At 63.4% G+C, this 57,671-nt stretch carries 49 protein-coding genes and 1 tRNA gene (2 of these 50 cut by a window edge); 38 read left to right on the forward strand and 12 right to left on the reverse strand.

Translation table 11 applies throughout. The features are described 5' to 3' along the window. Window positions 1-234, forward strand: partial view of an IS30 family transposase gene (locus QX094_RS22560; RefSeq protein ID WP_315715219.1) — the final stretch only. It extends 1,143 nt beyond the left edge of the window; only the last 234 of its 1,377 coding nucleotides appear in the window; its start codon lies beyond the left edge, outside the window; it ends in the stop codon at window positions 232-234. 464 nt (window positions 235-698) lie between these two features. Here the strand turns inward: QX094_RS22560 and QX094_RS22565 are convergent, their stop codons facing one another. Next, complete coding sequence (locus QX094_RS22565; RefSeq protein WP_316185996.1) at window positions 699-2,477, reverse strand: acyl-CoA dehydrogenase; 1,779 nt, start codon at window positions 2,475-2,477, stop codon at window positions 699-701. Window positions 2,478-2,766: 289 nt separating this feature from the next. On the opposite strand from QX094_RS22565, the gene QX094_RS22570 reads away from it, so the two are divergent. The 3 genes from QX094_RS22570 (at window position 2,767) to QX094_RS22580 (ending at window position 4,248) form a co-directional block, all read left to right on the forward strand. Then, window positions 2,767-2,841, forward strand: a tRNA-Gln gene (locus QX094_RS22570). A gap of 462 nt (window positions 2,842-3,303) precedes the next feature. Beyond that, window positions 3,304-3,624 carry a hypothetical protein gene (locus tag QX094_RS22575; protein WP_316185997.1) on the forward strand — a complete coding sequence of 107 codons (321 nt, stop codon included), beginning with the start codon at window positions 3,304-3,306 and terminating at the stop codon, window positions 3,622-3,624. A gap of 156 nt (window positions 3,625-3,780) precedes the next feature. Then, window positions 3,781-4,248 (forward strand): GNAT family N-acetyltransferase, encoded by a 468-nt coding sequence (locus QX094_RS22580; RefSeq protein WP_316185998.1) that lies wholly within the window; start codon window positions 3,781-3,783, stop codon window positions 4,246-4,248. A gap of 129 nt (window positions 4,249-4,377) precedes the next feature. On the opposite strand, the gene QX094_RS22585 is transcribed toward QX094_RS22580, so the two are convergent. From QX094_RS22585 to QX094_RS22600, 4 genes are read right to left on the reverse strand one after another with little or no spacing between them, the layout of a single operon-like run. Continuing rightward, window positions 4,378-5,565 (reverse strand): amidohydrolase, encoded by a 1,188-nt coding sequence (locus QX094_RS22585; RefSeq protein WP_316185999.1) that lies wholly within the window; start codon window positions 5,563-5,565, stop codon window positions 4,378-4,380. 46 nt (window positions 5,566-5,611) lie between these two features. After that, window positions 5,612-7,063: an amidase gene (locus QX094_RS22590; RefSeq protein ID WP_316186000.1), complete on the reverse strand. Its 1,452-nt coding sequence runs from the start codon at window positions 7,061-7,063 to the stop codon at window positions 5,612-5,614. Further along, window positions 7,060-7,968: a DMT family transporter gene (locus QX094_RS22595; protein WP_315752041.1), complete on the reverse strand. Its 909-nt coding sequence runs from the start codon at window positions 7,966-7,968 to the stop codon at window positions 7,060-7,062. The genes QX094_RS22590 and QX094_RS22595 overlap by 4 nt, the downstream gene beginning before the upstream one ends. Further along, entirely contained in the window at window positions 7,965-8,774 is an 810-nt protein-coding gene (locus tag QX094_RS22600) for a hypothetical protein (RefSeq protein ID WP_316164269.1), read from the reverse strand. The genes QX094_RS22595 and QX094_RS22600 overlap by 4 nt, the downstream gene beginning before the upstream one ends. 517 nt (window positions 8,775-9,291) lie before the next feature. Between QX094_RS22600 and hemA the strand changes: the two genes are divergently transcribed. From hemA to QX094_RS22625, 5 genes are read left to right on the forward strand one after another with little or no spacing between them, the layout of a single operon-like run. Then, window positions 9,292-10,659: a 5-aminolevulinate synthase gene (gene hemA / locus QX094_RS22605; RefSeq protein WP_316186028.1), complete on the forward strand. Its 1,368-nt coding sequence runs from the start codon at window positions 9,292-9,294 to the stop codon at window positions 10,657-10,659. After that, on the forward strand, window positions 10,656-12,194 hold the full coding sequence (locus QX094_RS22610) for a B12-binding domain-containing radical SAM protein (protein WP_315828101.1): 1,539 nt from the start codon (window positions 10,656-10,658) through the stop codon (window positions 12,192-12,194). The genes hemA and QX094_RS22610 overlap by 4 nt, the downstream gene beginning before the upstream one ends. Then, window positions 12,191-13,696 carry a hypothetical protein gene (locus tag QX094_RS22615; protein ID WP_316188134.1) on the forward strand — a complete coding sequence of 502 codons (1,506 nt, stop codon included), beginning with the start codon at window positions 12,191-12,193 and terminating at the stop codon, window positions 13,694-13,696. The genes QX094_RS22610 and QX094_RS22615 overlap by 4 nt, the downstream gene beginning before the upstream one ends. Further along, entirely contained in the window at window positions 13,696-16,104 is a 2,409-nt protein-coding gene (locus tag QX094_RS22620; protein WP_316174729.1) for a penicillin acylase family protein, read from the forward strand. Before QX094_RS22615 ends, QX094_RS22620 begins: the two co-directional genes overlap by 1 nt. An 18-nt stretch (window positions 16,105-16,122) precedes the next feature. Then, the gene (locus QX094_RS22625) at window positions 16,123-17,082 is read left to right on the forward strand and encodes a DMT family transporter (protein ID WP_316174727.1); all 960 of its coding nucleotides are present in this window, start codon (window positions 16,123-16,125) and stop codon (window positions 17,080-17,082) included. A 546-nt stretch (window positions 17,083-17,628) separates the two neighbouring features. Here the strand turns inward: QX094_RS22625 and QX094_RS22630 are convergent. Both QX094_RS22630 and QX094_RS22635 read right to left on the reverse strand, forming a co-directional pair. After that, complete coding sequence (locus QX094_RS22630; protein ID WP_316186003.1) at window positions 17,629-18,402, reverse strand: acyl-homoserine-lactone synthase; 774 nt, start codon at window positions 18,400-18,402, stop codon at window positions 17,629-17,631. A gap of 75 nt (window positions 18,403-18,477) precedes the next feature. After that, window positions 18,478-19,212 (reverse strand): LuxR family transcriptional regulator, encoded by a 735-nt coding sequence (locus QX094_RS22635; protein ID WP_315715569.1) that lies wholly within the window; start codon window positions 19,210-19,212, stop codon window positions 18,478-18,480. Window positions 19,213-20,400: 1,188 nt separating this feature from the next. On the opposite strand from QX094_RS22635, the gene QX094_RS22640 reads away from it, so the two are divergent. Continuing rightward, the gene (locus QX094_RS22640) at window positions 20,401-21,384 is read left to right on the forward strand and encodes a transporter (protein ID WP_316188135.1); all 984 of its coding nucleotides are present in this window, start codon (window positions 20,401-20,403) and stop codon (window positions 21,382-21,384) included. Window positions 21,385-21,473: 89 nt separating this feature from the next. Here QX094_RS22640 and QX094_RS22645 read toward each other — a convergent pair whose 3' ends face one another. Beyond that, window positions 21,474-22,382 carry a LysR family transcriptional regulator gene (locus QX094_RS22645; RefSeq protein ID WP_315715571.1) on the reverse strand — a complete coding sequence of 303 codons (909 nt, stop codon included), beginning with the start codon at window positions 22,380-22,382 and terminating at the stop codon, window positions 21,474-21,476. A gap of 145 nt (window positions 22,383-22,527) precedes the next feature. Between QX094_RS22645 and QX094_RS22650 the strand changes: the two genes are divergently transcribed. The 9 genes from QX094_RS22650 to QX094_RS34610 all read left to right on the forward strand — a co-directional run bounded on the left by QX094_RS22650 (window position 22,528) and on the right by QX094_RS34610 (window position 30,367). Beyond that, a complete protein-coding gene (locus QX094_RS22650) occupies window positions 22,528-23,685 on the forward strand; it encodes an alpha/beta hydrolase family protein (protein ID WP_316186004.1) in 1,158 nt (385 codons plus the stop codon). A gap of 23 nt (window positions 23,686-23,708) precedes the next feature. Continuing rightward, on the forward strand, window positions 23,709-24,662 hold the full coding sequence (locus QX094_RS22655; RefSeq protein ID WP_316186005.1) for a VOC family protein: 954 nt from the start codon (window positions 23,709-23,711) through the stop codon (window positions 24,660-24,662). Then, window positions 24,646-25,005 (forward strand): Rieske (2Fe-2S) protein, encoded by a 360-nt coding sequence (locus QX094_RS22660; RefSeq protein WP_315715574.1) that lies wholly within the window; start codon window positions 24,646-24,648, stop codon window positions 25,003-25,005. Before QX094_RS22655 ends, QX094_RS22660 begins: the two co-directional genes overlap by 17 nt. A gap of 37 nt (window positions 25,006-25,042) precedes the next feature. Further along, window positions 25,043-26,173, forward strand: a complete 1,131-nt coding sequence (locus QX094_RS22665; protein ID WP_315715575.1) for an FAD-dependent oxidoreductase — start codon at window positions 25,043-25,045, stop codon at window positions 26,171-26,173. 49 nt (window positions 26,174-26,222) lie between these two features. After that, window positions 26,223-27,380, forward strand: a complete 1,158-nt coding sequence (locus QX094_RS22670) for an MFS transporter (RefSeq protein ID WP_315715801.1) — start codon at window positions 26,223-26,225, stop codon at window positions 27,378-27,380. A gap of 16 nt (window positions 27,381-27,396) precedes the next feature. Further along, window positions 27,397-27,972: a cupin domain-containing protein gene (locus QX094_RS22675; RefSeq protein ID WP_315715576.1), complete on the forward strand. Its 576-nt coding sequence runs from the start codon at window positions 27,397-27,399 to the stop codon at window positions 27,970-27,972. Continuing rightward, on the forward strand, window positions 27,972-28,973 hold the full coding sequence (locus tag QX094_RS22680) for a fumarylacetoacetate hydrolase family protein (RefSeq protein WP_316188136.1): 1,002 nt from the start codon (window positions 27,972-27,974) through the stop codon (window positions 28,971-28,973). The genes QX094_RS22675 and QX094_RS22680 overlap by 1 nt, the downstream gene beginning before the upstream one ends. Before the next feature lie 3 nt (window positions 28,974-28,976). Further along, a complete protein-coding gene (locus QX094_RS22685) occupies window positions 28,977-29,900 on the forward strand; it encodes an NAD-dependent epimerase/dehydratase family protein (RefSeq protein WP_316186007.1) in 924 nt (307 codons plus the stop codon). A gap of 176 nt (window positions 29,901-30,076) precedes the next feature. Next, complete coding sequence (locus tag QX094_RS34610; protein WP_409998656.1) at window positions 30,077-30,367, forward strand: hypothetical protein; 291 nt, start codon at window positions 30,077-30,079, stop codon at window positions 30,365-30,367. Window positions 30,368-30,407: 40 nt separating this feature from the next. Here QX094_RS34610 and QX094_RS22695 read toward each other — a convergent pair whose 3' ends face one another. From QX094_RS22695 to QX094_RS22705, 3 genes are all read right to left on the reverse strand, one after another. Next, window positions 30,408-30,971, reverse strand: coding sequence for a DUF4399 domain-containing protein (locus QX094_RS22695; protein WP_315715802.1), 564 nt, complete (start codon window positions 30,969-30,971; stop codon window positions 30,408-30,410). A gap of 382 nt (window positions 30,972-31,353) precedes the next feature. Next, window positions 31,354-32,868: a formylglycine-generating enzyme family protein gene (locus QX094_RS22700; protein ID WP_316170676.1), complete on the reverse strand. Its 1,515-nt coding sequence runs from the start codon at window positions 32,866-32,868 to the stop codon at window positions 31,354-31,356. Window positions 32,869-32,905: 37 nt separating this feature from the next. Then, complete coding sequence (locus QX094_RS22705) at window positions 32,906-37,942, reverse strand: helicase (protein WP_316186008.1); 5,037 nt, start codon at window positions 37,940-37,942, stop codon at window positions 32,906-32,908. A gap of 917 nt (window positions 37,943-38,859) precedes the next feature. Here QX094_RS22705 and QX094_RS22710 point away from each other — a divergent pair. From QX094_RS22710 to QX094_RS22770, 13 genes are all read left to right on the forward strand, one after another. Beyond that, entirely contained in the window at window positions 38,860-40,698 is a 1,839-nt protein-coding gene (locus QX094_RS22710) for a porin (protein ID WP_316186009.1), read from the forward strand. Between the two features lie 138 nt (window positions 40,699-40,836). Then, the gene (gene gspD / locus QX094_RS22715; RefSeq protein ID WP_316186010.1) at window positions 40,837-43,194 is read left to right on the forward strand and encodes a type II secretion system secretin GspD; all 2,358 of its coding nucleotides are present in this window, start codon (window positions 40,837-40,839) and stop codon (window positions 43,192-43,194) included. Further along, window positions 43,191-43,718 carry a tetratricopeptide repeat protein gene (locus QX094_RS22720; protein ID WP_316186011.1) on the forward strand — a complete coding sequence of 176 codons (528 nt, stop codon included), beginning with the start codon at window positions 43,191-43,193 and terminating at the stop codon, window positions 43,716-43,718. Before gspD ends, QX094_RS22720 begins: the two co-directional genes overlap by 4 nt. A gap of 113 nt (window positions 43,719-43,831) precedes the next feature. Next, window positions 43,832-45,508 carry a GspE/PulE family protein gene (locus tag QX094_RS22725; RefSeq protein WP_316186012.1) on the forward strand — a complete coding sequence of 559 codons (1,677 nt, stop codon included), beginning with the start codon at window positions 43,832-43,834 and terminating at the stop codon, window positions 45,506-45,508. 4 nt (window positions 45,509-45,512) lie between these two features. Beyond that, the gene (locus QX094_RS22730) at window positions 45,513-46,727 is read left to right on the forward strand and encodes a type II secretion system F family protein (protein ID WP_316186013.1); all 1,215 of its coding nucleotides are present in this window, start codon (window positions 45,513-45,515) and stop codon (window positions 46,725-46,727) included. Window positions 46,728-46,745: 18 nt separating this feature from the next. Continuing rightward, a complete protein-coding gene (gene gspG / locus QX094_RS22735) occupies window positions 46,746-47,225 on the forward strand; it encodes a type II secretion system major pseudopilin GspG (RefSeq protein ID WP_316186014.1) in 480 nt (159 codons plus the stop codon). Between the two features lie 2 nt (window positions 47,226-47,227). After that, entirely contained in the window at window positions 47,228-47,701 is a 474-nt protein-coding gene (locus QX094_RS22740) for a prepilin-type N-terminal cleavage/methylation domain-containing protein (RefSeq protein WP_316186015.1), read from the forward strand. Then, window positions 47,670-48,083, forward strand: coding sequence for a type II secretion system protein (locus QX094_RS22745; RefSeq protein WP_316186016.1), 414 nt, complete (start codon window positions 47,670-47,672; stop codon window positions 48,081-48,083). Before QX094_RS22740 ends, QX094_RS22745 begins: the two co-directional genes overlap by 32 nt. Continuing rightward, window positions 48,083-48,784 (forward strand): prepilin-type N-terminal cleavage/methylation domain-containing protein, encoded by a 702-nt coding sequence (locus QX094_RS22750; RefSeq protein ID WP_316186017.1) that lies wholly within the window; start codon window positions 48,083-48,085, stop codon window positions 48,782-48,784. Before QX094_RS22745 ends, QX094_RS22750 begins: the two co-directional genes overlap by 1 nt. Beyond that, complete coding sequence (locus tag QX094_RS22755; protein ID WP_316186018.1) at window positions 48,781-49,728, forward strand: type II secretion system protein GspK; 948 nt, start codon at window positions 48,781-48,783, stop codon at window positions 49,726-49,728. Before QX094_RS22750 ends, QX094_RS22755 begins: the two co-directional genes overlap by 4 nt. Next, window positions 49,725-50,828: a PilN domain-containing protein gene (locus tag QX094_RS22760; RefSeq protein WP_316186019.1), complete on the forward strand. Its 1,104-nt coding sequence runs from the start codon at window positions 49,725-49,727 to the stop codon at window positions 50,826-50,828. Before QX094_RS22755 ends, QX094_RS22760 begins: the two co-directional genes overlap by 4 nt. Next, window positions 50,825-51,382 carry a type II secretion system protein GspM gene (gene gspM / locus QX094_RS22765; RefSeq protein ID WP_315715591.1) on the forward strand — a complete coding sequence of 186 codons (558 nt, stop codon included), beginning with the start codon at window positions 50,825-50,827 and terminating at the stop codon, window positions 51,380-51,382. The genes QX094_RS22760 and gspM overlap by 4 nt, the downstream gene beginning before the upstream one ends. Before the next feature lie 47 nt (window positions 51,383-51,429). Next, window positions 51,430-52,065, forward strand: coding sequence for a hypothetical protein (locus tag QX094_RS22770; protein ID WP_315715592.1), 636 nt, complete (start codon window positions 51,430-51,432; stop codon window positions 52,063-52,065). A gap of 86 nt (window positions 52,066-52,151) precedes the next feature. Here QX094_RS22770 and QX094_RS22775 read toward each other — a convergent pair whose 3' ends face one another. Continuing rightward, window positions 52,152-52,454: a hypothetical protein gene (locus QX094_RS22775; RefSeq protein WP_315715593.1), complete on the reverse strand. Its 303-nt coding sequence runs from the start codon at window positions 52,452-52,454 to the stop codon at window positions 52,152-52,154. 574 nt (window positions 52,455-53,028) lie between these two features. On the opposite strand from QX094_RS22775, the gene QX094_RS22780 reads away from it, so the two are divergent. The 6 genes from QX094_RS22780 to QX094_RS22805 all read left to right on the forward strand — a co-directional run. Further along, complete coding sequence (locus QX094_RS22780; protein ID WP_315715804.1) at window positions 53,029-55,023, forward strand: multicopper oxidase domain-containing protein; 1,995 nt, start codon at window positions 53,029-53,031, stop codon at window positions 55,021-55,023. A 628-nt stretch (window positions 55,024-55,651) separates the two neighbouring features. Next, window positions 55,652-56,110 carry an FMN-binding protein gene (locus tag QX094_RS22785; protein WP_315752014.1) on the forward strand — a complete coding sequence of 153 codons (459 nt, stop codon included), beginning with the start codon at window positions 55,652-55,654 and terminating at the stop codon, window positions 56,108-56,110. After that, window positions 56,091-56,981, forward strand: coding sequence for an FAD:protein FMN transferase (locus tag QX094_RS22790; protein ID WP_316186020.1), 891 nt, complete (start codon window positions 56,091-56,093; stop codon window positions 56,979-56,981). The genes QX094_RS22785 and QX094_RS22790 overlap by 20 nt, the downstream gene beginning before the upstream one ends. Continuing rightward, window positions 56,971-57,501 (forward strand): hypothetical protein, encoded by a 531-nt coding sequence (locus tag QX094_RS22795; protein WP_315828123.1) that lies wholly within the window; start codon window positions 56,971-56,973, stop codon window positions 57,499-57,501. The genes QX094_RS22790 and QX094_RS22795 overlap by 11 nt, the downstream gene beginning before the upstream one ends. Further along, window positions 57,498-57,629: a hypothetical protein gene (locus QX094_RS22800; RefSeq protein ID WP_316174718.1), complete on the forward strand. Its 132-nt coding sequence runs from the start codon at window positions 57,498-57,500 to the stop codon at window positions 57,627-57,629. The genes QX094_RS22795 and QX094_RS22800 overlap by 4 nt, the downstream gene beginning before the upstream one ends. After that, a protein-coding gene (locus tag QX094_RS22805; protein WP_316174716.1) for a helix-turn-helix transcriptional regulator crosses the window boundary here: on the forward strand, window positions 57,629-57,671 show its 5' end (the start). 176 nt of this gene lie beyond the right edge of the window; 43 of the gene's 219 nt are visible here — the first part of the coding sequence; its start codon is at window positions 57,629-57,631; its stop codon lies beyond the right edge, outside the window. The genes QX094_RS22800 and QX094_RS22805 overlap by 1 nt, the downstream gene beginning before the upstream one ends.

Raw genomic sequence — 57,671 nt, forward strand, 5'->3', positions numbered from 1 at the left:
TGCGATCCAAGAAGCCCCTGGCAACGTGGCACGAACGAGAACACGAATGGCCTGCTGCGGCAGTACTTCCCGAAAGGTACCGATCTGAGCGTCTACGATGCTGACGAGATCGCCGCCGTGGCCGCAGCGCTCAATTCCCGACCGAGAAAGACGCTAGGATGGAAAACTCCAGCAGAAGCGCTTGACGAGCTGCTGTCACGAATGAAAACACTTGGTGTTGCGACCACCGCTTGAGCCCGCCGGGTCTGTCCGGCTGTACCTGTGGTGACTGCCGCCTGCTTTTTTTCTGCAGGCGGGCCACGGGCCTCAGCCGAGGTCCGGCCTTCCTCGCGCCCTCCACTCGGTGAGGGCGGGAATTTAGCTCATAGCTCGGGCGCGGAGCGCGTCGCGAGAGCGCGGATGCTCATCTCATCGCGACAGGCTGTTCGGATAGATGTTTGAGATGTGGATCAATGAAGCGGCGAACTCGGGACACCCTCCCCTGGAGGGGGAGGGTCGATCGCGCGCGCAGCGCGGGATCGGGGTGGGGTGATCTCTCCGCTGGCACAAGCATCCGCGGAGAGATCACTCCACCCCGCCTCACGCGTCGCTGCGCGCCCCGCGAGGCGACCCTCCCCCTTCAGGGGAGGGTGGAAGCCCGGCAGCAAGCTTTGATGCGGGAGGCTGAACTCGCTGGTCTGGGTCGCGACGCTCGCCGCTCACGCCACCAGCACGGCCTCGGCGCCGAGCACCGCATCGGCGCCGTCGGTGACGGTCTTTTCCAGGGACGGCGCCTGCACGGCAAAGGTCTCGGCGAAGAAGCGGGCGAGGGCGACGTGACGGGCGCCGATGGTCTCGCTCTCGCTGCGCGCGGCCAGCGCCTCGTTGGCCAGCATGCAGCCGCCGAGCGCCGAGCCGAACAGGCGCAGATAGGGCGTGGCGCCGGCGAGGGCGTCGTTCGGGGCTGTCGCCAGCTTCTCCAACAGCCAGCGGCTGGAGCGGTCGAGCGCGCCGAGCGCGTCGCGCAGCTTGGCGCCTGTCGTGCCGAACGCCGGATCGTTGGAGGCCTCGACGCGGCGGACGATGTCGGTGAGCTCGTCGAGCAGCTTGAACACCGAGGCGCCGCCGTTCGCACCCAGTTTGCGGGTGACGAGGTCGATCGCCTGGATACCGTTGGTGCCCTCGTAGATCGCGGTGATGCGCGCGTCGCGATAGTGCTGCGCAGCGCCGGTCTCCTCGATGAAGCCCATGCCGCCATGGATCTGCACGCCGAGATAGGCGACCTCGTTGCCGATGTCGGTGGAGAACGCCTTGGCGATCGGCGTCAGCAGCGCGCCGCGCGCGGCCGCCTCGGCGCGCACGGCGGGATCCTTGGCGCGCACGGCGACGTCGAGCGCCACGGCGGTCGCGTAGCAGATCGAGCGCGACGCGGCGGTCAGGACGCGCATCTGCATCAGCATGCGCTTGACGTCGGGATGGGCGATGATCGCGTCCGAGCCGGTGCCTTTGCTGCCGACGGCGCGGCCTTGGCGGCGGTCCTGCGCGTAGGCGAGCGCCTGCTGATAGGCGCGATCGGCGACGCCGACGCCTTCGAGGCCGACTCCGAGCCGCGCCTGGTTCATCATCGTGAACATGCAGCGCATGCCGGCGTTTTCTTCGCCGATGAGATAGCCGATGGCGCCGCCATTGTCGCCCATCGTCATGGTGCAGGTCGGCGAGGCGTGCATGCCGAGCTTGTGCTCGACGCCGGTGGCGTAGATGTCGTTGCGGGCGCCGAGCGAGCCGTCGGCATCGACGAGGAATTTCGGGATCAGGAACAGCGAGATGCCCTTGGTGCCGGCCGGCGCGTCCGGCAGCCGCGCGAGCACGAAATGCACGATGTTGTCGGTCATGTCGTGGTCGCCATAGGTGATGAAGATCTTGGCTCCGGTGATGCGGTAGCTGCCGTCCGCGGCCCGCTCGGCGCGGGTACGCAAGGCGCCGACGTCGGAGCCGGCCTGCGGCTCGGTCAGTTGCATCGTGCCGGTCCATTCGCCGGAGATCAGCTTGTCGAGATAGATGTCCTTCAGCTCCTTGCTGCCATGGGCATCGAGCGCCTCGATGGCCGACAAGGTCAGCAGCGGGCACAGGCCGAAGGCGACGTTGGCCGCGCTCCAGATCTCGGTGCAGGCGGCGTTGATGGCGAGCGGCAGGCCCTGGCCGCCATGCGCCTCGGGGCCGGACACCGCGTTCCAGCCGGCCTCGGTCCAGCGCTTGTAGGCATCCGGCCAGCCCGGCGCGGTGGTGACCTTCTTGTCGGCGAGCTTGACGCCGTTCCTGTCGCCGATCTGGTTGAGCGGGGCGAGCACGTCGGTGGCGAACTTGCCGGCTTCCTCGAGCACGGCGGCGGTGATGTCGGGGTCGAAATCGCCGTAATGGCCGGCCTCGACCGCCGCCTTCAGCCCGGCGCCATGGTTGAGGGCGAGCAGCATGTCGTTGAGCGGGGCGCGATAGGTCATGGCGTGTCCTCGGGGGTCGAAATTGGCCGGTTTGGCCGCCGTCATCCCATGAAACCGGCCGGGTCTCAACTTTTTCGCAAGCCGTTGCGGCGGGCGGCCGCGGCGGACCCGGCGGGACAGGGTAAAGGCTTGTTCAGATTGACGAATCGGCGAGCGCGGCGGATCACCCGGAGCCCGCGCAAATTTCCTGCGGCGCAGCGGTTGAAATGGGCCGGCGCGCTCTGTAGACCACGGGCGCCGATCCGGAATCGCATGGCGCCCGCGCGCCATGCCGATCCGCCGGGCGTGATGGGGCGTAGCCAAGCGGTAAGGCAGCGGATTTTGATTCCGCCATTCGGAGGTTCGATCCCTCCCGCCCCAGCCAGATTTCCGGAGCCCAGTCGGGATCTTATATTTTTACGATTTTGTTGTTCTGAACCTCGCCAGGCGCCGCATTCCGAAACTCTGTTTGCGTTGTGTTCGCCAAAACGTGCGCTCGTCGTTTGCGTGCTGCCGCAAGGATGCGCGGAGCCGTGCGCTTGGCGTAGCCGGCGTTACTCCGGGCCAAGGATTCGGGATATCCCTGGCGAATTCGGCCGGGTACAGTCGACGAACCACGCGCCATGCCTTGCGGCACAGGCCAACGAATTTCTCGCCGCGCCGAAAGAGTGTGCTCTCGCCCGCGTCATCCTGATGAACATTTCGTAGAGCTTATCAGCGGCACGCGGGGTGATACTCTTGATCGGCAAGCACCCGATGCGCTCGCCTCCTTTGTTGCGCACGTCGCAGATGGCTTGCATGCTGTGCTCGTAGCCGGGTCGCGAGCGCTTCGAGACCTTTTCAAGACATGCCTTTGTCTGCCTATATTCGCGGAAAAGCCAATCAACCGAGCCGACGCGCGCTACAGAAGCCTTTGGATTGGGGATGCCCTTTCGATTTTGGCATCGGCATCACTCCACGTCTCGTCGTTGTCAGAATCACTGTCATCCGAAGGCAGCCGATCATTGGCACAATCAAGCTCTCCGATGTTCCATGCTCCTCGGCGAGCGCCAATGAGTGCGGGCTTCGGCATACTTCCTGCCTGCACGATCTGATCGAAGACGTTGAGGGGAGCGCAGATGAAAGCGGCTATGGCCTCACGGGTGATGAGCCGGGGCTTGAGCGATGACGAGAGAGTCGTCTGCCTTGGCTTGGCGAGATCTTGGTAACAGATCCTAGATTCTTCGTGCCCGTTCTATCTTTTTCGGCGTAGTTCGCTATCCTTGTTACGACATGAAAGATATCATCGTCATACATCGATGTGCGTGCAATGGAGTTGCTGGAGATGAACAAGCAGGGTGGAGGCGTCGAGATCGCGAAGGGAAATCCCTTTCACGCAGATGTCGTCCGTATGCTCAGAGACGCAGACGAATATTATGCGTCGCTTTACCCGCAAGAAAGCAACCACTTGATCGATGTGAATGAGTTGGCGAAGGACGATACTCTTTTCTTCGTCGCTCAGATCAACGACAGGGTGATTGGCTGCACGGCCCTCGTCTTGTCACCTGACTATGGTGAGTTGAAACGCATGTATGTAGATCCTGCCTATAGGGGGCTGGGGGTCGCGCAAGATCTGCTGGATACGATCGTGCAGGCCTCGCGAGGGGCAGGGCTATCTTGTATTCGTTTGGAAACCGGATATTTGCAGCATTCCGCGATAGCATTGTATCGAAAGAACGGCTTCTTCGAAATTCCGCCGTTTGGCGGTTACGGCATTGACCCGCTGAGCATATTCATGCAGCGCGACCTCTAGCAAACTGCTGAATGTCCCACAGGCATCTGCCTGCACTTTGGTGCCGATGTTGGACTCTGTCGTTGTCTTGGTCGTTGCGCGGTATTCGCTCTTCTGCGCAGCGGCCGCAGGCGGCCTATTTGAGGAGCATCAAGTGGACGCCAGTTCCCTAAGGGCTATGCGCTTCAACAGCAGCGCGGCACGCTCGATATTGCGATCGTCGAAATCATATGAGGGGCTGTGCAGGCTGGCAGCACCGTCCGCCCCCTGACCAATCAAGCAATATGCTCCCGGGACCTTTTGTAGAAAGAAGGAAAAGTCCTCTCCGGCCATGCTCGGACGAACGTTGCTCAGGATGTCGTCTTGATCAAGCAAGCTGTCTGCAACGCTGGTCACGAGAGCAGCGCGGTCCGCATGATTGATCGTGGCTGGATAGAGCTTCTTGTAGGTCACCAATCCCGTCAAATCATGGGCATCGCAGACGTGGTCCACGATATCTCGGATCTTCTTCTCAATAGTCGATTGAACGTCCGTACAATATGTACGAACCGTGCCGACACAGTCGACCCGATCGGGAATCATGCTGCCCTTGAGAGGGCTTCCGCCGTGAATGCCTCCGATAGATATGACGGCAGCCTCCGCGGGATCCACATAGCGCGATACGACGTTTTGCAGCATCGAAATGATGTTTGCGGTGGCAACGATCGGATCCCTCGTCTGGTGGGGAATTCCGCCATGGCCACCCGCTCCAAGGACGGAGATTTCGATTCGGTCCGCCGCGGCCATCACCGCCCCGCTATTGATGGCGATCTTTCCGATTGGAAGCCATGGCGCATTATGAATTGCATAGATCGAGCTGAGCGGGAATCTCTCAAGCAATCCATCTTCGATCATCGCTTTTGCACCCGCTCCCCCCTCCTCAGCGGGCTGGAAGATGCAACATACGGTTCCGGAAAACTCACGGTTCGCTGAAAGCTCTCGTGCGGTGGCGAGCAGAATGGCCATGTGGCCGTCGTGACCACACGCATGCATGCAGCCGCTGTTCTGCGACTGCCAAGCAAGACCCGTCTGCTCCGTCAATTCCAGGCCGTCCAGCTCTGCCCTCAACCCCACATGCTTTCTGGGGCCAGTCCCTTTAATGCCGCGAATGATGCCGACCACGCCGGTTCCGCCGATCCCGGTCTGTATCTCGTCGGCACCGAGCGCTTGCAGACACTCCACAACCATCGCCGACGTCTTGAGCTCCTTGTACCCTAACTCCGGAATCGAATGCAGCGCCCTGCGGATGCGTATCGCTTGATCGAGAGTGCCTGGCTGCAGTGCGTCACGCAATGACATATCATCTCCTTCGTCTCGAAGCGGGCGTCCTCGTCGCTGCGACCCGCTACGCCAGCTTCTGGATGTTCTCGGACAAGGCCATTGCCTCCGACCTTCCACGAACAGGAGCGAGTTGGTGAAACGACAGCATGTCCTCCAGGGCGGCCGCACAGGAAATGACGTCGTGGTCGCCATTTGTCGGCCCGATCACCTGCAGTCCTACTGGAAGACCCGACCGCGTCACACCGCAAGGCAGCGACAACGCAGGAAGACCGGCCACGGCCGCAACGTAGGTCAACGCTGTCCAGTCGAAATAGCCATCGAATACATGGCCTGCACATTCAACTACGGTCGGCTGATCGATCGGATGAGCCGGCACGATTGTCGACGGACATATCAAGAGATCATATGTTTCGAAGAAATCAGCCACATGCTGCACGATGCGAACCCGCGCCTGTTCGGCTTCAAGCATCTGGTCGATCGTCAGCTTCAGCCCCTCGGTCACGTTCTCCCTGATATCGGTTGATCTCACCAGCGTACCCTGCTTCCTCAGGACGCTACCAAGGCCGCACGCCAATACGTAAGCACGCATCACTCGAAAACATCGCTGGACACCATCTAGATTCGGAGACGCCTGATCCACGATGACGCCATTGGCCTGAAGTCGCGCCGCGGCATTTTGCACGATGCAAGCGACTTCGGGGTCCACAGGGCCGATGTTCAGATCAGCAGAGAAGGCGACTCGCTTCGGCAACTTCTGGACTTCAGCCGCGCTGGCAAACGACCGCAATGGACGTGGTTTGGAAAGCAGATCCCTGTGGGTCTCGCCCGACATGGCGTCAAGGAACATTGCAAGATCGACGACGTTTCGCGCCATGGGGCCTTGGACGGCTAGCGTCTGATCAACGGATGCGCGGTTAGCCATCGCGACCCGCCCCGGCGACGGCCTCATCCCAACAACGCCACAAAAGCTCGCGGGAATGCGCAAGGATCCCCCCATGTCAGAGCCATGAGCAAGCCACGTCATATTCAACGCCAGAGCAGCAGCCGAACCGGACGATGATCCCCCCGGCGAATATTTGACGTTCCACGGGTTCAAACACGGGTCAAAGACCGGATTCAGAGAATTGAATCCAACGCCGAGTTCAGGGACGTTGGACTTTCCAAATACAAGTCCCCCTTCGTCTTCGATGTGCTGGACGACCGCATCAGTGAAGGCTGGAACATGATCGCTATATATGAGAGATCCGGCCGTCGATCGAACCCCGGACACTTTCTGAAGGTCCTTGATGACCAGCGGCAGGCCAGACAGTTGGCCGCGCTCGTCGCGAGGCTTCTGCATCAATTTTGATGCACGATCATGCGCCCTATCGAAGCAGAGCGTCGGCAGGGCGTTGACGGTCGAGTTGACCTCGCCGACGCGCTGTTCCACGGCATCAAGGCAATCATGCGGAGTCACGTCACCGCGTCTAAGCAGGGACACGATCTCAACAGCCGAATAGTCGAGCAAGGCGTTCATCGCTGGTGTGCCCCTTCGAAGATGAGTAAAGCGGTGCCCGCCACTGCCGTGATTGCGCCCAGGAGCGAACTTGCATTCGGTCTCTCACCCCGCGTAAGCCAGAGCAGAAGCAGGAGCACCAGCGGCGTCGAGGACGCGTATGTCATCGATATTGCGATTTTTCCGCTCGTGATCGCCAGCATAAGAAGCGTCAGGCCGCCGCACATTCCAACGAGCGCACTCACAACGATCTTGGCGTAAACGGTAGCTGAGCTGGCGTCTGTCCTGATGTCGTCGCTGCGGGTCCGGCCCATGATGACAAACAATAGGGACGCTGCGCAGAACCGTATTGTCGTCGCCATGATGGGCGACGTTCCCGCCGTTACGACGGGAGTCGAGATCAGCGTGCCGATCGCCTGGCATCCGGCTGCAAGAACCGCCAATGCGACGCCCGTGTTCTGACGTTCGGCGTTGAGATGTCCATTCAGGGGAGCGCCGGCGCCTCCTCTGAAGGCAATGACAATCAACGCCCCAGTCAGTACAAGAAGAATACCAACTCCCGCCTCTATCGTGGTCCTCTTGTGATAGATGGCAGCCTCCAGCACGGCGCCGATAACGACGTTGGACGAGAATATGATGCTGGTCTTCTTCGGCCCGATTTTGCTGATGGCGGCAATGAGAGACAGGTCGCCGACCACAATTCCAATGAGGCTCGATGCCGCGAGCGTCAGCGCGTCCGCGACACTCACGCGAAGCGGAACATCGGCGATGAACAGCACCGGTAGCATGAAAAAAGACGCGAAGATCATTCGCGTCTTCGTGAACTCGAAAACACCTGTGGTGCGACTGACGTCAGCGGCAATGAGGCTACTGATCGCCAGGCACGCAGCGGTTCCAAGCCCGGCAACTTCGACGCCGACCGTCATTCGACGTTAGCCGTCTCGACTGTTGCGTCATCAGACCTGGTATCGTCTGGATAGATGTCTTCCATCGAGTTGTGCGTTATGGAATCCGACACCATGTCTTCCGGCGACGCAAACGTCAGGACCACAACGGTTCTCTTGGTAGATCCCGTCAGGGGCGCCACACGATGCAGTGTCGTATTCGCCTTCATAAAATAGCAATGTCCGCTGTTGACGTAGAGAGACCGAACGACGTTGTCTTGCAGGACCCGCCGGAGGTATGGCTCAGTCGAGCCTTTCTGCCATTCGACGTTCGAGAGGTACTCGACGCGTCCCCCGAGGAGCGGATCTGGAGCCTCAATTACAAAAATGAGGGCATAGGCATAATCGTCCCAATGCCATCCATGGGTGTCGCCAGGCTCGCACTGGCTGTTGATGATATACTCCTCGGGTCGGTAAGGAACCCGTTCAATGTTCTCACCGGCGAGCTTCCGGAGGAAGGAGAGAACCGCGTCGCTATTGAAGATGGCCGGAATAATCCCGTCATGTTGACAAATAGCGTCACGCCCGACGCTGCTGTAGGCTCTTGGTGTGTTGCCGCTTTCCTTGATGGTCAGCTTTCGCCGCTTCGACTCCCGGTCGAGCAGGATATTGGCTTCGCTGGTGAGCGCTTCGACCATATCCTTCGGAAGAAGCTGATCGATGACAGCGACGTGATTGCTCCTGAACGTTTGTGACAGCTGATCGATGGCGGCTTGCGACAGGCCGCCAATGTGACTGGCTAGGCGCAGCTCGGTGTCTGTGGGCGTGCAGTTTGCTGACAGATTCATTGCAACCTCAATTTCGCTGCTGAAAGAGCCAGGGCGGATCCCCCCGCCCGAGGACGTGCGGCTATGCATCGCGCGCGTCGCGACTGCCTCCGTCGTTCTGTACGGTGCCTGTGGGCCATGGAAGTATCGATACCGTATTTTTCGGATATGGCCGCCCGCGGTGGTCGTCGGTAGCTATGGACGACAGGGCATTGGGCTCGCTCTGCTTCGCGTTGAAGGCGACAAATCACAAAGGATGGCGTCGGTGAGCGAGAGCCAAGCAGGATGCGGCGCGATATTGCGAATGTTCGACGCGGCTCCTTGGCGTTCAGTATCGTGTCACAAAGTTAAGGAGTGCGTCTCCGACGGACATCCTCCCTACGTCACGCCGCCTGTTCGGCGTTCATCGCCGGTGCCGTTCGCCGCGGCGCTGCTTGCCTGCTAATCACCGTGTCATCCACCGCCGCTCGGAGCTCTCTCTCAAGCCACCTCGACTTCACCGACGATGTGTTCGCTCAATAGAGTGGAATCAGCGATGATGAATTATGAAGGCATATTTGTCCGGGCGATCGACGCTCTTCGTGAGGAAAGGCGATATCGGACATTTGCCACTCTGGTGCGCAATCCCGAGACTGCGCCGACTGCGCTCTGGCGACCGCCGGGCGAGACACGAGCACCACAGCCGGTCACCGTCTGGTGCTCCAATGACTATCTCTGCATGGGCCTGCATCCGGATGTGATCGAAGCGTCCACGGAAGCGTCCCGGAGCTTTGGCACGGGCGCGGGAGGAACAAGGAACATCTCCGGCACGCACCAAAAAATCGTAGAGTTGGAGCAGGAGCTGGCCAGTCTGCATGGAAAGGAGGCGGCGCTCGTCTTTACGTCAGGCTGGGTTTCGAACTTCGCAGCAATCTCTACCATCGGGACCCTGTTGCCGGACTGCGTGATATTTTCAGACGCGGACAACCATAACTCGATCATTGAGGGTATCAGCCGCTCGAGATGCGAGAAGAAGATCTGGCGTCATAACGATGTGAGGCATCTTGAGCAGCTGCTTGCCGCGGAGCCCCGCAATCGCGCAAAGCTCATCGTATTTGAAAGTCTCTATTCGATGAGCGGCAGTATTGCGCCCATCGGCGGGATCGCTGCTCTCGCTGAACGCTACGGTGCCATGACCTACATCGACGAAGTTCATGCGGTGGGGCTGTATGGACCTCAAGGTGGGGGCATTTGCGATCGAGACGGCCTCGCAGATCGGATCGACGTCATTCAAGGTACGCTCGCCAAAGGGTTCGGATCGCTTGGCGGCTATGTCGCCGCAAATGCATCGATCGTCGATTCAATCCGAAGCTATGCGCCGTCGTTCATCTTCACGTCGACGATGCCGCCAAACGTCGCCGCGAGCGCAACGGCGGCGGTACGTCATCTGCGCCGGTCCAAGGCCGAACGCGACCAACAGCAGGCGGTGACGCGCAGGGTCCGGCGCGCGCTCCAGGCCGCGCGCCTGCCGGTCATGGCCAATGAATCGCATATCATCCCGGTCGTGGTGGGCGACGCGCAGAAATGTACCGCCGCAAGCCAGATGCTGATGGAACGACACGGGATATATGTTCAGCCCATAAATTATCCCACTGTGAGCAAAGGCACGGAGCGGCTTCGTCTGACTCCGACACCGGCCCATCGAGACGTGCACATCGATCTGTTGGTCGCTGCTCTCTCTGACGTCTGGGCGTCTCTCGAGCTTCCGTACGATGAACGGGCCGCGCGATCTCCGATCGTTGGCATGACGGACGACGCGGTCAATCCGAAAGACATGACGAATCAGCGGTCGTTTCGGCGGAGTAAAGGCGAACGCACCGCGCGTCGTGACGATGCGGCATCAGGCATGGCGAGGGCGGATACATGACGCATTCCAAGTACAAGATCCTGTTCGTAACGCAGCACTATCATCCAATTCATCTGGCAGACGACCGGATCTATATTGTCGAACCCATCCAGTACGAAGTGCTGGCGTCCATGCTGGACAAGGATGAGGTGGACATTTCTCTGCTGGATCAGCGCCTTGATCGCCGCCCGTTGGCCCTGCTCGAGACGATAAGGCGCCTGCGTCCAAACTTCGTCGGATTCACGTCTTGGACGATGCATGTCGACCTCGTGCGGATGCAGGCGGCGCTGGTCAAGCAGATCGACCCGTCGATCATCGTTGCGGTAGGGGGGCATCATGCTAGCCTAAGTCCGTCCGACTTTGCGGACCCCAACATTGACTACGTCATGATGGGAGAGGCTTATCTCTCTTTCCGGGATCTGATCCTGCGCTGCCGGGAAAGCGAGCGTAACGTAGCTGATCTGGCAGGCGTTGCCTGGCAGGACAACGGCAAATTCTTCTCGAACGGCAAGGCGGTCGTTCCGAAGTCCTTCGATCTCGACAGCCTCCCCCTTCCGGACCGAAGCATCCTCGGCAAGTATAAGGGCAGATACTATCACCTCTGGTGGAAGCCGGTTGCTGCCCTGAGGACGTCCATGGGATGTCCCGCAAGATGCTCGTTCTGCAATTTGTGGCGGCCGAACCTCGGAAAGTATCTAACGTGGAGCCCGGAATACATCGTCGAGTATCTCAAGACGATCGAGGAGCCGTATGTCATATTTACAGACGACCACTTCTTCGGGGACGGGCGCCGGGCGCACGCCATTGGTGAAGCGATCCTTCGGGCGGGCATCAAGAAGGAGTACTTGTTCTACAGTCGGGCGGACGCGATTGTCAGAGACCCGAGCCTGGTCGCGCTGTGGTCGCGGGTTGGGCTCAAGCGCCTTCGGATGGGTCTGGAGAGCTATTCCGATTCCGAGCTCGGTGCCATGGAAAAGGGCAGCTCCGTGGCGCACAACGACAGGGCCATCGAGATTCTCAAGAAGAATGATGTCTTGATCGAAGGCCTGTTCATCGTCGGTGTCGACTACAAAAGAGAACAGTTCGAAAACTTGACGAGCTACATCCGCAGCCGAAAAGTCGATATCCCGAACATCACTGTCGCGACGCCGATGCCGGGGACGACAGACTACGCCAAGAACGAAGACGCGCTCATTTACAAGAATCCGACGTACTACGATTTTCAGCACGCCGTGCTCCCCACAAGGCTCGATATCAAGGAGTTCTGCCATCTCTATGGGAAGATGCTGCTCAAGGTCCAGAGACCGCCACTCGAGCAGATCCGGCGCATAGGTCTGTTCAAATTCATTTGTAACGTTCCGTCATTCTGGATCTACTTTCTTCGCGTCTACACGTCTTACAAGCACTACGGCTACGTAGAGCGAAGCGGGGGCGAGCTTCCAACACTTCCATGGGTTGATATGCGGCGCGGAAGCTGCGGCGGTGACGCGGTAGCGGACAAGAAATATGGCTCCGTCGACATCGACAAGGTGTTTCCGACAGGGGTTCCGTCATGACGGACGAGGCCGACGTCACGAATGATATCAAGCTCCGCTTCGGACGCCCCGACGATTTTGCCGCGCTTAGGTCTCTGCGGGACAAGGTGTTCTGCGATGAGCTTGGGATTCAGGAGCGATCCTATCACGACGTCATTTTCGATTGGTATTCGAAGAATGTCGTTTTGCTTGCGGGCAACCGTTTGATAGGTGCTGTTCGTCTTGCCTACATCCGAGATTGGCAGGAGTACTATGTCAGCTACCTATGCCTCGCGGCGCAATACCGCCGGAAAGCGCATCTGCGGCTGTTGTTCGGAGCCATTATTCTGCTCATGAAGCGAAATGGGATCAGGTCAATCAGGGCGGATTCGTCCGACGCAAATCTGATGATGTATCAGGCGATGGGGTGCGTTCCCATCGGAGGAAAGTTCAAGAAGCCAGGATTTGTCTGCGACTGGACACCGATGCGCTACGACATTGGTGTCAATGCAGCGGCGGAGGAGAGTCTTTCAGAACGCGCGGCGGCTCATTTTGAACCGTGGACCGAGAGCGATCTGACATGGGTGTTCGACACCGTGTTTCATCGGTGTGACACCGCGTCGGCATTCGGGGCGACTTTCGAGACCCTTCTCGAAAAGGATCTGATCCCTGGGCATCTGCCGTATCTGGCTCGTCCCGACCGGGTGATCGACCTGCCGCACGATGAGGCGTTTACGCGTCATCTGAGGACAGTCGAGGTGCGGTCAGATGACGATGAATTCTTTTCGGCAACTTCAACAGCATCTCCCACTCGCCCTGCCTGCCCGGATCGCACGACCATCACCGCGGGCAGTCGGTTCGCGCATCTGAATGCTCGGTTTTCGTCCAAGACCCTGGTGGCGGTCCTTGTCGACTCGGAGGCGTTGGTCTTCGCGCGACTATACGCTGTCCTGACCTGCAAGCGTCTGGTCGAGTTGAACGATTGGGGGGAACTGCCCTCTCTCTGCCCACCGTCCGTATCGAGCGTGACGGCCATTATCGGACCGGCTGATCGGGCACTGTCGAAGGCGGTTTTATCGGCAGCGCAACGCCGATGCGCTATCGGGCTCCTGACCGCCGCGGACCTGCCGGCTCTCTCGTCCACGTTGCTCGGCTCGTATCTGAACTTCATTGGACCAACACAAGTGGCGATCGCGGTCCATCCGGTGGGTCTTGTGTCGTACGAGGCGCCGACAGGCGCGTGCGGTCGTGGGCTCGGCCCAGGTTTGTGGAGCCTCGCCGGTGGACCAGAAATGACCGTCGTCGCGATTGGCCCGTATCATTTGCTCATCGTGCCCGCCAGGATATGCCGAGCTGCCGTAGCGGCCATTTCAGAATTTCTCAAGGTTGGCTATGCGATCGGACAATCAGTCCGATTGGTCCGCGAGGAGTGCCTGGGCGATGAGCCGATCCTGCTGATGGGAGATCCGAGCCTTCGCCTCGATATCGCCCCGTCAGAGAAGAACGCGGAGGCGACGCGGCGCTTGGCGGCCGTCTCGGACTGATGTTCGTGCTGAACAACTCATTTTCGATGCCTGCTTTCACGGCCGCGGTGGTGACAGGGACGCTATGCGTTGTTGGGCCGTGTTTTCTTTTCGGGCTGGCGCTGGTTGCGACGATCTTCGTGCGCGCGATGCCAAGGCGATCGGGTGAACGCAGGCTTGCCGGGTTGAAGAACGAGGTCAGGATCTATCACGACAAGCATGGCGTTCCCCATATCTTCTCGGAGAATTTTCAGGATGCCGCGCGGTGCCTGGGTTACCTGCACGCAAGCGAGCGCCTGTTTCAGATGGAAATTCACCGACGTGCTGGACAGGGGCGACTTTCCGAAATCTTCGGGGCGGAGTTCGTCGACACAGACAAAATCATTCGTGTTCTAGGTCTCTACCAACTGGCCAAGACCAGCTTTGCCGCGCTTGCGCCGGAAACTCAATCCACGCTTTCGGCCTATGCGGACGGCGTCAATGCATTCTTGTCGACCCACCGAAGCAAACTGCCGTTTGAGATGGTCTGGTTGAGAATCCGGCCGGAGCCATGGTCTCCCATTGATTCAGTCGTGTGGGGCAAGCTCATGGCTTGGCAAATGAGCCGGAACTATCTCGCCGAGCTGAATCGAGCCGAGTTGACCAGCAGAATCGGAACGGTCGATGCCGGCCCGTTTTATCCGGATCCCATGCGGGGCAAGACCGGACCATTGGTATCGGGTGGGTCTGGTGGCTCGCGCGGACAATCCGACTTTTCAGACAAGATGGGAGCGTTGCTCGGATTGGCCAATGGCGCTTCAAATGCTTGGGTCGTCGCCGGCGAGCGAACCACCAGCGGCCACCCGCTCCTCGCGAACGATCCGCATCTTGACGTGTCGTCGCCAGTGCTCTGGTTTTTATGCCGGATCGTCACCCCCGAAGGATGGGTGAAGGGAGCCGGAGTACCAGGCGTACCGATGATCCTGCTTGGACAGAACGAGAGCTTCGCCTGGGGAACCACGGCGGCGATGTCCGACGTTCAGGATCTGTTCGTGGAAACTCTGGATCCGGCGGATCCGACCAAATATCTTGCGCAGGCTGGCTCTCACGCATTTGACAGGCATGAAGAGACGATCCGAGTCCGAGGTCGGCCCGACGTCAAATTCACCATCCGCAAGTCGCGGCATGGCCCGGTGCTATCCGATGCTGTCCCGCGTCTTGCCGCGCTGGCGGGCAGCGATGGCGTCATCGCGCTATCCTTCAGCGGGCTCGGAGATTGTGACCGCACTGCCGAGGGGTTTCTGAAGCTCAATCGGGCGCGGAATTGGGAGGAGTTCAAGGATAGTCTGCGGCTGTACGAAACGCCTGCGCAGAACATGTTCTACGCCGACGTCGCCGGCAATATCGGAGTCATGAGTCTCGGGCGGGTCCCAGTGCGCAAGTCGGAATATGGCCTGCATCCCGCGGCGGGATCAACGGGTGATGCAGACTGGTCAGGCTACGTTCCGTTCGAGCAGATGCCGCACTCGTTCAATCCGGCCTGTGGCTATATCCATAATGCGAATGGTCGACCGGCCTGGTGTGGGCACGATGTCTTTATGGGATGCGATTGGGAAGAGCCGTATCGGACACAAAGAGTCCAGCAGTTTTTCGACAACATCAGATTGCACTCGCTGGAAACATCTGCCGAAATGCAGGCCGACATTCTATCTCTCGCCGCTCAGGATCTTCTGCCGATTTTGCTTCGAGCAACCCCGTCCAGTCCACTGGGACGGCAAGCCCTCGCGCTGCTCTCGAAGTGGGACGGCACGATGCACAAGGACTGGGCAGAACCGCTCATTTTCAACGGGTGGATGCAGGCGCTCCGACGAATGCTGATCGATGACAAGGCGAAGGTGAAGCTTGAGTATGTCGGGCCATGTGCGGCTTCGCTCCTCAGGAAGCTTATCCTGGAGCATCCCAAATGGTGCGCTTCGGGCGAAGAGACGGATCTGGAATGTCGTGCATGTCTGACGCGGGCTCTCGAAGAAGCTATGGCGATGCTCTCGAGGCGCCGCGGGTCTGACCTGACGAAATGGCGGTGGGGTGACGAGCACATCTCGACGCTTTCGCACGTCTTCTACTCGCGGATACCGATCTTCAGGTCATTGAGCGAGCTTGGCGTCGGAAGTGGTGGGGACCTGTATACGCTCAACAGCGGAGGTGCTCTGCAGCCGCACCATGATCGCCCGTTCGAGCGGAAACACGTTCCGACATTTAGAGCCCTATATGATCTCGGCGATCCGGATCGGTCCCGCTTCATGACCGCGACCGGCCAATCTGGCCACATCTTCTCGCGCTTTTACGGAAACCTGACGCCGCTTTGGAACGAAGGCGAGTCGATCACGCTGGCTGGCGATGAGTTGGCCTTGCAGCGTGAAGGCGCGACTCTCATGAGATTTATTCCGTAGGGCTGACAGGGCAGTCACATGGCGGTCGAGGAAGCATCTTTGGTCAAATCGGGTGATACGGAAGCCGATTCCTCGGGCGCGCCGTTGCCGCCGGTCGACTCAGGATCCAGTCGATCAGGTCCCTATGTTTCGGGGCTGATCGCAGTCATGTTTTGGGGAACGACTCCGGCCGCGACGGTACTGGTCGCCCATGATATGCCCTCATCGTTGATCGGGCCGTCCAGACTTCTCCTGGCCGCGATGTTCCTCCTACCAATGGTTCTCCTGCTTCGGCCGCCGCTTCCGACCGATAGGGGAGGTTGGATCGCCGTCGCGATCAACGGTATGATCGGGTTCGGTGGCTCGTTCTTTCTGCAGGGTCTGGGCTTCTCGCGAACGTCGACTTCGCACGCGGCTCTCATCTTGGCTTGCGCTCCGGTGTTTACATCCATCATCCAGCATGTGCTGTCCCGGACATTTCCCCGCACTCTTTGGCTGATCGGAAGTGCGATGGCATTGTGTGGTGAGACGTTTCTGATCGGCGCTCGTTCGAACGGCGATGTCTTCGGCAGTGGAACAATGGTGGGCGACGTCATCGTTCTCATCGGCACCATTACGGTCAGCATTGGATATGTGGCAGGCGCTCGCGCATCTGCGCGAATTGGCCTGTTCGGAGCGACGGCATGGTCGATCATCTTCGGTGCTGCTCTTGTGACGCCGCTGTTGCCCTCTGTCCTGGAGGCGATCTCCGGGGTGACGGTCGTCGGAGGAGGGGCCCTGTTCTTTCTTGCGGTCTTTTGCACCTTGATCGGATTCGCCGCATGGTTCTGGGCTTTGGACAAGGGAGGCGTCTCGGCGATTGCGCCTCTGCAGTTCGGACAGCCGATCGTATCACTCTTGATAGCCGTGATCTTTCTGGGAGAACAGCTTTCGATGAGCATTTTTGCTGCGGTTGGATTGGTTCTCACGGGGGTATACTTCTGTCGAAAGTCGGCGTGAGAGGTCGTATCCCGCGAGGTGGGTCGCCGGTTAGCAATGCGGCTCTTGATGTGCGTTCCGCAATAGTGGCTGGGCGAATTGCTGTGCTGGATGAATGCGGTTGCAGGTTGTTGTTGTCAGCGAGCCGGACCGCAAGGTCGAAGAACAGCGTTTCGTTCAAGAACTCGTCGCGGATCTCTGCATCCGGTTCATCATGACGCTGCGGGTGAGCTCGGTACTTTGTCCGAGACGATCGCGCCCGGCTTGCCGTCCGGTGCGACAATCGCAATCAGCCCGCGCGCTTCCTGTCGCCCGAGAGCGAAGTATCGGCAAATGCACCCAGTCATTCCGCGGTGACGATCGTCGATCGCACAGCTCTCAGCGAACGCTGGCTCGGCACGGTCCTGGCTCGGTACGCTCTTGGCGCGGCGGACCGCAAACTGCTGATCGGCACTCGAACTGCCGAGCTCTCGTCCCTGGACGGGGCTTACCGCCTGCAGGTGCTTGCGGGCGGCTCGCTGTAGCCAACAGCCAGGAGGCAACTTGGGCCTGGAATGACAGGTCTGGTTAGGTCACCGGGGTCGCCGCGCTGTAGGTGCGGTTGGCGCCGTCCACCTGCAAGGAGCATAGATCCAACGGCTCGGGTACAATCTTTCGTTGCGCGTGAAGTACCCCGATCCTGCGCAGCGGTCCTGCGCAGATGTGACGTTTTGCTTTGGAAGCGGCGAGGTCTCGGAGGGATGGTTGGTCTAAGATGTCAGTGTCGATTCCCAAGCATTTGCGCGATGTAGATACCGTACGGTCAGAGACTCTCGCCTCCAACGCAAGGGTCGGTCGCCCATCAAAGACCACGGGATCGGCGAGTGGTTGCGCATTCCATCCAAGCCGGTTCAGCCGCCGTACCCAACCCGGCTTGGATTGCGCGATAAGACCCGTGATGCCGAGGTACTGACATATCTCTGCTATGGCGACCATCAGTCGACGCGAGGCTAGAACGTCACCGTCTCCAATCTCGGACCTGGCGCAAAGACGGGTCCATTCGAAGATGTCCGGCGCCTTCGGATATGATCGCCCCCGCACCAGCTCCGGATACACGTGCGACAGGAGATGCGGCCTGGTCGTCGGAAGAAGCCGCGAGTACGCCATCACCCGTCCGTCGTGGATATCAACTACATGCAGCGCATCATCACCATCAAACTGGTCCCGATCGCGCCGGTCCGGCTTGACAAGGCTTGACCACGCAAGCGCTTCCACGAAGATCCTATATCTAAGATCGTAGATTTCATCCATAAGGCTGGGGGTGGCCAGTTTTGAATCCTCGTAGAACGCAAATATCATCATGGTCTCCTCGGGTAGGGAGACCAACCGATCATTTTGCACAAGTATTGGCGATGCCGTTCTAGTACAGTATTTACTTCATACCGGCTTTAGCGAACCATTCAATATCGCGATGCGGACGGCCTCTGTTCGGCTGCCGGCGCGAAGCTTCGACATCGCGTTGCGAAGATATTGATCGACGGTTCGCTTGGAAAGACGAGCCTCAAAGGCGATTTCCTTGGATTTCAGGCCGTGCATCGCCCAATGTAGGCATTCCAGTTCGCGCGGCGCGAGCACGCACGCTCGCTCCTCTTTCGCCGTTGCAGGTCTTTTGGCGTGTATCATTTGGTCGACACGCTGATGACTGAGTAACGCCATGAAATGAAGATTGTGCCGATCGCTTCGCTGCAGCGGCTTGGCGCCCGTCGCAAACGATACGCAGGTTGTGCGCATTTGCGGACCGTGGATCGGGACCGTGAAGCCGTCAATCAGTCCTGCGTCCCTTGCTTCGTCCATGAGCTTTCGTTGTTTTGCGGTGAGCGGCTGAACCGCACACTCCTCGCTCCAGACGTACGGCGTCGCTCTTTCCCGAAGCAGTTGGGCAATCGGGTCTATATGGACATAATTTCTCTCATTATAATATCTGATCCAGGCATCATTCCAGCCACGTAGCTGGATATGAGGCTCGAGGATTTCCATTCGGCTCGGCAGGTCAGCGATGAAGACGCCGGTCACTCCGAAGCGCTCAGTGGAGGCTAGAAGCAGCTCGAGTAGGCTGTCGATGCTAGTAGCATCAGCGATAGCTTCGCCATAGGCCTGAGGGATCTCAAACATTGCCTTCTGTCTCGAACGCAAAGTAGTCAGGATACTGCCGATAGCTGACGGATATCTCTCGTCCGGACAGTCACCCTAGAAGTTCGCGAGTCGCCACACATTCAACCAGCGCACCTCCTCCCGACGTTTTGTTCAGAAATTCCTCGTCTCGCCCGCGCGGTCGTGCACAAAAAAATTGGAGAGTCGCTTCTTCGACATGCCCTACAACCTCTGCGGATGATTAGCAGTGACGGTATAGGAATGCAACCGTTCTGGTTTCCTTGGAATGGTTTTTTGCAGATTGAATGGCAATCTGGTCGGAGCGGTGCGTCGAATGTCTGCCGTACGACTCTGGTAATCGGCCGCAGACATCAAGAAAGCTGTGGCGAAACCCATTCACCGATTCCTCTGCTGGGCGGCTCTCGCTGCCATCAAACGCGACCGAACGATAATGAACGGCCAGAAGCCGGCGGCCCCGACGTCCTGGGTAGGAGACGAGAGTGTCAGCGAATACACGTATTGATTGACGATGAGAAGACTGATCCAGCCAGCACTTGAAAAGCGGTCTGCAAGCGCAGCGTTTTTTCGCCATCAACGCGAACAGCCGGCCTGCTGAACCGATCGCGCCGCGCGTCGGGATACGACGCGTTCATTGAGAAGGCAAACAACCGATTGATATTGCGGCAGTTCGTCTCGACGATTTGCCAAAATGGCTTTGATATCGTTGCATCATCAAACTGATTTTGAATCCGCCATGCGGCCTCTCATCCAGCAGCGTGGCCCGACGTCATGGAATCGTCATTGGTGGAATGACCATGGAAGTTGCTGGCAAGTCATATGCCTCTTAATCAGCGGGTCCTAGGTTCGAGCCCTATGCGCCTGCCGCCAACAATCTATGGTTGTGTTTGATCCAAGGCCTGAACTGCAGGCCTCGTACGGGCAATCTTCAACACGGTGGGTGAGATCGATTATGTCGTCGGTGACGTGCCCGTGGTTGCTCACTCTGCTCGAACCAAGGAGCGCGACATCAATCGACGCCCGTGAGGCCGGCACATCGAGACTGTGAATAGCTCGGATCAAAACGATCAATTTTACGAATGATCTGGGATCGCTCATCAATGACGCGATCGGTCGGGCGCGGGCGCGTCGCCGTGAGGTCGGTCGGGGGCAAGCTCGTTTCGTAGAAAACGCGCCACCAAGGGGGGATTCATGACAAGAGGACTGCAGCGGTCCGCTTCCGCAGCGTTGATGTTGGCCGGGATGATCCAGGGTGCGTGGGCCGCCGAGAACGCGGCCACCAACTATCCGGCGGGCTCGCCCGGCGTGTTCATTGCGTCGCTTCCGCCGATCCCGGGCCTGTTTGCGATCAGCCAGACCAGCTACACCAGCGCCAACGGCCTGTATGACGGGCAGGGCAAAAAGCTGCCGATCGACTTCAAGCTCTCCGCCGTGTCGGAGACGATGCGGTTTCTCGCCAGTTATCCCGGCGACTTTTTCGGCGCCCATGTCTATTCGCAGCTCGTGGTGCCCTTCGTCCATCTCGAAAGCACCAATCCCGGCGGATCGTTCCAGGCCAACGGCCTTGCCAATCTGACCTTCTCGCCGATCATTCTGAGCTGGGCGCTGTCGCCCGTGCAGACCTTCACGGTCGGCCTGGACATCATGCCCAACACCGGCACCTATTCGGCGCGGCAGCCCCTCAACGTCGGCACGAACTACACCACCATCTCGCCCGTCCTCGCCTATCGCTATGCCGATCCGAAGGGCTTCGAATTCGCCGTCTCGCCACGTCTGCTGCTCAACGGCACCAATACCGATTCGGTCAACGCCTTCACGCAGCTGACCCAGCAGTACCGCAGCGGTGATGCGCTGGTGGTCGACTTCAACGCGGGCTATAATATCGGCGCCTGGAAGCTCGGCGTCGTCGGTGGCTATACGCATCAGTATCAGGACGACAAGATCAACGGCGTCAAGGCATTCAATTTCGCCGGGGTGCAGGACGGCAACCGGTTGCGCTCGATCAATGCAGGCCCGTCGCTGACCTATAATGCGGGTCCCTTCCAGATCAACGTGAACTACCAGCATACATTCTACGTCGAGAACGGCAGCCGCGGCGATACGGTCTGGGCCAATCTGGCATTCCCGATCTGGGTGCCCGCGCCGCCGCCCGGAGCCGGACCGATCAAGCGCTGACTCGCGCAAGCTGGATTGATCGCTCATCAACGAAGGCGGCCGGCGTCTCGCGCCGGCCGTTCGCCATCGCCAGTGCCGGTCGACGGTGGTCAGGGCAGCTCGGCGACGACCTCGCGGATCAGAGTGCGCAGCCACAGCAGGCCGGCATCGTTGGAGCGGTAGCGATGCCATTGCACGCGCTGCCGCAGCGCCGGCAGCGCGATCGGCAGCTCGATGATGCGGATGGGAAGGCTGCGCTGGGCGGCGATGGCGAGCCGCCGGTGCACGGTGGCAAGGCGGTTCGTCCCGGCAACGAGATGCGGAATGGCGGTGAACGCGTAGACCGAAACGTCCTCGCTGCGGCTCGTGTTGCGCTGCTCCAGATAATAGGTTTCGAGCGATTGTGCCGCGATCGCCGGCCGCATCACGACGTGGGACGACTTGGCGAAATCCTGCCGTGACAGCTTGCCCTTGCCATACTTTCCCTTGCTCCACGCGATGACGCAGAAGTCGTCCTCGAAGATCACCTCGGACGGGTGCAGCTTGGAGCTGAATTCCTCCGGGATGATCAGCAGGTCGACGTCGCCGCGCTCGAGCGCGCGCTCTGGCCGCTGCACCTGCTGCAGGAAGTCGAAGCGGATACCGGGCGCAAGGGCCTCGCTGCGCGCCAGCAGCCGCGGGATCAGCGTCACCAGCGTGTAGTCCGACGCCAGGATCTTGAAGCAGCGGTCGGACTGCGCGGGATCGAACTCGGCAGACGAGGCGATGGCCCAGTCGACCCGCACCAGAAGGTCCCTGATCGAGTCCTTCAGCGTCTCCGCTCGCGGCGTCAGCTCCATTTTGCGGCCGATCTTCACCAGCAGTTCGTCATCGAAATAGGTTCGCAGACGCAGCAAGGCATTGCTCATCGCGGACTGCGTCATGTTCATGCGCGCGGCGGCGCCGCTGACGCTGCGCAGGTGCAGCAGATGGTCGAGCGCGACCAGGAGATTGAGGTCGAACTTGTTGTTGAAGCGCATCGGCGGCCTCGCTCGAGGTATTCAAGAGATCAATGCGATCAATCTTGTTAATCAATTTTTCGAAATGGTCAAACGGGGCTATGCCAGACCTCGGGAAGAACGTCGAGGAAGACGCGTGGCCGGGCCGCGCGTCGCGAGTGCATTCATGTTCAAGTATTTTCCGACCAACTATGTCTGGAATCTCTCGGTCGATCTCGCGATCGAGATGGGCGCGCGGATCGGCGAGATCGAAGAGATGTGCGCGCCGCTGCAGGAGGCGGCCCGGCAGCCCGATGCCAACGGTACCCAGGCCTTCCGCGAGACCTGGGCGCGGATGGCAGACAAACTCTGTGCGCTCGCGTCCGAGGACGAGGCGAAAGGGCGGCTGCTGTCGGCCGGCGAGAAATATGGCCGCGCAGCGAGCTATCTGATCACCTGCGAGCGTCTGCAGGCGCACGAGGCGCCGGGGCGGCTGGCGCTGTACCGCAGATGTCTCGACGTGTTCGCCAAGGGCATTGCACTGGCGCGGGAGAACTGCGAGCGCGTCGAGATTCCCTATGAAGGCTCCCACATTGCCGGTCTCATGGTCCGCGCGGAAGGGCGCGACGGGCCGGCGCCGCTGCTGGTGCAGGTCAACGGCCTGGATTCGACCAAGGAGATGAAATACCGCGTCGGCTTGCCCGCCTGGCTCGCCCGACGGGGCGTGTCGTCGCTCGTGATCGACCAGCCCGGATCGGGCGAGGCGCTCCGGCTGCAGGGGCTCGCCGCGCGCCATGACAGCGAGCATTGGGCGTCCCGGGTCGTCGACTGGCTGGAGACCCGCAGCGACGTCGACCCGAAGCGGATCGGTCTCGAGGGCGTCTCGCTCGGTGGCTACTACTGTCCGCGCGCGGTGGCTTTCGAGCCGCGCTTTGCCTGCGGCGTCGCCTGGGGTGCCAATCACGATTGGCGCGACGTGCAGAAGAGGCGCCTGCAGAAGGAAGGTGATTTCCCGGTTCCGCATTACTGGGCGCATGTGCGCTGGGTGTGGGGTGCGAGAGATCAGGACGACTTCATGCGGATTGCCGAGCAGGTTCACCTCGACGGCATTCTCGACCGCATCAAGGTGCCGTTCCTGGTGACGCATGGCGAAAAGGACTCGCAGATTCCGCTGCATTGGGCCGAGCGGACCTATGAGCAACTGGTGAATTCGCCCAAGCGCGAGCTGAAGGTCTTCACCGCGCGTGAAGGCGGCGCCCAGCATGCGAGCTTCGACAACAGCATCAATGCCGGCCACTACATCGCGGACTGGGTCGCAGAGACATTGAACGGACACATCGCCTGAAGCAGCAGGTGGAGAGGAAAGTTATGAAAATTGTCGGTCTGGAGAGCCTGATATTCGGTGTCGACGACGTGAGAGGCGCGGCGCGCTTCCTGGTCGATTACGGGCTGACGCCCGTCGACGTCTCCGATCGCGGCGGCCGCTTCGAGGCGATCGACGGCACCGCCGTGGTGATCGCACGGCAGGATGATCCGGCTCTGCCGCCGGGGCCCGTGCCGGGCTGCCGTCTGCGCAAGACGGTGATGGGCGTCGCCGACGAGGCGACGCTGGGGGCGATCACCGCCGAGCTGCGGCGCGACCGCGAGGTCCGGCGGCTGCCCGATGGCTCGATCGAGTCGACCGACGATTCCGACTTCGTGATCGGCTTTCAACTGACGGCACGGCGGCCGTTCATGCTGGCCAGCGAGATCTCGAATGCGCCGGGCGGCGTGGTGTTCCGGCCGATCAACAGCCTCGGCGTGCCGCCGCAGGGCAGCGTGATCCGTCCGCGCTCGCTGTCGCATGTGGTCTATTTCGTGCCCGACGTGGTGAAGGCCGAGGCGTTCTACGTCAACCGGCTCGGCTTCCGCTGCACCGACCGCTTCACCGGCACCGGGCCGTTCCTGCAGCCGGGCGGCTCGCTCGACCATCACACCCATTTCCTGATCGGCGCGCCGCCGCACATGCACGGCGTGGAGCACTTCACGTTCCATTTCGGTGGTCCTTCGGAAATGATCACCAACGGCTATCGCTTCGTCGAGAAGGGCTATCAGGCGTTCTGGGGCCCCGGCCGTCACATCCTGGGCTCGAACTGGTTCTGGTACTTCAATAGCCCGTTCGGCTGCCACATCGAGATGGATGCCGACATGGACCAGCACGATGCGAGCTGGCAGCCGCGCGAGGCGACGGCATCCGCCGACAATTCGCAGACCTTCCTGATGAAGATGCGCAAGAAATGGTACCCCGGCCCCGGAATCCCCGAGAATGGCGACTACGCGTGAGGCCGAGGCGCGATGGATCCGGCTGTGCCGCGCCGATGAGATCGGCGAGGCGCAGTCGCGCGGCTTCGATCCCGATGATGAGGGGCAGGACAGCCTGTTCGTCGTGCGCCGGCACGGACAGCTGCATGGCTGGCGCAACGCCTGTCCGCATATCGGCGGTGCGCCGATGGCCTGGCGCAGGGATGCGTATCTCAACGCCGACGGCACGCGTATCGTCTGTCACGCGCACGGCGCCGAGTTCATGCCCGACACCGGGCTGTGCGTGCAGGGGCCGTGCCGCGGCGAGCGGTTGAGCCGTCTCGAGCTCGTCGTCATCGACGGCGAGTTGTTCGTAAAGTCATAACATGCCCGCAAGGGCGGACTGCAGAGGGGGAAGCACCATGGCAGTGGTGAGCAGGGTGCTGACGATCGGAGGCGGCTTTTCCGGTATGGCCGCGTCGATCCAGATGCGCAAGGCGGGCATCAACATCGATCTCGTCGAGGTCGATCCGAACTGGCGGCCGGAGGGCGCCGGCATCACGGTCAGCGGACCGACCTTGCGCGCGCTCGAGACGATCGGCGTGTTCGCGGAATTCGCGCGGCGCGGCTACACGGCTGACGGTGTCGACCTGTTCGCGCCATCGGGGCATCGGATCGGCGAGATCCCGACACCGAAGGCCGTAGGATCGGATGTGCCCGGCGGCGGCGGAATCATGCGGCCCGAACTCGGGCGCATCCTCGCCGATGCGACGCGCGCCGCTGGCGTTCACGTGCGTGTCGGCTGCACCTACACGCGGATCACGCAGCACGACGGCGATGTCGAGGTCGCCTTCACCGATGGCACGACGGGCCGTTATGATCTCGTGGTGGCTGCCGATGGCGTGCATTCGAAGACGCGGGCGCTGCTGTTTCCCGAGGTCAAGCCGCCGCAATACATCGGCCAGGTGGTCTGGCGCGCCGTGCTGCCGCGGCCGGCCGACATCGTGCGTCCGCGGATGTGGCTGGGTGGTGCGGTCAAGGCGGGCGTCAACCCGGTGTCGCCGAGCCACATGTATATGTTCGTGACGGAGGCGCGGCCGGAAAAGCTCCAGGCCGAGCGCGCGTCCTGGCCGCAACTGGTCGCGGACCTGCTGGCGCCGTTCAGCGATCCCGTGCTGGTGGCACTGCGGGCGCATTTGTTCGCTCCCGACGCCGCCATCGACTATCGGCCGCTCGCCAACCTGCTGGTGCCGGCGCCGTGGAATCGCGGCCGCGTCATCCTGATCGGCGACACCGTGGCCGCGACCACGCCTCACCTCGCCTCCGGCGCGGGCATCGGCATCGAGAGCGGCATCGTGCTGGCCGAGGAGCTGGCTCGCGCGACGACCCTGCAGGAGGCGTTCGACCGCTTCCATGCGCGCCGCTGGGAGCGCTGCCGCATGGTGATCGAGAACTCCGCGCAGCTCTGCCGCATCGAAATGGAGAACGGCGACAAGGCGGAGCACGCCAGGATCATGCGCGAGTCGATCGTCGGGCTGACGCAGCCGATCTGAGCCAACAACATCAACGAACAACATCATCAACGGGGAGGAAGCAATGACGGTGACGACGGAGACGTGGCGCGGACGCATCGCGCTGATGGTCGCGCATTGCGCCGGGATGGTCGATCTCGTCGCGCTGCCGGTCTGGGTGGGCGCGCTGATCGAGCGCTACAGGTTCAGCCCGCAGCAGGCGGGACTGCTGGCCACGCTGTTCCTGCTGGGCGCCGTGCTCAGCAGCCTGTTCTTCGCACCTCGCTTCAACCGGATGAACGCCCGCCTGGCGGCGGCTGCGGGATACGCCGTGGCCGCGCTGGTGTTCCTGGCCGCGAGCCGAACGTCGGAGTTTGCGCTGCTCGCGATGCTGCACGCGCTGGGCGGCGCAACAGCGGCCTGCGGGCTGAGCTTCACTCACGGCACCATCGCACGCAGCGCCAACCCGCACCGCCTGTTCGCCATCGTCGGAATGGCGCTCGGTGTGTTTGCCATTCTGTTTCTCGGCATGACGCCCAATCTCGTGGCGAGCTTCGGCGGCCAGGCCTTGTTCGTCGTGTTTGCCGGCGTGATGGCGGTCGCGGCGCTGGCGGCGGCGCTGTCATTTCCGAAGGGCGTGGTGCGCAGTGACGAGGATCTGATCGCGGAGGTCAGCCATCTGCCGCGCGCCGTCTGGTTCGGCATTGCCGGCATCAGCTGCATGGCGCTGACCCAGGCGATGCTGTTCAGCTTCATCGAGCGGATCGGCGCTGACCGCGGCTTCGAAGCTGACGCGGTGACGGGCGTGCTGATCGCGCTCGGCTTCGTCAACCTGCTGCCGGCGCCGCTCGCCGCCATAATGGAGCGGCGGCTACCGGCGCGACACGTGCTGCTGGCGGGCCCGGTCTGCCAGGCGCTGATCGCCGTGACGATCACCTTCGGCTCCGGCTTCGTCGCCTATGCGGTCCCGACCGCGATCTTTGCCGCGGTGATGATCTTCACCCACACCTTTGCGTTCGGGCTGCTGTCGCGTCTCGACCCGACCGCGCGGGCGTTGGCCGGCACGCCGGCGATGCTGATGATCGGCGCTGCGATCGGCCCCATTCTCGGCGGTACCTTGGTGCAGCTGTTCGGCTATCCTGCGCTCGGGCTCGGCGCCGTCATCATCTCATCCGTCGCCGTCGTGATGTTCTCGCGCGTGTTCGCTGCGCGCGGCGCAGCGTCCGCCGCCTCTCTCGAAATCGCCTGACCAGGAGGCCTCCAGCATGACCCTTCCGCAGATCCGCCGCGTCGTCACCGGCCATGACGCGCAGGGCGCCGCCGTGATCTCGTCCGACGGCGCCTTGCCAACCGTCACCGAGCTGGCGGCGATCCCCGGCACCTTCTTCCACGAGGTCTGGAGCACGCAGGCAACGCCGGCGCTGATCGACAACGGTCCCGATCCGACGATCGGGCCGCTGCGGCTGCCGCCGCCAACGCATGGCAGCCGCATCCGCTTCGTCGACATTCCGCCGGATACCGAGGACTTTCTCCGCAACGGCGCGGCGCGCATGAATGCCGCGTTCAGCCAGATCGGCGACCCCCACGCCTCGACCGTGACGACGGAATCGCCACATCCGCTGATGCACCGCACCGAGACGATCGACTATGGCATCGTCATCTCCGGTGAGATCACGCTGGTGCTCGACAAGGGCACCGCTGACCTCAAGGTCGGCGACGTGGTGATCCAGCGCGGCACCAACCACGCCTGGGCCAACCGCAGCGACAAGCCGTGCCGGATGCTGTTCATCCTGGTCGACGGCAAGTTCGGTCCCGAAGCCAACCCGACCAAGGCCAGCTGATGAGACTCGCGACCTATCGGAACGGCAGCCCCGACGGCGGCCTGGTCATCGTCTCCGGGGATCAGGCGCGCGCGTGCAATGCCAGCGCCATCGCACCGGATCTGCTGACGGCGCTGCGGAATTGGCAGCAGGTCGAGCCGGCGTTGCGCCAGCTCGCTGAAAGTCTCGAGGATGGATCGGCTGCCGATGTAACGGCGTTCGATCCCGCGCGATGCCTCGCACCGCTGCCGCGCGCGCCGCAATGGCTGGATGGCTCGGCCTTCCTGAATCACGGACGGCTGATGGATGTCGCCTTCAACAAGCCGCCGATCCCCGACTTCGACACCGTCCCGGTGATGTACCAGGGCGCCAGCGACGACTTCCTCGGGCCGCAGGACGATGTTCCCTTCGTGACAGAAGCTGATGGCATCGACTTCGAGGGCGAGTTCGGCGTCATCGTCGACGACGTGCCGATGGCTGCTTCTACCGAAGAGGCTGCGCAACGAATCCGGCTGCTGGTGCAGATCAACGACTGGAGCCTGCGCGCGGTCGGCGCGCGCGAGGTTCGCACCGGCTTCGGCTTCCTGCAGGCGAAGCCCTCGACCAGCTTCGCGCCGTTTGCGGTGACGCCGGACGAGGTCGGCGATGCCTGGCGCGATGGCCGGCTCGACATGGCCCTGCATGTCCGGCGCAATGGCGAGCGGATCGGCGCAGCCTCGGGCCGCGAGATGGCGTTCTCGTTCCCGCAGCTGATCGCCCATGCGGCGCGGACGCGGCGGTTGACGGCCGGCACGATCATCGGCTCGGGCACGGTCTCGAACGCCGATCGCGCCGCCGGATCGAGCTGCCTTGCCGAGGTCCGGGCGATCGAGATGATCGAGCACGGCGCGGCGCGGACCTCGTTCCTGCGCTTCGGTGAGGAGGTGACCATGCAGGCCTGCTTCGCCGATGGCCGGCCGGGTCCGTTCGGGCGTGTCGCGCAGCGCGTGGTTCGTGCGGCGGGCGCCGACCGGCCGGATTGAACCATGCGTATTCTTGTCACGGGGGCCGCGGGCTTCATCGGCCGTGCGCTGCTGCATCGGTTGCTGATCGACATGGACGGTGCTGAAATCACCGCACTCGATCTCGCCGAGGCGCCAGCGGGATTGTCCGGTGCGCGTCTGTCCTGGATCCGAGGCGGCCTCGACGATCCCGCCGTGCTCGAGCAACTCGGCGCCGCGCCGTTCCACCTCGTGTTCCACCTCGCCAGCATTCCCGGCGGCCGCGCCGAGGCCGCGCCCGCGCTCGGCCGCCGCGTCAATCTCGATGCGTCGCTGGATCTCTTCCAGCTGCTGGCGGAGAGCCGACATCGGCCGCGCTTGGTCTATGCCAGCAGCATCGCCGTCTACGGCGCGCTTGCGGAGGCGCGGGTCAGCGCGACGACGGAGGCGCGGCCGGCGATCACCTATGGCGCGCACAAGCGGATGGTGGAGATCGCGCTCGCCGATCACACGCGACGCGGAGATCTGTTGGGTATCGCACTGCGGCTGCCCGGCATCGTGGCGCGGCCCAGGCCCGTGAGCGGCTTCGGATCGGCGTTCATGAGCGAGCTGCTGCATGCGCTGTCCGCGGGCGAGCGCTATGTCTGTCCGGTGTCGCCGGGCGCGACGGCCTGGTGGTTGTCCGCGAAGGCCGCCGTCGACAATCTCCTCCTCGCCGGGAAGCTCGATGTCTGCGGAACCCTGCAGCTTCCGGCGCTTCGTCTCTCGATCGCCGAGGTGGTGGACGGCCTGGCGCAGCTGCTCGGCGCGGAGCGCGCCGCGCGCGTGACGTTCGATCCCGATCAAGGCATAGAGGACGTCTTCGGCCGCTATCCCGAGTTGGATGCCACCGCCGAGCTGGCCCTCGGCTTCGCCCACGATGGATCGGTGGCGGAGATGATCGCGAATGCGGTGCGCGCGATCGCATGACGGGGAATGAGCCCAACTCGCCGGACCAGCATCTGTCGGGCGAGGCCATGGGCACCGCGGCCATGGCGTCCCAAAAGGAGTGCTGATTCTTTGATTTTGTTGGTTTTCCCTGCTTCCTTAGGGAGCGCCAGTTTCCAAGCTGAACTATTGATTTCTGGGAGTTTGAGCCGGACTACATGTTCGGCAGGATGGGCGTTGACGCCAAGGTCGGTGGTGCCGCAATCCCAGGCTGGACCGTTACGGCTCTGGTGTTCATTCCATTCGCGGCTGGTTATTTCCTGTCGTACCTGTTCCGGACGATCAATGGCGTGGTCTCCCCGCGCCTCGCCTCCGAGCTTGGACCGATGCTGATGATCGCTCTTGGCGCTCGCCGAGGCGAAGCAAGCCTCGCGTCTGGAGGTCGTATCAATAGAGCCGAGCCGGACAAATGCAGTGCTGCGGTTGGAGGCTCCGGCACGTCGCGATGAACTGATGTGCCGGCCGGCTCCATCGGGGAGCGGCGGAGGCTCATTTCGCACCCGACAGGAAGCTCTTGATGAAATCGACGGCTCCCGCCGATTTTGCCGGATCGGACGGCGGCGCTTCGGCGGCCGACGGTTGCGCCGCCAGACGCGCGGTGTGCGCGTGAAGATGCCGCGTCCGCCGGTGGGCGTGAGTGGCGCTCTGCCCGTGCCTCTGCGAAGCACTGCTCACGGTGATCGTGATCTTCTTCGATACCAGCGGTGGATCGAAGTTGAAGTGCATGCCGTCGCCCAGGACGAGCTGCAGGTTATGCTTGCCGGGGGGCAGCTCGATCAGGGCCTCGGTCTCGCCCGCGCCGTAGTGCAGGTGCTTTCTGTCCTGCGGAATCGGCTCGCCCGGGCTGATCGGCTCATCGGCGTCGATCAGGAGGTGATGATGGCCGGTGTTGGCAAAGGCGTCACCGGCATGGGTCACGCCCATGTTGCGAAGTCCGAACCGGCACCAGAACGCGGTCTTCACGGTGTCGCCGTCGGTTGGCGTGATGAAATACAGGTAGGCGTCCTTCGGCGCCGTTTTCGCCTGCGCCCATGCGAGAGTCGGCAACAGCACCAGCGTGTAGGCCAACACGGTGGACCCGAGCGTCGCGACTGCGGCGAGACGACGTCGTCGCCAGGGCGTCAGATCCAGTAGCGGCGCGCGACGCGTAGATTTCTCACTCCACATATCCCCAACTCATAAACAACGACGATCATCGATCGCAAATATCGAACGGTGTAGCCGGTCCATGAATGGGGCGTAGCGCGGCAAATTTGAGGTTTCGATCGGTCTCGTCCTACGATTCCCGATAAGAATTTGAATAAAGAGGCTCGGCAGACCAGGCGTCCTGCGGATCTGCGACGCTGGTGTTCGCTGTGGCGCGAGACATTTGCGGGCGCAGGCCCCGCATCGGCGTCGACGGCACGCTGGCCTGGCTCAGCATACCGCGGCCGCATCAGAGCGAAAGAGCGAGGCGAAAGCCATGGGTCGGATACCTGACGCGCCCATCATAGCGGTCGCGGCTCCCGCTGCGGGCATAGCTCGCATCCTTCTTCCATGAACCCGAGCGAATGACATGGACGAAGCTCTGCTCGTCGATCCATGCCGAGCCATCGGACGGCGCGCCCTGATAGCTCTTGTGCCAGCTGTCGGCCACCCATTGGTCGACGCTCCCGCCCATGTCGAACAGGCCAAACGGATTGGCCGCAAAGCTTCCGACCTTCATGAGCTGCGCGGGCGCGCCGGGCTCGTTGCATCCGTTGCAATTGGCCATGCCGGAGCGCATCCGGTCGCCCCACCAGAACGCCGTCGTTGCGCCGCCGCGCGCTGCATATTCCCATTCGGCCTCGGTCGGGAGCCGGAACGGCTTGCCGACGGCCCGCGAGAGCCAAGCCAGATAGCCCCTGACGTCGTCGTAGCCGACATTCGTCACGGGGTTGTCGTCCGGGCCGCTCATCACGTCGGCGCATGCCCCGTCAGCCACGCACGCCTTCCACTCGCCAATCGTGACCGGGTATTTGCCGAGCGCGAACGGCTTGATCGTGACGCGGTGGACCGGAAGCTCGGAGCTCTCGACGCCGCCCATCGCGAATGCCCCTCCTGGAATCATCACCATGTCAGGCAGGCGAATCGCGGCTGCCTCCGCCGGCCCTGGGGTCGCAGTCGACTCTGCTGCCGGCGCAGTCTCGGGAGCGGTCGCAGCGCTTGCCGATGCGAGCAGGGCGGGCGCCTCGAGCGGCGCGGTTTCAGCGGAACGCGAGAGCGTTGCAGTGTCCGAGGGCGCGTCCGGCATCGGCGCCGGGGCGGTCGCGGCTGACATGGCCTCTGCCGTGACGACGCGCCCCGAACTCTCGACGCTTGCGCGGCTCGACGCGGTCACGGAGGCCTCGGCGGCTTGCGGCTGTGTTGGCGGGGGAGCGGCCGGCTCCCGCGCCAGCATGAACCAGCTGGCGGCGGCAGCGAGCAACAATGCGCCGAGGCTGGCAGCCGCAGCGCGGGTCCAGACCAGCGGCCTGCGCTCCGCCCTTGCCGCGGCCGCGCGCAGCCTCGTGGCCAGCTTGTCGTAGCCGTGCGCCTGCCAGATCTCCGCGCGGCTGCGCGCCTCGTTCGGGGCGTATTGAGCGATCGAGACGCCGGGAATGCTGCAGACGACCCGTCCCGGCTGTCCGCCACCGGGAGCGGTGGCCTCGACCTCGGCCGCATCGCATCGTGCGGCGAGCGATTGCTTCAAGGGGCCGCACATCATCAACAGCAGTCCGCCGTCGCCCCTGCTGCGGCGCTCCTGGATCTCGGGGCAGGCGACCTGCTCGTCGAGGCGGTGGAAGCCGGGTGGGCGCAGCGTGTTCATCGCCACCCGCACGATCCGGCCGCACTGCTCGCAAGGCACCGGATAGGTCACGGCGGTCAGCGGTCGCTCGTCCCGATCGGTGACCGGAGCCTGCGATGGCGCGAGGATGTCGATGCCGATCATAGGACGGCGCCTTCCGTGCGTCGGCCTTGCCGCCGGATCATTGTCCCCAGGCGGCAAACGCATCCTTGAACGCGCGCTCACCGTCCGCTCCCTTCTCGATCGCCAGCACCGCCCGGCTGCCGCCATTGTAGACGATCGGGATGTCGATCCAGTCCTTGCCCTTGAGCAGCAACACGTTCCGCTTCATGTCGACATCCCCCGCCGACAGCGCGATCATGAAGAACTCCGGCGTCACCTTGGCGGTCATGGTGGTCAACGGGGTCCCGCGACCCGCTTCCTTGGGCTTCATGCTGACGCCCTTCAAGGTCTCCACCCCGGCGTGAGACGGGTCGTCCGGCCAGTTGAACTTGATCTCCATGATGTGGCTCGCCGGCATTTCGGCTTCCTTGTTTGGACGCAGCGACAACGTCGCCGTCATCCTCTTGTCGATCTCGACATCGCCTTTGATCGAGGCTGGCACCGCTCCTGCCGCAGGCTCGACATGCCAGGTGACTTTCCCGAGATAGCGCTTGCCGTGCGGATCCTGCGGATCCTCCTGGTACAGCACGGCATGTGACACCATCGTCTCGGTCGCGCTCCCCGTGGTGATCGCATCGCCGCCAGCACCGCCCCTGGCGTCAGGCGTTATCCGATCCGCGATGACGTTGCGCGGCTCGGCGGCGGCCGGCGAGGCGGCATTCCAGGACACCGGGAGTCGGTTCAAAACGGTTTGCAAGGACGTCGTGATCCGGCTCGCCGCCGGCTGCCAGTAGATCGATGCGCCAACCACCGCGACCGCCAAGCCGGCGGCAGCGGCCATCATGTGCCGGCGGAGCGAGCGGTGTGGACGCCTCGCTCCATGATCAGGCCGCGGACGCCGACCCGGCGACAGCGCGCGATGATCGATACGGACAGCGGCGGGCTCCGACGCGGCTTGACCGGGTGTCATCGTCTCGGACGTTTCCACCTCGTGGGCGAGCACGGCCACTCGTGCGACGGCGGCATCGTCCGCCGGCGACTTTGCAGCCTGCGCAGAACGATCGGCCACGGGCGGCTCATTCTCCGCGATGTCGACCGGCGCTGCGGGCGCGACGGACGCCGGCGGCGCAGAGGCGGGCGTATCAGACGACGAGGCGGTACGCGTTTCATCGGTCGCGACCTCATGCTCGCGGCGCCGCGTTGGACGCGCCCCGATGCCGGCGCCGGCGCGGTTGCCCAGCCAATCCGGCACCGGACTCTCGATCGAGATGGCCGGCTCAGCGCGTTGCTCCGAGAGCCGCGCCAGCGACAGGCTTTCGGCCACCGTGGCGATCTCGTCTTCCAGCGAATAGGCGCGGCGCGTTACGGATCGCGCGGATGCCGGGTGATCCTCCGCAGCGCCAGCGAGCCGCGCGGGAGCCGGATGCGGGCTGGTCGCCGGCGGTGCCGATGGCTGCGGTGAGCCGACGGCTGCAAGCGCGACCGGATCGACCCGGCGAGCGTGCTCCCGAAGTCTGATCATCCGGTCGGGAAACAGCATCTTGACGAAATCGCAGAGCGCTGCGCCCGGCAGCAGGAACCGGCGCATGGCAGCCGGACCGCTGCGCAGGATGCTGCGTGCGATGGTTTCGATGTCGTGCTCACCTTGCGCGACGCGCTCGCCGGTCTGCCGATCGTCATCGATGACGACGACCTTGCGGGCCCGGAGCATCGCAGTGAGTTCGCGCAGATCGGATTGCGAGGCATCGTCGATGACGACGAGATCAAATGCGCCGAGCCGGGCCGGTAGCTGCTCGGCCACGCGCCATGCCGGCACGAGCTGGCATGGGATGCCTTCGTAGCAGCTCTCGAGTGCCTCGCGTGCAGCCTGACGCAACCGGCATGCGGTGGGGCCGGAACAGGTCGCTGCCATCTTTCTCAGCGTAGTCATGAACACGGTGAGCGCCTGCCTCATGGCGCTGCCGGTGTTCTGTGCCAGGCCGAGATGCATCCGTGCCACGACGACCTGACCGAACAGCTCGCGCAGTCGCGTCTCCAGCGCCGCGCGCTGGTCGGACAGGCCCTGCAAACGCTGATGCTGACCGATGCCTTCGGTCTGCCGCATCAGCACCGCCCAATTCCAGGCCATCATCCAATCTGCAACGAGCACCGGATCCCCGGTCTGCGGATGTGCCGGCTCGGTCCTGATCCGCCGGGCGAAGGCGTCCGCTCCGGCCTCGGTGATCGCTCGGCAGACCTCGTCGAGCAGTTCGAAATCTTGGCGCCGGTCGTGCAGCGACTGCAGCCGGGTGCGAAGGGTGCTCCAGCGTGTCTCGATGTCGCGCGGGTCGACACCGTCGCGGCCGATCTGCGAGAGCACGTCGGCATGAGCCTGCGTTGCGATCTTGCCGCTGCCGCCAAACAGCTCGTTCAGCCGGGTGAGCTCCAGCCGCTGCTTGCCGATGCGGAGAGCCATGCTCCTCACTGCGGCTGCGAGCGCAGAAAGTCGTCGGCCGTCACCGAGCAATCCGGCGATCGCGTCGTCCGGCATCGACAGCTTCGGTGCGGCGGAGAGAACATTGCGCTTCGCCAGCGCCGCCAGCACGATCGCGGCCTCGACGCTTTTGACGACGCGCTCGTGACCGTGGAACGTGTGAGAGGAGTCCGGCTCGGGCGCAGGCGCACCGATTTCGGCCGCTAGCGATCGCCATCTGGCGTCGAGCGAATGCAGGTGCCGACGCCAGGTCAGATAGTCGCGAACATGGCCCCAGTCGGCCGCGCCTTTCGGCGCGAAGCCAGCCACCCTGATCGCCTCCACGGTCTGCTTCAACGCACGGCCGGACAGGGAGAATGTCGCGAACGGCCTTGCTCCGGCCGACAGCCGTTCGACAATCGTGAGCAGTTCCTGGCTGGCGAAGGCGTCCGCCGGCGTTTCCACCGGCCGAACCAGGAAGCCGGCACGTTGCGACAGCAGGGACGACGCATCGCGGGCAAAATCGACGAGGATGCCACCGTCAACCGACATTGCATCGGCCTTGCGGCCGACCGGCGACAGCGCTGCGAGCCAGGGCTCGTCGGCAATGACCCGGTGGGCCGCCGCGAGCGCGTCGAGGTCGCCGGCGAGCAAGTCCGCTCCGTCCGGCCCGAGCTCCGCGATGATCTGGCAGGCAAGCCGGCCGTCATGGCTTTCGCCATCGATCCGCGCCGGCTGCAGGTCCTCGTGCAAACGTCTCACGGTCACGGCGTCCGGCAGGGCCGCGATTTCCGGGAGCGCGTCGTCGACATATGCGAGATCGGCACCCAGCCGAACTCGCGCCTCACGGGCCTGCTCGACTGCCGCAACCAGAAGGTCGCTCTCACTCACGAATCGTGACGGCTGGTCGGTGAACCAGGCATAGGCGTCGCGGTCGGCGATCAGCGTGGTCAACGCGTCGAACGGCAGGTCGGGGACACCGGATGACCGCAGCATGCTGCGGCTGGCGATGTCTGCGAACGCGTCATCGAGACGCGATATCTCGACGCTGGTCGCGATGATGTCGCGCTCCAGCCGATTGACCTGTTCCGCCTGCGCGCGCGGGTTCGTGGTCTTGAGGATCGACAGCAGCCGGCTGACGACTGTCTCCGCATGCTTCAAGACGTCCTTGTCGGAGCCGGTCAGATCGACGGTCAGATCACGGACGGCGCGCGGCAGCTTCTCGGACAACAGTCCGAGTGCAGCCTCGTTGCGCGAGACGACGAGAACGCGCAGGCCCATTGCGAGGTGATGGCAAACCAGGTTGACGAGGGTGGACGTGCGCTCGGACCCGCGCGCGCCTTGCACGACAAGTCCGTCCGATCGCCGGAGCTGTCGCACGACCTCCATCTGGTCGGAGTTCGTCGGCAGCGGAAAGAACAGGTCGCCGTGATCCGCCGCGATCTGCGCATCCGGCCCGACGTCGATCGGGTCACCGATCACGCCGGATAGACGACGGCGCGCGCCGTCATGGGCTTCGTGGTCCGGCGCGCCAAGCAGGAGGCGAGACAGTGCCGCCAGGCAGCAAGCGTCGCCGGGCGCGTATTCGATCGCTCGCTTCAGCCGCTCGATGTCGCGCAACAGCAGTGCGTCCGAGCGCGGCCGCGCAAAGATCACCCAGCGATCGGAGACGACCAGTTGCTCGTCCTCCTCGGGAAGCAGCAACGCCGAGTCGGGCATGGTGGGACAGTAGATCCCATGCGGGTCGAGCTGTGAGCCGATGGCGCTGAGAACCGGCTCGAAGCTGGCGGGCTGGAATGGCGAAAGCTCGTTGCCGCGCTCGATCGTCTCGAGCAACTGCTCGGCCGTTTGCCCCGCCAATCCGGCCGCTGATGTCAGCGGTTCGAACGCCTTGAGATTGACCGTCGCGCCGACCATGCGGGGCCGGATTCTGATTTCGGTGTCGGAGCCATCGAGGACCTCGATCTCGACCAGGCGTTCGAGCAGCGGAAGATCCAACTCGCGGCCTTGTTGCCGCCAGCGTGACACGCCAATGCCCCACACGATTTCGCAGCTGCCATCGTTGCCTCCGGCTCCCGCCACGCGAGCCATCTCGCGCAATCGCTGGTGAACCGCGATGGTCTTGCGGCGTAGCCGCTCGGCCGCGGCCCAATTGGTCCACGAGCCGGCGAGATAGCGGTCCAGACGCTCGACGATGTCCGGGCGTTGCTCAAGATGCAATCGCACGTTCCAGAGCCCGGCGGCCTCCCCCGAGCCGCTCGCCGGCGAGCAGTGCTCGGCGCGTGCGTGACCGGCCGCGATCAGCCGGTCTTTTTCCGCCGCGTGCACCGTGCTCGTCACGCGTTGCCGAACCAGCGGGCGACGGTCCGGATCAGCGGACACGTCAATCCACATCGCCAGGTCGTACTCGACGGCGGGAGGATCGGTGGCGACCAGGCGTTCGATGGAGAGCCACACGGGGCCATCAGCGTCGAACGTGTTGTAGGTAATGCCGGGCAGCTTCTCCAGCTCGTGCTGATGAAACACGAAGCATTGTCCGCCCGCAAGCCGATGGTCAGACAGGCGCGCGACCGCACGTGCATCGCGCAGGATCATCTCGGTGAGATACCCAAGAACATTCTGCAACGGTCCGGCCGCCGGCTCCAACCGATGGACAGCGTTCATAGTGCCTCTCCGATGATAGCGGCGACCAAGCGAAGCAATCGGTTCACCCTCAACTCCCGTCCTGACGTCCGTCCCGCTTTGCAGAAAATTCCGTCACGCGCGTCGAAGAAGATGGACGTATCTGACTATTCACGATCCTGATGTGGTCAGGCGACGTCTTCGTCGATGGCATTCGAGGGAATACTGAAGCCAACGTCAGATAGACCACACTAACTGGCGAATAATAGCGTCACGCAATGCGGCGTAATGATGGGAACGAGTCCGAGCGTGTCGTCGACCCTGAAAACTGCGCCAACTGATTTGTTGTCATTTCGAGAACCACCGTTGTCGGTTCGCGTAACCGGTTTAGAATCTCTTTAAAGAAGCCGAGCGCCTTTCCGGTTTGACTGCCTTGATCGGAAGGGGCTGGTATTCGCGTGCGTAGATGCGACATCTCCACGAGAGAAGCGTGCGGCGTCTTGCCGCAATCTCAGTCGCGTCCGCTTGCAGCTTTTCGTTGGATTCCATTGCTTCGTCCGAGCTGCGCCATCGCGCGAACGCAATTTCTTTCGGAGTAGGGCCGTCGTTGGCGAAGTGTGACGTCGCTTATTACTTCGCGATGTAAAGGCATGAATGCAGCCCTACGCTGCGCCGCCCGACGCTCCGCACGCCGGGCATGAACCCAGCAGCAATTATCAATGACTGAAAACACTTAGCCAGATCTCGGCAGGCGTCCAAGCGATTGGTAGGCCAGCCGCGTCTCCGCCGCGCAACGAGCGCCGCCCAAGTGCTGACACGCGAGCATCTCCGACGAGCCCAAGTATCGACATCGCGGGCTTCTAGCGCGAATGGCTCGCAGTCGCGCACGAATTCTGTGCTCACGGCGGCGCGGGCGAAGGGGATGCACGTCCGCGCATCATCATGGGGAGGTTTGACTGATGGTCTTGATTAGCTGCAGCGGAAGGCGCGCAGATTGCTCCGCGTCTTCACACGACGGCGCTTTGAGTATTGGCAAAGGCGGCGGCCCGCTTCGCGGCCGCGACCGACTCCTGCCATCTCTGCTTGCCGCCGTATCGACATTGGCGTTGAGCGCCGCAGCAGCCCAGGCTGCCGACGCCGGCTCGGCGCGGTCCACGGACGGGGCAGCCGTCAAAGCGCTGATGGCGAAGCTCGAGTCCATGGAGCAGCGCATCAACAGTCTTCAAGTCGAGCTCAAGGACGCCAAGGCAAAGAAGACGACCAGCGTCGGACAGTCCGCATCACTTGCATCTCGCCGCCCGGCCGACCCGATGCCTCTGATCGGCGCCAAGGACGCGCGTGCCGGAGGTGCGAAAGCCTCCGACAACGCGCAGGCTGCGTCCAGCCAGCCGGTCGGCACCGCCATGGCGCTCGCCGACTCGAAGGACGTCAGGGACAGTGGGTCGAAGGGGGCTGATGCCGGACCATCGCCATCCCCGGCATCACGGCTGGCGGCAGCGTTCGCCGATTCGGATTCCAAGCCGCGATTCCTGCCGGCAGCAGATCTAAAAGCACCTGCGCCGCAGCCCAGCAGAGACCTGTTCGGCGCCGCGCCGTCGCCGGTCCCCGGCATGAAGATCGGCATGTACGGCGAGATCAAGCTCGGCTCGATGCAAAATCCCGCAGCGAACGGTCAGTGGCAGAACGGCTTCGACATGGCCCGCCTTGTCTTGCTGCCAACCTATCAGGTCAATGACTCCATCACCTTCAACGCGGAGCTGGAATGGGAGCATGGCGGCACCGCATTCGATAACGACGACAAGCTGCATGGTGCGGTCGAGGTCGAGCAGGCCTTCTTCGACATCAAGTTCAACGACCACTTCACCCTGCGTTCGCCGGGTATCGATCTCATCCCGATCTCCTTCACCAACCTGTATCACGAGCCGACGCTGTTCTACAGCGTGCAGCGGCCGGAGCTTGCCAACGGCCTGATCCCGACGACGTGGTACGCGCCATCGGCAGGGTTTCACGGCAAAATCATCGACGGCTTGAACTATCAGTTCCAGGTCAGCCAGAGCGCGGAGGATTTCGGCGACGGATTCGATCATCGCGGCGACAATGGTCATATCAATCCGGGCGGCTATGAAGGCGGCATCAGCGGCTCGGAAGCGCTCGCGCTCTCGCGAGCGCCGATCGGCGATTTCCGGCAGCTGAGCAACCAGCTCGCCTATACGCTGCGGCTGAGCTACACGCCGTCGTTCCTTCCCGGCTTTGCCGGAAGCTCGGCGATCTATTATTCGCCGAACGTCACGCCGCGGGGCGCCTATGCGACGCTGCCGGACGGCAGCGAGGTGCCGCTCGGCAAGAACGCGATGACGATCTTCAATACCGAGGCCCGCTATCGCGTTCCGAACACCGGGCTGGAGCTGCGGGCTGAATATGCCCACGTAAACTTCTCCAATCCGGAGAACCTCCGCGCCAACAATGATCTCGTCGACGACAACAACGTCGGCAAGAACATGTGGGGCTACTCCGGCGAGATCGCCTACCACTTCAGGGCGCCCAACGACTACGACATCGTGCCGTTCTATCGCTATACCCGACAGAACTTCCAGACGTCGGGCATGCTCGGCTCCGATCTCACCAACGGCCTGAACAACATCACGGGCAGTGGTGACATGACGTTCCACGATGTCGGCCTTGCCGTGTTTCCGAATCCCAGCCTGGTTTACAAGCTGAACTACACCAAGGTGATCGATCACAGCGCGGCGGGGGCGATGTCCGACCGGGTTCTCGCGGGCGTCGGCTGGCTCTGGTAGCCGACCGACGCGAGCAGGGGCCGTCGGCCTGCCGGCAGCGGCTTCTCTTCGCAAGACACAGGTTGGAGCACCCGGGCGGAGCGCGACCGCTCTCCGCCCGGGTGTGCCTCGAAACGTAGAACGGACTCGGCAGATCGGGTGGGCGGGCGAGTGGTTGAGATTGCTGATTTGAGCGCAGCTTGGCTGCGATGCCGCACGCTCGCAACGTTGCTCACGATGTCGATCGCGTTGGCGGGCTGCAACCCGGCGACGCTCGGCAGCGATAGCCGCGGCGATGACGTGCTTGACAAGGTCGGCCGGATCGACCTTTCGCCGCGCTATCCCAGGCAGGCCATGCCGGAGCAGTCGCCGGCGGCGCGGCGTGCCCGGGCCGAGATCTATGGCGGCAATGACGATGCACGAGATGCCAGGGACGCGCGAGCGGAAGCGCCGGCCGCGGGCTCGCTCCCGATCCAGCAGGTGGCCGCGCATTCGCAGCCGGTTGGCAACGGGTTCGAGCTGAACTTCGAGAATACGCCGATCGCGACGGTGGCGAAGGTCGTGCTCGGCGACGTCCTCGGCGTCGGCTACACCATCGATCCAAGGATCCAGGGAACGGTCAGCCTGTCCTCGGTGCGCCCGGTCCCGAAATCGGACGTTGCCTACGTGCTCGAGAACGCGCTCCGGCTCTCGGGGACGGCGCTGGTTCGCGACAACTCCGGATACCGGCTGATTCCACTCGGCGACGCAGTGGGTGCCGGCAACGTCGATCCCGCCGGAGGCTCGGCAGAGCCCGGTTACGGCATCTCCGTGCTGCCGCTGCAATATGTCTCCGCCCCGACACTGCTGAAGCTGCTCGACAGCTTTGCACTCAAGCCCGGCACGGTGCGCGCCGATCCCGGCCGCAACCTGCTGCTGATCCAGGGGACGGGCGCCGAGCGCCGCACCGCGATCGATGCCGCGCTGAGCTTCGATGCGGACTGGATGCGCGGACAGTCGGTCGGGATCTTTCCCATCGTCAATGGCAATCCCGAGCCGATCGTCGCCGAGCTCGAGAAGATCATGGACACCGGCGACAGCGGGCTCGGCCAGAACATGGTCAAGTTCCAGACTGTCAGCCGGATGAACGCGGTCATGGTCATCAGCCGCAAGCCGGCGCTGCTGCATACGGCGGAGACCTGGATCAAGCGGCTCGATGCCGGCAACACGCTGCGCAACAGCGTCCATGTCTACCGTGTCAAGTATGGCGAGGCGCGCCAGATGGCGCGGGTGCTGAACGACATGTTCACCGGAAACGCGGGCAGCGCGGCCGAGGGATCGTCGACTGACCTCGCTCCCGGGTCCGGAGCATCGTCGAGCTCGAGCAGCGAACGGCTCTCGGCCGCCGGCACGACGGCCCAGTCGGGCGGCTTCGCGAGCCAGCAGCAGGGCAACGCCGGCCTGGTCGCCAACCGCGGCTTCGGCGGGGCGCCGCCGCCGACCCAGGCCGGCCTTGATACGGGATCGGAATCGCGCGCATCGGGTTCGGGCGGCAAGCCGCTCATGGAGGGCGTGCGGATCACGCCCGACGTCGTCAACAACACGCTTCTCATCTATGCCGACAGGGAAAACTACCGGCTGATCGAAGCCACCCTGCGTCAGTGCGATCGTCCGCAGCTGCAGGTCGCGATCGACGCGACGATCGCCGAAGTCACGCTCAACGATTCGCTGAACTACGGCGTGCAGGCCTATCTCACCAGCAAGAACCTCGGCCTGAGACCCGACCAGGGGTCAGTGCTCAACACCACCTCGACATCGGCGCCGGCAACGGTCGCCTCGGCCGCGGGAACGATCACCAACGCCTTTCTCAGCCGCGCTTTTCCCGGGTTCAATTTCCTGGTCGGGTCGGAATCCCAGCCGAGCGCGATCCTCAGCGCGCTGCATACCGTCACCGACGTCAAGGTGCTGTCCAACCCGTCGCTGGTGGTGATCGACAACCAGGCGGCGACATTGCAGGTCGGCGACCAGGTGCCGGTCTCGACCGGCAGCGCCACGGTGCTCACGACTAACAACACGGTCGTCAACACGATCGACTACCGCAACACCGGAATCATCCTGCGCGTCGCTCCGCGGGTCAACGAGAACGGCAACGTCCGGCTGGAGATCGAGCAGGAGATCAGCAACGTCTCGCCGCAGACCGCCAACAGCCTCACGCCGACGGTCGCGCAGCGCAAGGTGAAGAGCTCGGTGGCAGTTGCCAGCGGCCAGACCGTGCTGCTGGCCGGTCTCATCAGCGAAACCCATCAGGGCAGCCGCAGCGGCGTTCCGGGAATCGACCAGATCCCGGGCCTCGGCGACCTCTTCAGCAACAACGACCGCAGCCGCGGGCGGACCGAGCTGATCATCTTCATTCGCCCCCAGATCATCCGCGACGGCACCGACGCCCACTACGTCGCGGAGGAGCTGCGCTCCAAGCTGCGCGGCACGATCAGGCCGGTCTCGACGAGTGCGCTTCAGACACCGCGGGTCAGTCGATGATGCGGCATGCGACGACGGCCTTCGCTGTTCTGGCGCTCGCCTTCGGCATCGCCGCGGCCGATGCGCGGCCGCGCGGAAACGCGTGGGCCGCGCTGGCGCGCGGCGATTATGTCAGGGCGGCCGCAGGGTTGGCGCCGATGGCGCAGAGTGGACATCCGCCCGCCATGACCGCGCTCGGCTACATGTATGAAAACGGGTTCGGCGTCCCGCAGTCCTACGAGGCGGCGGTCGAGCTCTATATCGGAGCCGCCGAGCGCGGCGACCCGACGGCGCAGCACCTCTTGGGCCTGAGCTACGACAAGGGGCATGGCGCCTGCCAGGACCTCGTGCTGGCCTACAAATGGCTCGATCTTGCGGCGGCCGCAGCGCCCAATCGTCTGCGCGAGCCTTATTTGCGAATCCGGGACGCCGTCGCGTTCAAGATGTCGCCCGATCAGATCGCCGACGGCCAGCGGCTCGCGCTCGAATGGCGGCCGATGCAGCCCGGCGGAGTTCGCGCGACCGCATCGATTTCGGGTTTGTAGTTGTTCTAATCAGCTGACCGTAGAAGGGTCATCTTTGGTATCGAGAACGAACTGCTCAACAATCCAGACCTCGACAATGAGGTGATCGACAACGATCCGTCACGGGACGCGCCATGAGCTCGACTCCTCCTCTACGATTGGCCGACGATCTGCAGGATGGCCGGGGGCCGGTCCGGCTCGCCGCTGGACGGGTCGGCGCTGCGGCGCAGAAAAGCGCGGGGATGGGATCATCGACGGCGACCAATCCCGCCGGTCCCGAGTCCGCCGACGACATCGCGCGGCAGCTCGGATTGACTCGGATCGCGCTGTCCGATTTGCTGGCGTCCAAACCGCTCACAGAACATTTTTCACGGCGCTTCCTGCGGGAGACGATGGTCTTCCCGTTCCAATCCGCCGGGCACGGACCATGCCTTGCGGTGGCGGATCCCCGCGACACCGCAGCGCTACGCGCCGCGGAGCTGGTGTTCGGCAGGGCGGTCGAACTGGTGGTCGCCTCCGCCGAGGATGTTGCCACGGCGCTGAACCGGCTCGCCGGCGAGGACGAGGTACCGGCGCGCAACGAAACGGCTGAGCCGCAGCTGGGCGACGACGACATCGAGGGCTTGCGCGACCTCGCCACCGGAGCGCCGGTGGTACGCGCGGTCAACGATCTGTTCGAGCGGGCGGTGGAGCTGCGCGCCAGCGACATCCATGTCGAGGCGATGCGGAGCGGGCTATCGGTCCGGATGCGTGTCGACGGCCTGCTGAAGCCGCTCCCTGAGCCGTCCGGCGTGCTGCCCCAAGCCGTCATCTCGCGCATCAAGATCGTCGCCGGGCTGAACATCGCGGAACGGCGCCTGCCTCAGGATGGCGCTGCGCGGCTTCGCATCGGCCGCATCGAGTTGGACGTGCGCGTCGCCGTGATGCCTACGCAATATGGCGAGTCGGCGGTGATCCGGCTGCTTCCGAAGGATCGGGGTCTGCTCGCGATCGAGAAGCTCGGCTTTTCCCCTCACGACGATCGATCGCTGCGCCGCCTGCTGGCGCTGCCGCACGGCATGATCGTGATCTGCGGGCCGACCGGCAGCGGCAAGACCACCACGCTCGCCACCGCGCTGTCGATCCTCAACGAGCCCACGCGCAAGATCCTCACCATCGAGGACCCGGTCGAGTATGAGATACCGGGCATCAACCAATCGCAGGTCAAGCCATCGATCGGGTTGACCTTCGCCTCCGCCCTGCGGTCCTTCGTGCGGCAGGATCCCGATGTGATCATGGTCGGAGAGGTCCGTGACGGCGAGACCGCCCACGTCGCGGTCCATGCCGCGCTGACCGGCCATCTCGTGCTGACCACGCTGCATACCGAGAACGCCGCGGCTGCTGTGCCGCGTTTGCTCGATCTCGGCGTCGAGGACTTTCTGCTGCGCTCGACGCTCCGCGCGGTGATCGCCCAGCGGCTGGTGCGCCGGCTGTGCGAGCGCTGCAGGTCGAAGCGGATGCTCGGCGCCGACGATCTCTGCGCGGACCCGCGCTACGCCGCGGTGGGCTTCGACGTCGGCGAGACGGTCTACGAGCCGGCGGGTTGCGAGCACTGCGGCGGCACCGGCTATCGCGGCCGGCTCGGCATCTTCGAGGTTCTGGAGCTGAATCCGGAGATCCGGTCACTGATCCAGGGCACGACCGATGCGGCCGTGATCGACCGCAGCGCCATTCTGAACGGCATGACCACGATGCTCGACGATGGTGTCGCGAAGTGCCGGGCCGGCACCACGTCGGTCGCGGAGATCCTGCGCGTCACAACGTTACGGTGAGCCGGTGAGCAGATTCCGCTATCGCGCACTGACCGAGAACGGCGACGTCGTGCACGGCACGATCTCGGCTGCGACGGCCAAGGAGGTGATCGACCGGATCGAGTATCTGCGGCTGCTGCCGATCGAGACGGTCGAGGAAAAGGCCGCGAGCGTCCTCGCCCGCGACGCGTTGGCGCTGTTCGGCGGTCCGACGCCTGGCGATGTCACGACCTTCACGCGTGATCTGGCGCTGTTGTTGAAGGCCGGAGCCCGGCTCGAGGATTCGCTCGAGCTTCTCGCTGGCGATGCCGATATCGGTCGGCTGCGTCCGATCGTCAGCCGGTTGCGATCCAGCGTCCTGGCTGGAGAAAGCTTCGCCGAAGCCCTGGCGCATCATGCCTTGCAGTTTCCCGCGATGTATGTCGCGCTGGTGCGGGTCGGGGAGGTCTCGGGCACTCTTGATCACGTGCTCGATGTGCTCGGCGCCGAGCGGGCACGCGCGGAAGCCATGCGTCGCAAACTCAGCGACGCGATGCAGTACCCGCTGTTCGTCCTGATCGCCGCGCTTCTGGTGATGCTGTTCTTCTTCATCGTCGTGCTGCCGCAGTTCTCGGCGGTGCTGCGCGATTTCGGCGCCAGGTCCGACGCTGCCATCAACACGTTTCTCGACATCTCCGATTTCGTCCGTGGCAACGGCGCGGCGATCGCGCTGTCGGCGAGCGCGCTGATTGCTGCCGCTCTCCTTCTCCTTGGCCGCGCAAGCGTGCGCGCTGCCGTGATCGCGCGGGTCTGCCAGCTTCCGGGCCTCGCGACCGTGTTCACGTCGTATCGCACGAGCGTATTCTGCCGCAATCTCGCGATCCTGCTCGGCAGCGGGCTGACCTTGACGGCGACGCTGCGCGTCCTGGTCGACATCATGGCGGCCACCGGCAGCGCTGCGGCGTGGAACGCAGCGGCCGACCGCGTTCGTCAGGGCGGCAAGCTATCGGAAGCGCTGGCGGCGACGAACATTCTGCCGGCCATGGCCACGCGGATGATCCGGATCGGCGAGGAGACCGGACAGCTGCCGGTTCTCGCCGGCCGCATCGCCGAGTTCTACGAGGCGAAGCTGCAGCGCGGCCTCGATCGCATCGTGGGCATCGTCGGTCCGGCCGCGATCATTCTCATCAGCACCGTCGTGGGCGGTCTCATCGTCTCGGTGATGACCGCGCTGCTGTCGGTGACGCAACTCGTCGGGTAGAACAAGATGGATCATCGCATGAAACAGTCAGGGATCAGCTGTACCGCGCGGCGGACCAACATTGCGCGCGACGACCCTCAGAGCGGCTTCACGCTTGTCGAGATGCTGGTCGTCATTGCCATCATCGGAATGATCATGGGTCTGATCGGACCGCGTGTGCTGTCCTCCCTGAACGAATCCCGCGTCAAGACCGCCCGGATTCAAATTCAGAGTTTTTCGAGCGCACTCGATCTGTTCTATCTCGACACCGGCCGCTATCCGACCTCGTCGGAAGGTCTGACCGCGCTGGTCCGGCCTGCCTCGACCATCGCAGGCTGGGCGGGTCCGTATCTCAAGGGAGGAAATGTCCCGAGCGATCCCTGGAATCACGCCTACGTCTACCGGTCGCCCGGACAGCATGTGCCCTATGAAATCGTGTCGTACGGATCGGACGGGCAGGAGGGCGGCGTGGATCTCGCCGCCGACATCTGTTCGTCGATCACGATGGGTGCCAAATAGCGATGGTTGGCCGTGACGGCTGCGAGGCCGGCTTCACTCTGATCGAGATGGTCTGTGTGCTTGCGATCGTCGCGCTGCTGGCGTCCGTCGCGGTCCCCGCCGTCTCGCGGCAGACCTCGCGGCCGCAACTCGAGGCCTATGCGATCGAGGCTGCTGCGCTGTTGAAGGCCGATCGCAACGCCGCAATCAGGCGAGGCTTGGAGGTCGTGACTCGCATCGACGCGCAGGCGCGCTCGCTTAGCTCGGGCGCGAACGGGCAGGTCGTTCGCTTGCCGACCGACGTGCGGGTCGAGACGGTGCTGCCGCGTCGTTGCGACGATCGGCCCGCAATCCAGACCATCAGCTTCTTCGGATCGGGCATGTCGTGCGGCGGCGTCATCACGCTCACCCATCTCGATGCGGGCTACCAAATTCGCGTCAACTGGCTGACAGGAGGGATCGAGATTGTCCCGAGCACTGGTCTGTCGAACCGATAGGCCGACGGCAGGATTTACCCTGATCGAGACATTGGTCGCGCTCGCGATCATGGCGGTGTCGCTCGTCGCCATCGGCGCGCTCATGGGGTCCTCGGCGCGCGGCAGCAGGAAGCTGGAGCAGCACGTCGCTCTGGTACAGGCGGCCTATAACGCGCTGTGGCTGGCCTTTCCGTCCCGCCTGCCGCCGGCATCGCCGACCCAGTCCGGGGAGTCGACGGCACATCTCTGGCGCGCGCAAGCGGAGCCATTCGCAATCGATGGCGGCGCACCGGACAGCGCGTCGGCGTGGATCCCAATGAAGATCGTGCTCCAGGTGCGATCGCCATCGGGCGCGACCATGGAGCTGGAAACCATCCGGCTGTTTCGAAGGCGGGCCGAGTGATGGCGACGCGGACCAACGATGCTCAAGCCGGCTTTACCCTCGTGGAAGTCCTCGTCGCCATGGTCTTGATGGGGCTGCTGATCTCCGCGCTGCTCGCGATCACATCGCAATGGCTGCCGAACTGGGATCGCGGCCTGTATCGCATCCAGCGCAGCGAATCCATCAGCATGGCGCTCGATCGCATCGGCGCCGATATCGCGGCCTCCGAATTCATCAAGCCGGATGGGCAGGCCAAGTCGGTTCTGTTCGACGGATCGGAGACGTCGATCACGCTCGTCCGAACGGCGCTCGGACCGCATCGGGGCCGGGGACTGGACGTGGTCCGCATCACCGAAGGCGGCGGCGATGGCGCGGCGTTGACCCGCACCCGCGCGGCATTCGCGCCCGGCAGTGCGTCCGCCCGGGATTTCGGTGATCCGGTGGTGCTGCTGACGGCGCCGTACCGGGTGTCGTTTGCCTATGCGGGGACAGACCGGATCTGGAGTCCATCGTGGCAGAATGCAGAAAGGCTGCCTGCGGCCGTGCGGGTGACGGTGCACGACGGAAGCCGCGCAAGCGCACCGTCGCTGTCACGGATCGCCGTCATTCGTGTTTCGGCGCCGCCCGACAGCGTCTGCCGGCCCGCGGACCCCACCTGCGACAGACATTCGCTCTCGGCCGATGCAACGGTCGGGCGCGCCTCCACAGCATCGAAGCAATGATGATGTGGCGACAGAAGCACCCGCGAGATCCGGATCCCGATGATCGGGAAGGCGGCTTCGTGCTCGTTGCGGTGCTGTGGCTCCTGGTCTCGCTGGCTGGACTGGCAGGAGCCTTGTCCGTCTATCTCGTCAGCACCTCTCAACGCCTGTCGCTCGATGATGCTCGCCTGCGATCGGCGGCGCTGGCCTCGGCAGGCCTGGAGCTTGCAGCCTACAGATTGTCCGCATCGCCGAAGCCGCAGCGTCCCGCGGCCGGGGCATTTTCGTTCCGGCTCGATCATGCGCAGGTCTCGGTCGCGTTCCGGTCGGAAGCCGCCCGAATCGATCTCAACCAGGCGTCCAGGCAGATGCTGGCCAATCTGTTCGAGGTTCTCGGCGCGCGCGCTGACAAAGCCGGCGAGTATGCCGAGCGGATTGTCGGCTGGAGGACACCGCCGGCCGACAACTTTCCGGACGCAGAGCGCGATCTCTATCGCACGGCCGGCGCGGATTACATGCCTCGCTCCGCGCCGTTCGCAAACGTCGAGGAGCTTCGGCTGGTGCTCAACCTGCCGCCGCCGCTGGTCGACAAAGCCATGTCCTTCGTCACCGTCTTCAGCGGCCGGCGCGAGATCGACGCGCTGGAGGCCGCCCCCGAGGTGGTGGCCGCGCTTCCCGGGATGACCCAGGAGCAGTTGAAGAGCTTCCTCGATCAGCGGGCCGGCCTGCGCCGCGACGTCAGGTCGCTCAACGCGGCGCTGGGGCCGGCGCGCGCCGGAGCGACCTTGGAGGTCGCCGATGCCGTCCGCGTGTGGGTCACGATCGGCTTTGACGGCGGTCGCAGGGCTGCAACGGAAGCGGTCATCCTGCTGGGCGATGGTGAGGATCCTTACCGCGTCCTGGCGTGGCGCGATGATGTCAACACTCCGGGGATGCTTCGGCCAACAGGAAAGGCGCCGAGATGACGATGTCGACGCGCGTGCGCCGCGAACTGGCGGGCTGGATCGGCTCCGTTGCCGAAGCCGTGGTGGCCGCGATGGGCCGGCTCAAGATCAAGCCGTCTGTCCGGCTGATCGAGATTGAACGGAACGTCTTCATCATGCGGATGCTCGCGCGACCCGGGCGATCCGTCCCGCCCGATTGTCGCATTCTCCTGCCGGACGGCGACGCGAGCCTGCCCGCGCCTCCGGAGAGCTGGAAGGCGGCCGTTCACGGCAGCCGGATCGAAGTCGTGCTGAGGCCGGACCGTTTTCTCTGGCGGCCGCTGGATCTGCCCAGGCGCGCCGTCGAGTTTCTCGATGCCATGGTCCGCTCGCAACTCGACCGGTTGACGCCGTGGTCGGCGCATGAGGCCGTGTTCGGCAGGACTGCGCCGGTCGAGATATCGAGTGAGCGCATCCAAACAACCGTGATCGCCGCGCCAAGGCCGAATCTGGAATCTCTCATTCGCCTCGCCGAGTCCTGGCGGGCTGGATCGATCATCCTGTTTGCTGCGCCTGAGACGGCGCCGATGCCGGTCGACGACCGGCTCACCGCAACCAATGCAACGAGGTTGACCGAGCAGCGCCTGGGGGGATCGCTCGACGTCGGCCGTGTCAGTCGGGTCCTGGCCGCTCTGTTGATCGTCGCCGCAATCTCAGCGGCGCTGTCTTTCGCGGCGGGGAGCCTGCTGGGCGAGAGGCTGGACGAGCAGCAAGGCCAGCTCACGCGGAGGATATCCGAGCGGCGCGCAGCGCTGCGCCTCGATCTGCAGGGCACCGACAACGCCGCGCTGCGAGGCCTGATGCGACGCAAGCAGGAAAGCCCCGCGGCGGTCGTGCTGATGGAGGCGCTGTCCCGGATACTGCCCGACAACACGTATGTGACCGAGCTGCGGATCGAGAAAGACAGACTGCAAATCGTCGGAATGACCCAGGATGCGCCGGCACTGGTCAAATTGATCGAGCAGTCGGCGCACTTCACGCGCGCGACCTTCTTCGCGCCGACCACGCGTTCGGCTGACGATCCCGGACAACGGTTCCATATCGAAGCGGGCATCAAGCCCCATTTTGGACTTGGCACATGAGCGTCGCAAAGCTCGTCACGGACAATTCCGCATCGCCCTCGATCGCCGCCGCCGCCTATGCGGGACTGCTGATCGTGCTGATCTCGGTCACGGTGCTGTCGATCAAGAGCATGATCGATCAGCGCAGCGAAGTGATCTCGCTCGCCGATACACTCCACCTGTTCGACGCCCACAGCATGGCGGCCGCGCGTCAGGACGGCAACGGCGATGCCGGCATGACGGGATCGGCCTTTCTCGAAGGACCGACGGTGACCGTGGCAGGAGCAGCGCTGCTGCAGCGCCTCGGCGACGTGGTGACGCGTCACGGCGGCAGCGTGTCGTCGTCGCAGCTCGATGTGCAGGGCCCCCGCGCCAAGGACGGTCATATCAGCGGGAGCGCGAGCTTCGAGGCCGGTCAGTCCGATCTGCAGCCGATCCTCTACGATCTGGAGGCCGGCATGCCCTGTCTGTTCGTCGACGAACTGGTCGTCGAGGGGAACGCGCCCGCGGCGGCATCCGGCGGAAAACTACGCGTGCTGATGACGGTCTCCGGACAATGGCAGGGCCCGCAATGAGCAGTCGCGCCAAGCTTTGCATGATCAGCTGTTGCAGCGTTCTGGCGGTGGCGTCGGCGTTCGGCATCGCCCATTCGACCGGTCTGGACGTCTCGGGAGCGGTCTCCGCCGAACAGCCGAGCGGACCGGCGCAAGCCTCGTCCATCGCGCAGCGAACGCCATCGCGAACCGGCAACCCATTATGGGGCATTCCGCTCGAGCAATTGTCGGCGACGCGCGAGCGCCCGCTATTTTCGCCGTCTCGCCGCCCTCCGCCGACGGAGGCTCCGCTGCCGGCCGTCGTGGAGGCTCCGGTGGTGCAGGAGCCGCCCGCACCGGAACGGCCGCAACTCGCGCTCGTCGGCACCGTCGTGAACGGGGACCGCGGCCTTGCGGTGTTCGTCGATACGAGCAGCAAGACGCCGTTGCGGATCAGAACCGGCGCGGACTATCAGGGGTGGACGCTGCGTCTCGTCGAGGCGAGATCGGTCACGCTGCAACGGGGCGAGGACGTCACCGTTCTCACGCTGCTGCCGGCGCAGGCGCCGGCCCAGCCGACGAATTCAGCTAGCGAAAGCTTTGCCCAGATGCCGTCAACCCCCACGGCGCCTCCGCTGGCTCAAGCAGGGCCGCCCTTTCTGTCGCCCGAGTCGAGGCTGCTCCGGATGCATCAACGCCAACGCTCGGGACGCCGTCAATTGTAAGGATGGATCCGATCTGGATCGAAGCGTGACGATAGGCGCCGGCAGGCCGCACCGACAAAAGCGATGCGGCTCTCGGTCGATGGCGCTCAGCGCTTGCACAATCCGCTCGTCAGCACCCATCCCTTGTCCGTGAGAGCCGCGGAGACGATGTCGAAATACAGGCGCTTGTCGGGGTCGTCCTCCGATACGAAAGAGACCTGGCACAGGAAACGCCCGCCCACGTCGCCCTTGTCGCAGGTCGCCTCGACGATCTTGAGGCCCTTGTCGTGGCGGACGCCGGATGACGGCGCCTCCTGCTCATAGGCCTTCTGGATGATCTCGGTGGTCGGTGCTCCACAGGCCATGCCGGTTACGTTGCAGGCCCATGCGAGAACAACAGCAAGCAGCATCGTTCGGTCTCCTCGGAGCGGGGCACTCACAAACATGTCCAGCAGCGTTCGCGTCCGACACGATCTCATGAGCTTCATGGCGAGCTACGAGAGCTGGTTGTCGTTTTTGTGTCGCTGCTGTCCGCCACGCGCACAACGCAGGCGTCTGGACGTGTAGTTAGATCGATTCTTAAACGCCGGTCGGCAATTCTCACAAAGCGAAAGAAAACGTCACAAAGGAGCCACCCGACATGGCGACGAAGGCCGAGGGGACGATGCGGCAGATCGGCTGATGAGTTCGGACTGCTCATTCGAATTCCGCATCCCGGGGACGGCGATCGTTCCTACCGGTGTATCTCGAGCCAGATGGGGATCAGGCATGTTAGTTGGGCGTGTGCGCAAGCCAACTCTGCGATTACTGACGTCGGCGGCCGCGATGTTGGCCGGTTTGACCGTTGCGGGTCCTGCGGCGCAGGCCCACGATCTGGCCGAGCCGACGGTGTTCAGGAGTTGGCATGGCGTGCTCGATCTGCTGATGATCGCGCGCCCCAAGCCGATCTCGACGATCACCTATGAGCCCCCTGGGGGCTCGCCGATGAACCCGACCGGCTGGGTCTACGAGATCTGTCGGCGGCCGGCCTCAGGCGACAAATGTCCTGCCGGCGCCGCGGTGGCGGATTATGGTGGCGTGCGACTGGCGCTGCAGAAGGGGGATACGCTGAAGATCAGGCTGGTGAACCAGCTGCCGCAGCTCGACCCGGCCAAGGTGAATCACAACTCCGATCCCGGCCAGGCCAATTTGTTTCGCAATCCGACCAACCTGCATACCCATGGGCTGATCGTCGAGCCGCGCGCGCCGACGCTGACCGACCAGACGTTCGGGGACTACGTCTTCGTTCAGATCTTCAACTCGGCCAACGGCATGCCGGTGCCGCAGACCACCCATCAGCACGGCTCCAACAAGATGGACTCCGCGGATTACCGCATCGAGATTCCGCGCAACCACCCGTCGGGCCAGTTCTGGTTTCACCCGCACATTCATGGCATTTCGCTCAACCAGGTCTCGCAAGGCCTGGCGGGCATCATCTCGGTCGGTGAGGTCTCGGACTATGCGCATGGCGATGCCAGGCATTCGCCGTTTCCGGACGCGAGCGTGCGCCATCTGATCCTGAAGGATCTTCAGGTCGCGCCCGGCGGCCCGGTGCAGTTCGACAGCGGTCCGGTGGACGTCCAGCCCGGCGAGGTGATCAACCAGCAGGATCCGGGCTTCTGCGCCCAGTTTCCGGCAGACAGCTCCGAAGTGCGTGAGGGGGCGTGCCCGGGCGTCGATCTGTCGGCCGATGGCGGCTCCAACTTCTCCGGCGGCAAATGGTTCTTCACGGTCAACGGCCAGACGTTCCCGAAGATCAAGGTCACCGATCCCGATGGCGAGGTCTGGCGGCTCACCAATGCGTCCGGCAGCCTGTCCTACAATCTTCAGCTGACCGATGACGAGACGCAGAAGCCGATGGTCATGCAGCTGATCTCGGTCGACGGCGTGAGCGTGAACCTGCCGCAGGATACGACGATGGACACCATGGTTCGTCTCGGCGGCGCCCGCTTCAGGGTCGTTCCCTGTCCGCCGTCGCCAACGTCGGGCTTTCATTCGAAGCCGGTCTGCGTCACCCAGATGGTCATGATGCCGAGCTCGCGCACCGAGGTGTTCGTCACCTATCGCGATCCCGCGACAGGTGCCATCGCCAGCCTTGGGCGGTCCGCCTCCGCGACCTTCAAGATGGCCGGATTGACGATGGGTAGCGGCGATCAGTGGCCGGCGGTCGATCTCGCCAAGGTGCACTTCCACCAGCGCGGTTGGCGCAATCACATCGCCTACGCCATGGACATCAGGGGAGACGCCTTGGCGACCATGCAGCCGTCGGGCATCCTCGATGCCAAGGTGCCGTACGCGAACGCCGCGCCGCTGCGTGCCGGCTGCCGTCCGCTGCCGGCGGGGCATCGCCGCCGGATCTTCTTCGGCATCGCCGACCTGACCGACGACGGCACCTTCGGTCTCGGCTATGAGGAGGTCGATCAGAACGGCAACCCGGTGCCCGGCACCCAGCTCCCGGTGAGCCAGTTCGACCCGTCGCAGAACATCGTCTGTCTGCCGCTCGCGCCGGGACAGCGCCCCGTCCACGAGACCTGGGAGCTGGTGCAGCTGTCGACGGAAAATCACAACTTCCACATTCACCAGACGCGCTTCCGGACCGTCAACAGCAAGGCGGGAGAGAACACGCCGCTGTCGGTATCGCTGAACAGGAGCATCGGCGGGGGTATGCTGCAGGACAACGTCCCGCTCGGCGTCGCGACTCCGAACGTCCCGGAAGTAATGGAATCCCAGAGCGGGGTCTGCAGCATCGAGCAGTGGCGGAACGGGCAGTGCACGTCGAAGCCCGTGGTGGTTGATATCCCGTTCTCACAGGTCGGCGAGTTCGTCTATCACTGCCATATTCTCGAACATGAGGACGGAGGCATGATGGCGAAGATCAAGGTCGTGCCCTCGCCCTATGGCGGCAATCCATGGGAGGCAATGAACCAGATGCCGTGGTAGTTGCGGCAGCGGTCTTCTGCCATGCCGTTCACAGGGTCGGCGCCACATCTGCGGCGCCGACCTTCGTTTGTGCGCAGCGATGCTCTTGCGCGGCCGCCTTACCGCCGCGAAGGACGATCGCCTGCCAAACGCGACGCGCTTTCCAGCTCCTGTTCGAAGATGGGATTACGCATTTTGAATCGATCTAAACGGCTGCAAACGTCTTTGCATGACTTTGAAATGTCAGGCTCGCGTGCCGCAAGCTGCGCGAGCGCGGTCCCCGCGATGTGGCGATCTGCAGCAACATTGTTATTCCCCAGCCGCTCCGGCAAATCGCCAACATCGACGCGGCAATTCGCCGCAATCGAAACACTACTCTCTCGACTGACATTCGGAGCCATTTGCAGCGCGCGTGGTTGCGAACGTCGCAAGGACGGAGGCAGACCCGCGAACGGGTAGGGCTGTTGCCGAGGCAAAGTGTGATCGATCGCTCGGGTTCATCGTCGCACTGAACTGGATGGTTCGGAGCGTCGCTGCTGCGGCTTAGACGGCTTCGCAGGAGAGGTTGACAGCGATCGATGCCCTGAGAAGACGAAAATGCGTTCGGCGAGGGAGGGCGTACCATGGAAACAAAGTTGAGGTGGACGAGATGAGCGATTGGTTGAAATGGACGGCGCCCGCCGTGGCCGTCATGTCGATCGCCGCACCGGCCCATGCCATTCAGTACATGAGCGTCGAAGAGGCGCAGAAGGCCGCTTTTCCGGGAGCCAGCTTTTCCGAAGTCCAGCCGGGCCGGGTCTGGAAGTCGAGCAATGGCGGCTACTTCTATTACGATCACGTCGTTGGCAAGCACCTCCTGATCGACTACACGGTTGCCGTCGGACCCGACGGGCGGGTGCGTCGCGTCGACATTCTGAACTATCGCGAATCCTATGGCGGCGAGGTGCACGATGCCAGCTGGCTCGGTCAGTTCGTCGGCAAGAGCAGTCAGAACGAGCTTCGCATCAACTCCGACATTCGCAACATCTCGGGCGCTACGCTGTCCTCGACCCATTTGACCGAGGGCGTTAAGAAGGTGCTGTCGTATCATGCCAGCCACTTCCGCTAGCCTTCGACGAGCACGGGCTCTGCTCGGGACATTCGTCGAGATCGACGTCACGGATGCACGCCGCTGCGATGCGGAGAATGCCGTTGAAGCGGCGTTTTCCGCGGTGACCGACGTGCATCGGCTGATGAGTTTCCACGATCCCGACAGCGACGTGTCGCGGCTGAACCGCGCGGCATCGAGCGGCGTCGTGAAGGTGCATTCCTGGACCTACGCCGTGCTGAAGATGGCGCTCGATGTGACCCATCACTCCGACGGCGCCTTCGACGTTGCCGTCGCCGGCGCGGGAAGGCCGTCTGTGGGCTCGACGGCGCAAGCGGATGTCCCGCAGTCGACTGCGATCGAGTTGCTCGCCGACGACCGCGTCCGTTTCCGCGATTCCGCCGTCAAGATCGATCTCGGCGGCATCGCCAAGGGGTTCGCCGTGGACCGCGCGATCGCGGCGTTGCAGAGCCGCGGCGTGCGCTCCGCAATGGTCAATGCAGGTGGGGACCTCGCCGCCTTCGGGCCCGATGCCCGCATCGTCCACATTCGCGACCCGCGTTTCCCGGACAGGCTTTTGTGCCAGGTCGAAGTAAGCAATGGGGCGCTCGCGTCGTCGGCGCGCCGCTTCGACCCGTTTCGATCGACGGAAACAATGGATACAGCGGTCGTCACGCCTTCGACCCGGCTGCCCACAGGGGCGGCCCACGGCGCCACCGTGAGCGCGCCAACCTGCATGGTTGCCGACGCGCTGACCAAGGTCGTCATGGTCGCCGGCGAGCAGTCCGCGGCGTCATTGGCGCGCTTCCAGGCGAGCGCCATGTTGATTGCGGCGAACGGCGACATTCATACGACACCGGACTGGCAAGGAGTTCACCAGCATGCGGCTTAAAGGCTTGTTTCGGTTCGCCCTCTACGGAATTCTCGGGCTCTTGTTCGCCAGCGGCGCGCTGTGGATCTATGCCGACCAGATGAAGACCCGCACGGAGCTGGACAGCGAGATGTGGCAGCAGGCCGCCGCATACCTGCTGAGCATGCATGGCGGAACTGCAATGGTGACGCTGATGCTGCTTGGGGCGCTCGGTCCCATGCACGTCCAGCGCGCGTGGCGTGCCGGGAAGAATCGAGCGACCGGTATCGTCAGCCTCGCGATGTATGGTCTGCTCATCGCGACGGCGTTCGGGCTCTACTACGTCGGATCCGAAGCGCTTCGGCCCTGGATCAGCACGGTCCACATTGCGTTCGGGCTCGGCGTTCCGGCTGTCATCACCGCCCACATCATCGTCGGCCGCTCGAGCGTTGTCGCCACGGCTCAGTCCGTGCGGCCACAACGTGCGACCTCTCCGACCCTGGTTCCTGCCGATGCGCCTGCCGATGCCGATCTGGTCAACGTCATGAGCAAGGTAGGTTGACCGCATCCGGCGTTCGGCTGGCCGAGCAGGTCTCCATCCCGGCAACGATTTCCTTGTCGCAGTTGGCCAACCGCCGCATGGAGGAATTTTCCGAGCCGGCGATCGTTGCCCATGAAATGGCTGTTTGATGACTCCCGATCAATCTCGGGCAGCTCGTGGTCTGCTCGACT

The sequence above is a fragment of the Bradyrhizobium sp. SZCCHNS1050 genome (assembly GCF_032484785.1).
In the GTDB taxonomy this organism is placed as follows: domain Bacteria; phylum Pseudomonadota; class Alphaproteobacteria; order Rhizobiales; family Xanthobacteraceae; genus Bradyrhizobium.

What these genes read in the sequence shown, in the direction of transcription:
- QX094_RS22565 (WP_316185996.1), bottom strand. Translation starts at nt 2,477, where the DNA reads ATGACCTATCGCGCCCCGCTCAACGACATGCTGCTCGCCCTCAACCAT.
- QX094_RS22575 (WP_316185997.1), top strand. Translation starts at nt 3,304, where the DNA reads ATGCCTTTGTCTGCCTATATTCGCGGAAAAGCCAATCAACCGAGCCGA.
- QX094_RS22580 (WP_316185998.1), top strand. Translation starts at nt 3,781, where the DNA reads ATGAACAAGCAGGGTGGAGGCGTCGAGATCGCGAAGGGAAATCCCTTT.
- QX094_RS22585 (WP_316185999.1), bottom strand. Translation starts at nt 5,565, where the DNA reads ATGTCATTGCGTGACGCACTGCAGCCAGGCACTCTCGATCAAGCGATA.
- QX094_RS22590 (WP_316186000.1), bottom strand. Translation starts at nt 7,063, where the DNA reads ATGAACGCCTTGCTCGACTATTCGGCTGTTGAGATCGTGTCCCTGCTT.
- QX094_RS22595 (WP_315752041.1), bottom strand. Translation starts at nt 7,968, where the DNA reads ATGACGGTCGGCGTCGAAGTTGCCGGGCTTGGAACCGCTGCGTGCCTG.
- QX094_RS22600 (WP_316164269.1), bottom strand. Translation starts at nt 8,774, where the DNA reads ATGAATCTGTCAGCAAACTGCACGCCCACAGACACCGAGCTGCGCCTA.
- hemA (WP_316186028.1), top strand. Translation starts at nt 9,292, where the DNA reads ATGAATTATGAAGGCATATTTGTCCGGGCGATCGACGCTCTTCGTGAG.
- QX094_RS22610 (WP_315828101.1), top strand. Translation starts at nt 10,656, where the DNA reads ATGACGCATTCCAAGTACAAGATCCTGTTCGTAACGCAGCACTATCAT.
- QX094_RS22615 (WP_316188134.1), top strand. Translation starts at nt 12,191, where the DNA reads ATGACGGACGAGGCCGACGTCACGAATGATATCAAGCTCCGCTTCGGA.
- QX094_RS22620 (WP_316174729.1), top strand. Translation starts at nt 13,696, where the DNA reads ATGTTCGTGCTGAACAACTCATTTTCGATGCCTGCTTTCACGGCCGCG.
- QX094_RS22625 (WP_316174727.1), top strand. Translation starts at nt 16,123, where the DNA reads ATGGCGGTCGAGGAAGCATCTTTGGTCAAATCGGGTGATACGGAAGCC.
- QX094_RS22630 (WP_316186003.1), bottom strand. Translation starts at nt 18,402, where the DNA reads ATGATGATATTTGCGTTCTACGAGGATTCAAAACTGGCCACCCCCAGC.
- QX094_RS22635 (WP_315715569.1), bottom strand. Translation starts at nt 19,212, where the DNA reads ATGTTTGAGATCCCTCAGGCCTATGGCGAAGCTATCGCTGATGCTACT.
- QX094_RS22640 (WP_316188135.1), top strand. Translation starts at nt 20,401, where the DNA reads ATGACAAGAGGACTGCAGCGGTCCGCTTCCGCAGCGTTGATGTTGGCC.
- QX094_RS22645 (WP_315715571.1), bottom strand. Translation starts at nt 22,382, where the DNA reads ATGCGCTTCAACAACAAGTTCGACCTCAATCTCCTGGTCGCGCTCGAC.
- QX094_RS22650 (WP_316186004.1), top strand. Translation starts at nt 22,528, where the DNA reads ATGTTCAAGTATTTTCCGACCAACTATGTCTGGAATCTCTCGGTCGAT.
- QX094_RS22655 (WP_316186005.1), top strand. Translation starts at nt 23,709, where the DNA reads ATGAAAATTGTCGGTCTGGAGAGCCTGATATTCGGTGTCGACGACGTG.
- QX094_RS22660 (WP_315715574.1), top strand. Translation starts at nt 24,646, where the DNA reads ATGGCGACTACGCGTGAGGCCGAGGCGCGATGGATCCGGCTGTGCCGC.
- QX094_RS22665 (WP_315715575.1), top strand. Translation starts at nt 25,043, where the DNA reads ATGGCAGTGGTGAGCAGGGTGCTGACGATCGGAGGCGGCTTTTCCGGT.
- QX094_RS22675 (WP_315715576.1), top strand. Translation starts at nt 27,397, where the DNA reads ATGACCCTTCCGCAGATCCGCCGCGTCGTCACCGGCCATGACGCGCAG.
- QX094_RS22680 (WP_316188136.1), top strand. Translation starts at nt 27,972, where the DNA reads ATGAGACTCGCGACCTATCGGAACGGCAGCCCCGACGGCGGCCTGGTC.
- QX094_RS22685 (WP_316186007.1), top strand. Translation starts at nt 28,977, where the DNA reads ATGCGTATTCTTGTCACGGGGGCCGCGGGCTTCATCGGCCGTGCGCTG.
- QX094_RS34610 (WP_409998656.1), top strand. Translation starts at nt 30,077, where the DNA reads ATGTTCGGCAGGATGGGCGTTGACGCCAAGGTCGGTGGTGCCGCAATC.
- QX094_RS22700 (WP_316170676.1), bottom strand. Translation starts at nt 32,868, where the DNA reads ATGATCGGCATCGACATCCTCGCGCCATCGCAGGCTCCGGTCACCGAT.
- QX094_RS22705 (WP_316186008.1), bottom strand. Translation starts at nt 37,942, where the DNA reads ATGAACGCTGTCCATCGGTTGGAGCCGGCGGCCGGACCGTTGCAGAAT.
- QX094_RS22710 (WP_316186009.1), top strand. Translation starts at nt 38,860, where the DNA reads ATGGTCTTGATTAGCTGCAGCGGAAGGCGCGCAGATTGCTCCGCGTCT.
- QX094_RS22720 (WP_316186011.1), top strand. Translation starts at nt 43,191, where the DNA reads ATGATGCGGCATGCGACGACGGCCTTCGCTGTTCTGGCGCTCGCCTTC.
- QX094_RS22725 (WP_316186012.1), top strand. Translation starts at nt 43,832, where the DNA reads ATGAGCTCGACTCCTCCTCTACGATTGGCCGACGATCTGCAGGATGGC.
- gspG (WP_316186014.1), top strand. Translation starts at nt 46,746, where the DNA reads ATGAAACAGTCAGGGATCAGCTGTACCGCGCGGCGGACCAACATTGCG.
- QX094_RS22740 (WP_316186015.1), top strand. Translation starts at nt 47,228, where the DNA reads ATGGTTGGCCGTGACGGCTGCGAGGCCGGCTTCACTCTGATCGAGATG.
- QX094_RS22750 (WP_316186017.1), top strand. Translation starts at nt 48,083, where the DNA reads ATGGCGACGCGGACCAACGATGCTCAAGCCGGCTTTACCCTCGTGGAA.
- QX094_RS22755 (WP_316186018.1), top strand. Translation starts at nt 48,781, where the DNA reads ATGATGATGTGGCGACAGAAGCACCCGCGAGATCCGGATCCCGATGAT.
- QX094_RS22760 (WP_316186019.1), top strand. Translation starts at nt 49,725, where the DNA reads ATGACGATGTCGACGCGCGTGCGCCGCGAACTGGCGGGCTGGATCGGC.
- gspM (WP_315715591.1), top strand. Translation starts at nt 50,825, where the DNA reads ATGAGCGTCGCAAAGCTCGTCACGGACAATTCCGCATCGCCCTCGATC.
- QX094_RS22775 (WP_315715593.1), bottom strand. Translation starts at nt 52,454, where the DNA reads ATGCTGCTTGCTGTTGTTCTCGCATGGGCCTGCAACGTAACCGGCATG.
- QX094_RS22780 (WP_315715804.1), top strand. Translation starts at nt 53,029, where the DNA reads ATGAACCCGACCGGCTGGGTCTACGAGATCTGTCGGCGGCCGGCCTCA.
- QX094_RS22785 (WP_315752014.1), top strand. Translation starts at nt 55,652, where the DNA reads ATGAGCGATTGGTTGAAATGGACGGCGCCCGCCGTGGCCGTCATGTCG.
- QX094_RS22790 (WP_316186020.1), top strand. Translation starts at nt 56,091, where the DNA reads ATGCCAGCCACTTCCGCTAGCCTTCGACGAGCACGGGCTCTGCTCGGG.
- QX094_RS22795 (WP_315828123.1), top strand. Translation starts at nt 56,971, where the DNA reads ATGCGGCTTAAAGGCTTGTTTCGGTTCGCCCTCTACGGAATTCTCGGG.